Annotated in this window: 40 protein-coding genes; 22 read left to right on the top strand and 18 right to left on the bottom strand. The window is 65.9% G+C overall.

Annotation, left to right across the window (positions count from 1 at the left end; all coding sequences use genetic code 11):
* Positions 1-184 precede the first annotated feature (184 nt).
* Genes glgC through IOC69_RS10420 form a run of 5 tightly spaced genes read left to right on the top strand, consistent with a single transcriptional unit; the run spans position 185 to position 8,856 of the window.
* Positions 185-1,450 (top strand): glucose-1-phosphate adenylyltransferase, encoded by a 1,266-nt coding sequence (glgC, locus tag IOC69_RS10440; protein ID WP_290543488.1) that lies wholly within the window; start codon positions 185-187, stop codon positions 1,448-1,450.
* Positions 1,447-2,877, top strand: a complete 1,431-nt coding sequence (gene glgA / locus IOC69_RS10435) for a glycogen synthase GlgA (RefSeq protein WP_290543487.1) — start codon at positions 1,447-1,449, stop codon at positions 2,875-2,877. Before glgC ends, glgA begins: the two co-directional genes overlap by 4 nt.
* Before the next feature lie 5 nt (positions 2,878-2,882).
* Positions 2,883-4,499, top strand: a complete 1,617-nt coding sequence (locus tag IOC69_RS10430) for an alpha-D-glucose phosphate-specific phosphoglucomutase (RefSeq protein WP_290543486.1) — start codon at positions 2,883-2,885, stop codon at positions 4,497-4,499.
* Positions 4,496-8,275 carry a 4-alpha-glucanotransferase gene (locus IOC69_RS10425; RefSeq protein ID WP_290543492.1) on the top strand — a complete coding sequence of 1,260 codons (3,780 nt, stop codon included), beginning with the start codon at positions 4,496-4,498 and terminating at the stop codon, positions 8,273-8,275. The genes IOC69_RS10430 and IOC69_RS10425 overlap by 4 nt, the downstream gene beginning before the upstream one ends.
* Complete coding sequence (locus IOC69_RS10420) at positions 8,272-8,856, top strand: NUDIX domain-containing protein (RefSeq protein ID WP_290543485.1); 585 nt, start codon at positions 8,272-8,274, stop codon at positions 8,854-8,856. The genes IOC69_RS10425 and IOC69_RS10420 overlap by 4 nt, the downstream gene beginning before the upstream one ends.
* Here IOC69_RS10420 and IOC69_RS10415 read toward each other — a convergent pair.
* The 8 genes from IOC69_RS10415 to speD all read right to left on the bottom strand — a co-directional run bounded on the left by IOC69_RS10415 (position 8,813) and on the right by speD (position 16,088).
* The gene (locus IOC69_RS10415; protein WP_290543484.1) at positions 8,813-9,625 is read right to left on the bottom strand and encodes a MaoC family dehydratase N-terminal domain-containing protein; all 813 of its coding nucleotides are present in this window, start codon (positions 9,623-9,625) and stop codon (positions 8,813-8,815) included. The two genes, IOC69_RS10420 and IOC69_RS10415, sit on opposite strands and share 44 nt — an antisense overlap.
* Positions 9,626-9,713: 88 nt before the next feature.
* Entirely contained in the window at positions 9,714-10,151 is a 438-nt protein-coding gene (locus IOC69_RS10410; protein WP_290543483.1) for an RpiB/LacA/LacB family sugar-phosphate isomerase, read from the bottom strand.
* Positions 10,148-10,918, bottom strand: a complete 771-nt coding sequence (locus tag IOC69_RS10405; protein WP_290543482.1) for a triose-phosphate isomerase — start codon at positions 10,916-10,918, stop codon at positions 10,148-10,150. The genes IOC69_RS10410 and IOC69_RS10405 overlap by 4 nt, the downstream gene beginning before the upstream one ends.
* Positions 10,918-11,838: a TIM barrel protein gene (locus tag IOC69_RS10400; RefSeq protein WP_290543481.1), complete on the bottom strand. Its 921-nt coding sequence runs from the start codon at positions 11,836-11,838 to the stop codon at positions 10,918-10,920. The genes IOC69_RS10405 and IOC69_RS10400 overlap by 1 nt, the downstream gene beginning before the upstream one ends.
* A gap of 130 nt (positions 11,839-11,968) precedes the next feature.
* Positions 11,969-13,003: a hypothetical protein gene (locus IOC69_RS10395; RefSeq protein WP_290543480.1), complete on the bottom strand. Its 1,035-nt coding sequence runs from the start codon at positions 13,001-13,003 to the stop codon at positions 11,969-11,971.
* The gene (locus IOC69_RS10390; RefSeq protein ID WP_290543479.1) at positions 13,004-14,233 is read right to left on the bottom strand and encodes an MFS transporter; all 1,230 of its coding nucleotides are present in this window, start codon (positions 14,231-14,233) and stop codon (positions 13,004-13,006) included. It lies immediately after the preceding gene.
* Positions 14,234-14,254: 21 nt separating this feature from the next.
* A complete protein-coding gene (locus IOC69_RS10385; RefSeq protein WP_290543478.1) occupies positions 14,255-15,679 on the bottom strand; it encodes a radical SAM protein in 1,425 nt (474 codons plus the stop codon).
* Between the two features lie 10 nt (positions 15,680-15,689).
* On the bottom strand, positions 15,690-16,088 hold the full coding sequence (gene speD, locus IOC69_RS10380) for an adenosylmethionine decarboxylase (RefSeq protein WP_290543477.1): 399 nt from the start codon (positions 16,086-16,088) through the stop codon (positions 15,690-15,692).
* 355 nt (positions 16,089-16,443) lie between these two features.
* On the opposite strand from speD, the gene IOC69_RS10375 reads away from it, so the two are divergent.
* From IOC69_RS10375 to IOC69_RS10330, 10 genes are all read left to right on the top strand, one after another.
* Positions 16,444-17,454 (top strand): sugar-binding transcriptional regulator, encoded by a 1,011-nt coding sequence (locus tag IOC69_RS10375; RefSeq protein ID WP_290543476.1) that lies wholly within the window; start codon positions 16,444-16,446, stop codon positions 17,452-17,454.
* 33 nt (positions 17,455-17,487) lie between these two features.
* Positions 17,488-18,927 (top strand): extracellular solute-binding protein, encoded by a 1,440-nt coding sequence (locus tag IOC69_RS10370; protein ID WP_290543475.1) that lies wholly within the window; start codon positions 17,488-17,490, stop codon positions 18,925-18,927.
* 93 nt (positions 18,928-19,020) lie between these two features.
* Positions 19,021-19,947 (top strand): carbohydrate ABC transporter permease, encoded by a 927-nt coding sequence (locus tag IOC69_RS10365; protein WP_290543474.1) that lies wholly within the window; start codon positions 19,021-19,023, stop codon positions 19,945-19,947.
* Positions 19,948-19,952: 5 nt separating this feature from the next.
* Positions 19,953-20,810, top strand: coding sequence for a carbohydrate ABC transporter permease (locus IOC69_RS10360; protein ID WP_290543473.1), 858 nt, complete (start codon positions 19,953-19,955; stop codon positions 20,808-20,810).
* A complete protein-coding gene (locus tag IOC69_RS10355; RefSeq protein WP_290543472.1) occupies positions 20,807-21,880 on the top strand; it encodes an ABC transporter ATP-binding protein in 1,074 nt (357 codons plus the stop codon). The genes IOC69_RS10360 and IOC69_RS10355 overlap by 4 nt, the downstream gene beginning before the upstream one ends.
* Positions 21,873-22,991 carry an ABC transporter ATP-binding protein gene (locus IOC69_RS10350; protein ID WP_290543471.1) on the top strand — a complete coding sequence of 373 codons (1,119 nt, stop codon included), beginning with the start codon at positions 21,873-21,875 and terminating at the stop codon, positions 22,989-22,991. Before IOC69_RS10355 ends, IOC69_RS10350 begins: the two co-directional genes overlap by 8 nt.
* A complete protein-coding gene (locus IOC69_RS10345; RefSeq protein ID WP_290543470.1) occupies positions 22,988-24,544 on the top strand; it encodes an FGGY-family carbohydrate kinase in 1,557 nt (518 codons plus the stop codon). Before IOC69_RS10350 ends, IOC69_RS10345 begins: the two co-directional genes overlap by 4 nt.
* Positions 24,545-24,569: 25 nt before the next feature.
* Positions 24,570-25,577 carry a 2-hydroxyacid dehydrogenase gene (locus tag IOC69_RS10340; protein WP_290543491.1) on the top strand — a complete coding sequence of 336 codons (1,008 nt, stop codon included), beginning with the start codon at positions 24,570-24,572 and terminating at the stop codon, positions 25,575-25,577.
* Positions 25,578-25,590: 13 nt separating this feature from the next.
* A complete protein-coding gene (locus IOC69_RS10335; RefSeq protein ID WP_290543469.1) occupies positions 25,591-27,075 on the top strand; it encodes a glycerol-3-phosphate dehydrogenase in 1,485 nt (494 codons plus the stop codon).
* Between the two features lie 45 nt (positions 27,076-27,120).
* On the top strand, positions 27,121-27,705 hold the full coding sequence (locus tag IOC69_RS10330; RefSeq protein ID WP_290543468.1) for a MarR family transcriptional regulator: 585 nt from the start codon (positions 27,121-27,123) through the stop codon (positions 27,703-27,705).
* Between the two features lie 97 nt (positions 27,706-27,802).
* Here the strand turns inward: IOC69_RS10330 and IOC69_RS10325 are convergent, their stop codons facing one another.
* A complete protein-coding gene (locus IOC69_RS10325; protein WP_290543467.1) occupies positions 27,803-28,519 on the bottom strand; it encodes a HugZ family protein in 717 nt (238 codons plus the stop codon).
* 104 nt (positions 28,520-28,623) lie between these two features.
* Between IOC69_RS10325 and IOC69_RS10320 the strand changes: the two genes are divergently transcribed.
* The 5 genes from IOC69_RS10320 (at position 28,624) to IOC69_RS10300 (ending at position 32,358) form a co-directional block, all read left to right on the top strand.
* Positions 28,624-29,322: a response regulator transcription factor gene (locus IOC69_RS10320; protein WP_290543490.1), complete on the top strand. Its 699-nt coding sequence runs from the start codon at positions 28,624-28,626 to the stop codon at positions 29,320-29,322.
* 30 nt (positions 29,323-29,352) lie between these two features.
* Entirely contained in the window at positions 29,353-31,143 is a 1,791-nt protein-coding gene (locus IOC69_RS10315; RefSeq protein ID WP_290543466.1) for a stimulus-sensing domain-containing protein, read from the top strand.
* Positions 31,136-31,600, top strand: coding sequence for an HPr kinase/phosphorylase (locus tag IOC69_RS10310; RefSeq protein WP_290543465.1), 465 nt, complete (start codon positions 31,136-31,138; stop codon positions 31,598-31,600). The genes IOC69_RS10315 and IOC69_RS10310 overlap by 8 nt, the downstream gene beginning before the upstream one ends.
* A 78-nt stretch (positions 31,601-31,678) precedes the next feature.
* Positions 31,679-32,077: a PTS sugar transporter subunit IIA gene (locus IOC69_RS10305; protein WP_290543464.1), complete on the top strand. Its 399-nt coding sequence runs from the start codon at positions 31,679-31,681 to the stop codon at positions 32,075-32,077.
* A gap of 2 nt (positions 32,078-32,079) precedes the next feature.
* Positions 32,080-32,358, top strand: a complete 279-nt coding sequence (locus IOC69_RS10300; RefSeq protein WP_290543463.1) for an HPr family phosphocarrier protein — start codon at positions 32,080-32,082, stop codon at positions 32,356-32,358.
* A 46-nt stretch (positions 32,359-32,404) separates the two neighbouring features.
* Here the strand turns inward: IOC69_RS10300 and IOC69_RS10295 are convergent, their stop codons facing one another.
* The 8 genes from IOC69_RS10295 to ahcY form a co-directional block, all read right to left on the bottom strand.
* The gene (locus IOC69_RS10295) at positions 32,405-34,087 is read right to left on the bottom strand and encodes an LTA synthase family protein (protein WP_290543462.1); all 1,683 of its coding nucleotides are present in this window, start codon (positions 34,085-34,087) and stop codon (positions 32,405-32,407) included.
* Between the two features lie 363 nt (positions 34,088-34,450).
* Entirely contained in the window at positions 34,451-34,771 is a 321-nt protein-coding gene (gene trxA / locus IOC69_RS10290; RefSeq protein ID WP_290543461.1) for a thioredoxin, read from the bottom strand.
* Positions 34,772-34,902: 131 nt separating this feature from the next.
* The gene (addA, locus tag IOC69_RS10285) at positions 34,903-38,241 is read right to left on the bottom strand and encodes a double-strand break repair helicase AddA (RefSeq protein WP_290543460.1); all 3,339 of its coding nucleotides are present in this window, start codon (positions 38,239-38,241) and stop codon (positions 34,903-34,905) included.
* Complete coding sequence (gene addB / locus IOC69_RS10280; protein ID WP_290543459.1) at positions 38,238-41,252, bottom strand: double-strand break repair protein AddB; 3,015 nt, start codon at positions 41,250-41,252, stop codon at positions 38,238-38,240. Before addB ends, addA begins: the two co-directional genes overlap by 4 nt.
* A gap of 3 nt (positions 41,253-41,255) precedes the next feature.
* Entirely contained in the window at positions 41,256-41,966 is a 711-nt protein-coding gene (locus tag IOC69_RS10275) for a nucleotidyltransferase family protein (RefSeq protein ID WP_290543458.1), read from the bottom strand.
* The gene (gene tsaE, locus IOC69_RS10270) at positions 41,963-43,471 is read right to left on the bottom strand and encodes a tRNA (adenosine(37)-N6)-threonylcarbamoyltransferase complex ATPase subunit type 1 TsaE (RefSeq protein ID WP_290543457.1); all 1,509 of its coding nucleotides are present in this window, start codon (positions 43,469-43,471) and stop codon (positions 41,963-41,965) included. Before tsaE ends, IOC69_RS10275 begins: the two co-directional genes overlap by 4 nt.
* 5 nt (positions 43,472-43,476) lie before the next feature.
* The gene (locus tag IOC69_RS10265; RefSeq protein WP_290543456.1) at positions 43,477-45,843 is read right to left on the bottom strand and encodes a PAS domain-containing sensor histidine kinase; all 2,367 of its coding nucleotides are present in this window, start codon (positions 45,841-45,843) and stop codon (positions 43,477-43,479) included.
* Positions 45,844-45,935: 92 nt separating this feature from the next.
* A complete protein-coding gene (gene ahcY, locus IOC69_RS10260; protein WP_290543455.1) occupies positions 45,936-47,342 on the bottom strand; it encodes an adenosylhomocysteinase in 1,407 nt (468 codons plus the stop codon).
* Between the two features lie 132 nt (positions 47,343-47,474).
* On the opposite strand from ahcY, the gene IOC69_RS10255 reads away from it, so the two are divergent.
* Entirely contained in the window at positions 47,475-48,896 is a 1,422-nt protein-coding gene (locus IOC69_RS10255) for a YdiU family protein (protein WP_290543454.1), read from the top strand.
* 380 nt (positions 48,897-49,276) lie between these two features.
* Here the strand turns inward: IOC69_RS10255 and polA are convergent, their stop codons facing one another.
* Positions 49,277-52,192, bottom strand: coding sequence for a DNA polymerase I (gene polA / locus IOC69_RS10250; RefSeq protein ID WP_290543489.1), 2,916 nt, complete (start codon positions 52,190-52,192; stop codon positions 49,277-49,279).
* A 487-nt stretch (positions 52,193-52,679) separates the two neighbouring features.
* Here polA and IOC69_RS10245 point away from each other — a divergent pair, with 487 nt between their 5' ends.
* Entirely contained in the window at positions 52,680-54,248 is a 1,569-nt protein-coding gene (locus tag IOC69_RS10245) for an anti-phage dCTP deaminase (RefSeq protein ID WP_290543453.1), read from the top strand.
* Positions 54,249-54,440: the final 192 nt, after the last annotated feature.

Raw genomic sequence — 54,440 nt, 5'->3', positions numbered from 1 at the left:
CGATGGGAGAAGGTGGCCGACAGGCCGGATGAGGGCTTCTTTCCGCATCGGAATCTGTGGACAAAGGCCCTCATCCGCCCTTCGGGCACCTTCTCCCATCCTTCGGACGGGAGAAGGGAACCCATATGCGATAGCCCTGCCTCAGAGGGAGGGAGAAAAAGAGTAGACGCAAAGGGAGAGGCCCATGGCCGCACAACGAAGGACAGGACCGCTGGCGCGCGATGCGATGGCCTATGTGCTGGCCGGCGGGCGCGGCAGCCGGCTGATGGAGCTGACCGACAGGCGCGCCAAGCCCGCCGTGCCCTTCGGCTGCAAGTCGCGCATCATCGATTTCGCGCTTTCCAATGCGCTCAACTCCGGCATCCGCCGCATCGGCGTGGCCACCCAATACAAGGCGCACAGCCTGATCCGCCACATGCAGCGGGGCTGGAACTTCTTCAGGCCGGAGCGCAACGAGAGCTTCGACATCCTGCCCGCCTCGCAGCGCGTTTCGGAAGACCAGTGGTATGCCGGGACGGCGGACGCCGTGTACCAGAACCTCGACATCATCCTGAGCTACGGCCCGCAATACATGGTGATCCTGGCGGGCGACCACATCTACAAGATGGATTACGAGCTGATGCTGCAGCAGCACGTCAATTCCGGCGCGGACGTGACCGTCGGCTGCCTTGAGGTGCCGCGCCTGGAGGCGACGGGCTTCGGCGTGATGGCGGTGGACGGACAGGACCGCATCACCGCCTTCGTGGAAAAGCCCAGGGACCCGCCGGGCATTCCCGGCAACGCGGAGATGGCGCTCGCCTCCATGGGCATCTATGTGTTCGAGACGGCGAAGCTGGCGCAATGGCTGCGCGGGGATGCGGCAAACCCCGCTTCGAGCCGCGACTTCGGCAAGGACATCATCCCCTTCCTCGTCAACAACGGCAAGGCGGTGGCGCACCGCTTCACCGCGAGCTGCGTGCGGTCGGAACACGAAACGGAAGCCTATTGGCGCGACGTGGGGACGGTCGATGCCTATTGGGAGGCCAACATCGACCTCACCGAGACTCTGCCGGCGCTTGACCTCTATGACACCGAATGGCCGGTCTGGACCTATTCGGAGGTCACGCCGCCCGCCAAGTTCGTGCATGACCTTGAAGGCCGGCGCGGCTCCGCGGTCGCCTCGCTCATCTCGGGCGGCTGCATCGTGTCGGGTGCTGCGATCAAGCGCACCATGCTGTCGCCCAATGTGCGGGTGAACTCCTTCTCGTCCCTCGAGGAGGCGGTGGTGCTGCCTTCGGTGCACATCCACCGCAGGGCGAGCCTGAAGAAGGTGGTGATCGACACCAGCGTGGTGATCCCCGAGGGACTGGTCGTGGGCGAGGATCCGGAGCTCGACGCCAAGCGCTTCCGCCGCACGGCGAGCGGCATCTGCCTCATCACCCAGCCGATGATCGACCGCCTCGCATTATGAAGGTTCTGTCCGCCGCCTCCGAACTCTTCCCGCTGGTGAAGACCGGCGGGCTTGCCGACGTGACCGGCGCGCTGCCCGCCGCGCTCGCCGGGGAGGGCGTTGAGGTGACGAACATCGTGCCGGGCTACCCCGCCGTGATGGCGGCGCTGGAGAAGGCGTCACCCTTCCACGCCTACGGGGATTTGTTCGGCGGGCCCGCACGGCTGATGCGCGGCACGGCGCGGGGGCTGGACATCATCGCGATCGATGCGCCGCATCTCTTCGACCGGCCCGGCAACCCCTATCTCGGCACGGACGGCAAGGACTGGCCGGACAATGCCCGGCGCTTCGCCGCACTGGCGAAGGCCGCCGCGGACGTGGCGGGCGGCATCAATGCGAACTACCGCGCCGGCGTGCTGCATTGCCATGACTGGCAGGCCGCGCTGGGGCCGGTCTACAGCCGTTTCATGGGCGGGCCCAAGAGCGTGATGACGGTGCACAACATCGCCTTCCAGGGGCAGTTCCCGGCCACGGTGTTTGGCATTCTGGGACTGCCGCAGCAGGCCTTCGCCATCGACGGCGTGGAGTATTATGGCAATGTCGGCTATCTGAAGGGCGGCCTGGCGGCGGCGGACGCCATAACCACGGTGAGCCCGACCTATGCGCAGGAAATCTGCACGCCGGAACATGGCATGGGGCTGGACGGGCTGCTGCGTGCGAGACGCCAGGCGCTGCGCGGCATCGTCAACGGCATCGACACGGATGTGTGGAACCCGGCGATGGACGGGCGCATCCCCCAGACCTATGCGGCGGGGAGCCTGACGAAGCGCGCGGCCAACAAGCGGGCGCTGGAAAAGACCTTCAGGCTGGAGCCGGGCGATGGCATCATTCACGGCGTGGTGAGCCGGCTGACCTGGCAGAAGGGCATGGACATTTTCGCCGCAGGGCTCGATGCGCTGGCGGCGGCGGGGGCGCGGCTGGCGCTGCTGGGCACGGGCGAGACGGCGATCGAGAATGCGGTCTTGGAGGCCTCGGTGCGGCACCCCGGGCGGATCGGCGTCATCACCGGCCATGACGAGGACATCGCGCATCTGGTGCAGGCCGGGGCCGACACCATTCTCGTGCCCTCGCGCTTCGAGCCCTGCGGCCTCACGCAGCTCTGTGGTCTGCGCTATGGTTGCGTGCCGGTCGTGGCGCGCACCGGCGGGCTCAACGATACGGTGATCGACGCCAATGACGCCGCCCTGCGGGCCGGCGTTGCCACCGGCTTCCAGTTCGCGCCCGTTGACGGGGCGGCGCTTGAACATGCGCTGGCGCGCGCCGCCGAGTGCCATTCCGACCCCCAATTATGGCAAGGCCTGCAGAGGCGCGGCATGGAGCAGGATGTCTCATGGTCGCGCAGCGCTGCCGCCTATGCCCGGCTCCACCGCTCTCTCGTGAAGGCTTGAGTTTCATGATCCTGACCATCGCCACCACGCCCTTCGAGGACCAGAAGCCCGGCACATCGGGCCTTCGCAAGAAGGTGTCCGTGTTCCGGCAGCCGCATTATGCGGAGAACTTCATCCAGTCGGTCTTCGACTCGCTGGAGGGCTTTCAGGGCCGGACGCTGGTGATCGGCGGCGATGGCCGCTACCACAACAGCGAGGTCATCCAGACGGCGATCCGCATGGCGGCGGCCAATGGCTTCGGCCGCGTGATGGTCGGGCAGAACGGGCTGCTCTCGACGCCCGCGGCCTCGAACCTCATCCGCCGTCACAAGGCCTCAGGCGGCATCATCCTGTCGGCCAGCCACAATCCCGGCGGGCCCGATGGCGATTTCGGCATCAAGTACAATATCAGCAATGGCGGGCCGGCACCGGAGAAGCTGACGGACGCGATCTACGCGCGCACGAGGACGATTTCGAGCTATCGCATCGCCGCCCCGCCCGGCGTGGACCTCGCACGCACCGGCGAAACGCGGCTCGGCGGCATGGCGGTGCAGGTGGTCGACCCCGTCACCGATTATGCGGAGCTGATGCGGACGCTGTTCGACTTCGAGGCGATCCGCGCGCTGATCCGCACCGGCTTCACCATGAGGTTTGACGCCATGGGGGCGGTCACCGGGCCCTACGCGCACCGCATCCTCGAGGACATGCTGGGCTTCCCCGGGGGCACGGTGATGAACGGCACGCCGCTTCCGGACTTCGGCGGCCGCCATCCGGACCCGAACCTCGTCCATGCGGGGGAACTCGCCCGCCTCGTGCTGCCCGGCGGCGGGCCTGACTTCGGCGCGGCATCCGACGGCGACGGCGACCGCAACCTGATCGTCGGGCGCGGCATGTATGTGACGCCGTCCGACTCGCTCGCGATCCTTGCGGCCAACGCAACGCTGACGCCGGGCTATGCCGGAGGGCTCGCCGGCATTGCGCGCTCCATGCCCACAAGCCGCGCGGCGGACCGCGTGGCGGAGAAGCTGGGGATCGGCGCCTGGGAGACGCCCACCGGCTGGAAGTTCTTCGGCAACCTGCTCGATGCCGGCAAGGCCACGCTGTGCGGCGAGGAGAGCTTCGGCACCGGCTCCACCCATGTGCGCGAGAAGGACGGGCTGTGGGCGGTGCTGATGTGGCTCAACATCCTGGCCAGGCGCCGCCTGAGCGTTGCCGATATCGTGACGCGGCACTGGGCGGAATATGGCCGGAACTTCTATTCGCGGCACGATTATGAGGACGTGGACGCCGAAGCCGCCAATGGCCTGATGAACGCGCTGCGCGCCAGGCTGCCGTCCCTGGCGGGGCGGAACGGCATCGCCACGGCGGATGACTTCGCCTATGACGACCCGGTCGATGGCTCGCGCACCACGAAGCAGGGAATCCGCCTGATCTTCGCCGATGGCGCGCGCATCATCTATCGCCTCTCGGGCACCGGCACGGCGGGGGCGACGCTGCGCGTCTACATCGAGCGTTATGAGCCCGATGCGGGCCTCCATGGCATGGAGACGCAAGCCGCGCTCTCCGGCCTCATCGCGCTGTCGCGCTCGATCGCCGGGATCGGGACGCACACCGGGCGGGCGGCGCCGACGGTGATCACCTGAGCACGGCGGCGCAGGCCCGGCCCTTCCCGCCCGGCGTCACGCCCTCCGCCGGGGGAGCGAATGTCGCCGTGGTGTCGCGCCATGCGGCGCGGATCATGGTCTCGGTCTTCGAGGGCGACACGGAGGTGGAGCGGACGCCGCTCACCCTGCGGCTGGGTGACGTGCATTACGGATTTGTGCCGGGGCTCGTGAACGGGGCGCATTACGGCTTGCGCGCGGAAGGCCCGTGGGCGCCGGAGCAGGGACAGCGCTTCGACGTGGAGAAGCTGCTGCTCGACCCCTATGCGACGCGGATCACCGGGCCCTTCCGCCATCTGCCGGAATTGATGCGGCGCGGCGCGGAGACCTCGCGGCTCGTGCCCAAGGCCATCGCCGGGCATGTGCCCGCCGATGCCGAAGCGCTGCCGCCGCAGCCGCCGCAATTCATCTATGAAATACCGGTGCGGGGCTTCACCATGCTGCACCCGGATGTGCCGCGCGAGAAGCGCGGCACGGTGGCGGCCCTTGCCGAACCGGCGGTCATCGCGCACCTGAAGCGGCTCGGCGTTGATACGGTGGAGCTGATGCCGCTCGCCGCGTGGATCGACGAGCGGCACCTTCCCGCCCTCGGGCTCTCCAATGCCTGGGGCTACAACCCGGTGAGCTTGCTCGCACCCGACCCGCGGCTCGCCCCCGGCGGGCTTGGAGAGATCCGCGCCGCCGTCGAGGCGCTGCACGCGGCGGGCATCCGCGTGGTGCTGGACGTGGTGCTGAACCACACGGGAGAGAGCGATGCGCAGGGCGCCACCCTGTCGCTGCGCGGGCTCGACGAGGCGCTGTATTACCGCCGCGCGGGCGATGCGCTGATCAACGACACGGGCTGCGGCAATACGCTGGCCCTGGACAAACCTCCCGTGCTGCGGCTCGCCATGGATGCGCTGCGGAGCTGGGCGATGCGCACCGGGATCGACGGCTTCCGCTTCGATCTCGCCACGGTGATGGGGCGCACGGCCTCCGGTTTTTCCGCGGATGCGCCATTGCTCTGCGCCATCGAGCAGGACCCGCTGCTCTCGCGGCTCATCATGATCGCCGAGCCGTGGGATGTGGGGCCCGGGGGCTATCGCCTCGGCCAGTTCCCGGCGCGCTGGCAGGAGTGGAACGACCGCTACCGCGACGAGGTGCGGCGCTTCTGGCGCGGCGACGCCGGGGCCGGGGTCTTCGCCACGCGCATCGCGGGCTCCTCCGATGTGTTCGGCGGCCACCGCCCGCCATCGAGCGGCATCAACTTCGTGGCCGCCCATGACGGCTTCACGCTGCGTGACGCCGTGACCTTCGCCGCCAAGAACAACCACGCCAATGGCGAGGACAACCGCGACGGCAATGCGCATGAGCCGTCATGGCCCGGCGGTGACGCGCGGGCGCTGCTGGCGAGCCTGTTCCTGTCGCGCGGAACGCCGATGCTCACCGCGGGCGATGAATTCGGCCGGAGCCAGCGCGGCAACAACAATGCCTATGCGCAGGACAACCGGACGGCATGGCTCGACTGGAGCAATGCGGACGGGCGGCTGACGGGCTTCACCGCCGCCTTGAGCGAGCTGCGCCGCGCGTTGTCGCCGTTTCTTGCGGACGCGTTCCTGACGGAGGAGAACGCGCAGTGGTTCGGGGCCGACGGCGGGGCGGTCGATTGGCGCAATGCCGATGCATCCGTGCTGGGCCTTGTGCTGATGGCGGGTGCGAAACGCATCGCACTCGTCTTCAACCGCGGCGGGGCGCGGGCGCTGGCGCTGCCGATGCGCCAGGGGCGGCGCTGGACGCGGCTGTTCTGCTCCGCTGGGGGCGATGAGCTTCCGGCCCGCTCCGTCTCGGTCTTCGCCGAGGAGCGGATCGCGGTGACGGGCACGGGCGATGACGAGGTCGAGGCGCTGGCCCGCGCCGCCGGCATCGAGCCCGAATGGTGGGAGGTGGACGGCACGCACCACCGGGTGAGCGGCGAGACCCAACGGGCGCTGCTGGCGGCGATGGGGCTGGAATTCAGGACGGAGGATGGGCTGGCGCAGTCCCGCGCGGTGCTGGCGCGGCCCAAACCGCTGGTCGTTCACGCGGGCAAGGAGGCGGTGCTGTCGCCACCCGCCGCGCGGCGGCGCAGGCTGACGATCGAGGATGAGAGCGGCGGGCGGCAGTCGATCGAGGCTCCGCCCGGAGCCGCCGCGCGGGCGCGGCTGGAGCCGGGGCATTATCGCGTGCTGGAGGAAGGCGTTGAACCGCTGAGCGTGATCGCCACGCCCGGAACCTGTTACCTGCCGGAGGAGATTGCGCGGGGGCGCAAAGTCTTCGGCCTCGCCTCGCACCTCTATTCCCTGCGGCATGAGGGCAGCGAGGGCATTGGCGATTTCGCGACGCTGCGGCGGTTTGCGGATTTGAGCGGGGAGACCGGCGGGCGCTATGCGGGGCTCAATCCGCTGCATCACCTGTTCCCCTCGGACCGCGGCCGGGCGAGCCCCTATCAGCCGTCGGACCGGCACTATGTCGATCCGATCTATATCAGCATCGCAAGGCTGCTGGACATGCTGCCGCTGCCGCGCACGGCCGCGCTGGCCGCGCAGGCGCGCGCGGCCTTCGCGGCGCTGGACGCGCTGCGGAATGTCGATTACCCGGCGGTGTGGCAGGCCAAGGCGCGGCTGCTGGAGAGCGCCTTCGCGGAGTTCGCGGGAGACCCTGCCTTCGATGCCTTTGCGCGCGCCGGCGGGGCGCGGCTCGCGGCGCATGGCCGCTTCGAGGCGCTGCGCATGGGCGAGCCGCCCGCACCGCGGCGCATCGCCTATCGCGCCTTTCTGCAATGGGTGGCGGATGCGCAGCTTGCGGAGGCGGCGGGCCGCCGCAATCTCTATGGCGACCTCGCCCTGGGCTGCGCCTTCGATGGCGGGGAAATCGACGCGAACCCGGCGGCATTCGCCAGGGGTGTGTCCATCGGCGCGCCGCCCGACCCGTTCTCGGGCGCGGGCCAGGTGTGGAACCTGCCCCCCTTCTCGCCCCTGGCGCCCGACATGCTTGGGCTGGAGCCGGTGCGCCGGGTGATTGCCGCCAGCATGCGCCACGCCGCGGCCTTGCGCATCGACCATGTGCTGGGCTTCGCGCGGCAGTTCTGGGTTCCGCAGGGAGCCGAAGGCCGCTTCGGCGCCTATGTGCGCTTTCCGCTCGATGCGCTGATCGCGGTGACGGCGGTCGAGAGCCGGCGTCACCAGTGCCTCGTTGTCGGCGAGGACCTGGGCACCGTGCCCGCCGGCCTGCGCGAGACACTCGCGGCAGCAAGTATATTTTCCTATCGAGTGCTCTGGTTCGAGCGCGAGGGGCCGGGCTTCAGGCCGGCCGCGGCCTACCCCGCGCGGGCGCTGGCCTGCCTCGCCTCGCACGATCTGCCGACCTTCATGGGATGGCGCGCCGGGCGCGACATCGGGATTGCCCTCAGCATCGGCCAGACCGGCAAGGCGCAGGCCGAAATCCGCGGGGCGGAACGCGCGGCCGAAAAGCGCCTGCTGGACGGGCGCACCGGATACACCGGCGACGATGACAACGCGGCCAGCGCCGCGGCGCACCGTTTCGTGGCCGGCACTGCCGCGCAGATCATGCTGGCGCAGGCCGACGACCTGGCGGGCGAGACCGACCCGCTCAACGTGCCGGGCACGGACAGGGAGTGGCCCAACTGGCGCCGCCGCGTGCAGGTGCGGGTGGAACAGCTGGCGAAGAGCCCGCTGGCCAAGGACATTCTGAAAGCCGTGAAGCAGGAGCGTGAGACATGAAGCGCCGCGTGGTGATCGAGACGGTGGAACCGCTGTCGCAGCGCTGGGCGAAGCTCAACCGCTACACCATACGCTATACGCGCGGCGACGGGCGCGAGGACAGGCTGGTGCGCGAAATCCATGACCACGGCCATGGCGCCACGGTGCTGCCCTATGACGCGAGGCGCGGCACGGTGCTGCTGGTGCGGCAGTTCCGGCTTCCGGCCTTTCTGCACGATGGCGATGGCTTTATCATCGAAGCCTGCGCGGGCCTTCTGGACGGAGACGACCCCGCGCAATGCGCCATGCGCGAGGCCGGGGAGGAACTGGGCGTGCGCCTCGCCAACCTGCGTTTCATGACCACCGTCTACAGTTCGCCGGGCGCGGTGACCGAGCGCATCTCGCTGTTCATTGCCGATTACGACCGCGCCGCGCGCGTGGGCGCGGGCGGCGGCGAGGCGCATGAGGGCGAGGACATCGAGGTGCTGGAAATGCCCTTCGACGCGATGCGCCGCCTGGTGCGGGAGGGGCGCATCGTGGATGCCAAGACGGTGCTGCTCAGCCTGTTTCTCGAACGTGAACTTGGCCTTCCGCCGTTGTGACGCCATCGGAGCGGATGACACGGAGCCTGCCTGCATCCCACGCCACGCCGAAGCGCGCGCCGGCAAAGAGCGGGGCGAGGCAGCGATAATCGAAGCGCCGCGGCACATGGCCCAGCCTCCCGGCCGCGAGGTTGAGCATCAGCGAGGCCTGCAGCGGCCCGTGAACCACGAGGTTGGGATAGCCCTCCGCTTCGGCGTGGCGGCGATCGTAATGGATGCGATGGCCGTTGAAGGTGAAGGCCGAGAAGCGGAACAACAGCAACGGCGTGGCGTCAACCTGCCAATCCGCCGCGAGCGGCTCGGCCGGCCCCGGAGCCGGCGCGGCATGGCGCGGCGGATCGCGGAAGACGAGATCCTGCCGCTCGCGGATGGCGGGGCCGCCGCCATCCCCGATGTCATGCGTGACGCTCACGAGGCAGAACGCGCCGCTTTTGCCGTGCTTTTGCTGAATGCCGGTGATGGCCGAGGTGCGGACCACCGCCGCGCCATGCCGCAGCGGGCGGAAGGATTCGATGGACCCGCCCGCCCACATGCGGCGCGTCTGAGCGATGGGCGGCAGAAAAAGACCCTTGAGTTCGGCGCCATCGGGACCCGTTTCGCCAGCGCCGGGCGTGACCGGTGCGAGGCCGAAATGAAGTCCGGGCGGCGCAATATCCTCACCCGCCTCGAACAGGCAGGGCCCCATGGTGGCGCGAAACTCATCGTAGAGCCGCCGCGTGAGCATGTCTCCGCGCGTCACGCTGCGGCCGATCCAGTTGCGGAAATTCATGAACTTTTCCCCCGCCACGAGGGCCGGTGAACCCGTCTTTCCTCTCCCCCCGGTCTGTACACGCTGAAGCGGGAAGAGGACCGCAATTTCAGCGGCTGCCGTCCAGCTTGTCGATCGCCTCAACATTCGCCGCGGACGAACCCTTCGGGTCGAATTCCGAAGCGAGCCAGGTGTCAACGATGGACTTGGCCAGTTCGGGGCCGATGACGCGCGCGCCCATGGTGATGATCTGGGCATTGTTGGATTTGGCGGCGCGCTCCGCCGAATAAGTGTCATGCGTCAGCGCCGCGCGGATGCCCGGCACCTTGTTGGCGGAGATGCAGACGCCGATGCCCGTGCCGCAGATGAGGATGCCGCGCTGATATTCCCCGTCCCTCACCTTGTGGGCGAGGCTGGCGGCGAGGTCCGCGTAAAAGCCCTGCTGACTGAGATTGGCGATCTGATGCCCGGGCTTCGACTTCAGGTGCGCCTCGATCACGTCAAGGAGCGGCTTTCCGGCGCTGTCGGCGCCCACGGCGATCTTCATGATGTTTCTCCCAACCTCTTTATGACGGCGTCGATGATGCCGATGTAGCCCGAGGGGTCCCAGGCGGACCTTCCGATGAACAGCCCGTCAATATCCGGCATGGCCGCAAGATCGCAACAGTTCCGCGGATTGACGCTGCCGCCATAGAGGATGGGCAGCGGCTGGCCCGCGATCTCCGCCGTCAGACCTTTGAGCTTCGCGTGCTGGGCATTGGCAAAACCGGGGTCCGCCGGAATGCCGCCTTCCCCGATGGACCAGACGGGCTCGTAGGCGATGATGACCTTGCCCGGCGCGGCCTTGCCCACGTCACGCAGCGCGAAGCGTGTCTGCTTCGCCAGCACGTCCGCCGTGGCGCCGGCTTCATGCTCGCCGCGCGTGTCGCCGATGCAGACCAGCGCGGTGAGGCCGTGCCTCACGGCGGCGGCCACCTTCCTCGCCACCGTCTCGTCGGTCTCGCCGAAATGCGCGCGGCGTTCGCTGTGGCCCAGTTCGACCAGCGTGGCGCCGCAGTCCCTCACCATCAGTGGCGAGACCTCGCCGGTCCAGGCGCCCTGATCGGCCCAGTGCATGTTCTGCGCGCCGACCTTGACGCGGGCGCCCGACAGGATCTCCGCCACGTCGGCGATCGAGGGGAAGGGCGGGATGACGAAGGGCTGGGCTTTCGTGGTGTTGGCGAGGGGCGAGGCCTTGAGGGCTTCGGCGAAGGCGCGGGCCTCCGCTCGCGTCTTGTTCATCTTCCAGCTTGTGCCGATCCACGGCGTCTTCATCAATTATATCCCGTCTTCGCATGGGGCGCCCAGTAGGCCACGGATTCCCTCAGCGCCGCAACCACGCTGCGGTCGGCCGGCTCGCGCTCCCGGAAGGCGAGTTCGAGGCAGAGCTCATTGGCGCCGCCGCCGCCCGCCCTCACCGCGGCGATGAGCGCGTCTGGCGTGATGCGGCCGTTCTCGTTGTATTGCGCGGTGAAGGGCCAGTGGCCGCCCTTGTTCATGGTCGACTGCTTGATGTGGATGATGGGCGACCGGGTGGCGAAGGTCTTCGCCCAGGCGAAGGGATCGACGTCGGCTGGGTCGGGCGAGGTCACGTCGCCATGGTCGATGTCGACCATGGGTTTGAGCGGGATCGGCAGCCGCGCGGCGTCGATCCAGTCCTGCAGGGATTGCGCGTCCTTCAGCGTGTGGCCAAGCTCGCGGCCAACCGACATGGGTTCCCAGAACAGCCAGTCGAGGCCGCGCGACTTCGCGTGTTCCGCCACGCCGCGCCAGCAGTCGAGCGCCATCTCCATCAGCCCGGCGCGGCGCTTCCCGTCGTCATAGTCCCTGAAGGTGAAGATGCCGAACTGCGTGCCGATGGCGGGCGCGCCGAGATCGGCCGCGATATCGGCCATCCGCCTGAACCAGCCGAGGTAATATTGCCGCACCTCGGCATCCGGATGGGCGAAGTGGTTGAGACGCCCATAGGGGCCCGTCATGACCGAGGTGATCTTCGCCCGTTTTTGAGCGCAGGCCTTCGCCATCCGGTCGGTGAGGCGCTTCACCGTGTTCGCCGGCCAGGACGGATTGATGAACTCATGCACCAGCTGAATGTGGCCGATGCCCACCTCCTCGCTCAACGTCGCGATCAGGTCCTCCGGCTCCGCGAAGCGGTTCACGAAGGGGTTGGTGTTGACGGAGAGGGAAAATCCCATTTTCCGGAGCCAGCTATTATTGCAGCGTATTGTCGTAACTGCGGCAATGATGAACTGAAAAATATTTCATCTCAAGAAAAAAACTTCACCCCATGCGCCGCGGCGGCTCATGAGGACGGTGCCTGTCCATTCAGGTCGCCTGCCCCCGTCTTGCGATGTAGAGATGATCGATAGCTCTGACATCGTCATTGAACTGCCAGTCAACGTATACGCAATGATGCCCTTCAATGTATCGCTGCAGCGTGGTGAGCAGAACACTCGCGAGATCCAGAGCCGTATGCCGACCCGGGCAGCCCGCCTGCGGGGCGCCGAAGTAGAGGCCCGCGCTGGAGCGGTCGTTACCGAGGTCAAAACCCGTGGGGTTACAGTAGCGCGCGCCGTCCCTGCTTGCAAGGCCAAGATGAATGCGCACTGGACGGCCAGGCGGGATGACTTCTTCGCCGAAGACCGCCTCTTCTGTCGTCCGCCTGATGAGGCATTGTATCGGCGGATCGTAGCGCAATCCCTCCAGCAGCAGGTGCGACACGTTTCCTGACAGGGTGCAGTCGGTACCCACCACGGCATTTGCTACCATGTTCGCAGGAGTTTCGTGCCCCGTGGCAAAGATCACGAAACGCGCCAGCAACGGGTTCGGCTCCGACAGGCTGGCGCCGAACGCCTCAAGTGCCTGTGAAAGGCTCTCGATTCCCGCCTCAATCTCGGACGTGCCGTGAAACTTGCCATCGAGCAAGTTGACGACCTGGTATGCTCCCGCGTAGACGCCCGGCGTCCAGTCCATGCCATCAAAGAGGCTGGCAAACAGAAGACGGGACACGGCCGGCCGCAGCCAGCCATTCATCACGTCGAAACGGCCCATTGCGTGCTTGCGAAGCAGCGAAACAAGCCGTTCCTCTTCCTGCTCCGCAGCAGCTGGAGCTATCGGACCAATGCGAAAGGGATGCTGATTGTGCAGCAGCGCGGATTCAAACAGGCGGTTTATGACCGATGCGCCCCGAATGCTGCCTTCAGGCAGGCGAAGATGGCCCATCCCGGGCGCGCGGCAGTGTCTGAGCATCAACGAGACCGTGTCGATCGACGTTGCAACGAACACTCCGGTCGCCGCATCGAAACACAATGGGTGAGGAAAAGCAGCGCGGAGCCGACGATAATGCGCCGAGGTTTCCAATCACTCCTCCTGGACCGGCGAGCGTGTTTGCGCGATGATCCGCAAGGCGATGTAGCCGACGCAGGTGACGATCACCAATCCTCCTCCGGCAGTGAAGGCAAGACCAAATGAACCAAGGACGATGAAACCTGCAGCCATGGGACCGGAAATGGCTTCGCTGGTGTTCGCAAGGGTAGAAAATATGGCAAAGGTCTTGGAAATGTCGCGCGGTTCGATTGTTTCCTGGACGATGGTGGCAAACAGCACATCCGCGACCGCGCCGAAGAATCCAAGCGCCAGGCCAAGCGCCATGAGCACCATGATGTTCGACGACAGAGGAAACAGGACAAGCAGCGCGCCGTAGGCCAGCCAGGAAGCGCCCATTGCCAAGTGCTGTGACTTCCTCGCAACCAGCGCGGCGGCGAGCGCGCCGGGAATGGTTCCGGACGCCATGATGGCCATGAACATCCCAAAGCTAGATGCGCCGAGTTGTACGTCGCTCTCCATGCGTGCGGGAATCGCGAGGTTGAGCAGGCCCCCAACGCCCAGGATCGCAATCACGTTAATGACGATCGCCCGCCCCGTTGAGGGATGCCGCCGGGTCAATGATATGAGCGTGGCCCGGTAGTCGCTCCATAGGGAGGTCCACCGGACGCAGTGCCTCGTGCCGGTCGGCTGAGCCGCGTCGAGGGCGGCAAGGCTCAGGGTACCGAGCAAGAACATGGCCGCGGCGAATAGGACCACGACCAGGGGCGAGGCGAAGGCGAGCAGGCTTCCGGCCAGCAGCGGCGCAAGCATCCCGCAAAATTCGTTTGTCGCATGCACCGCAGAGTTTGCCGCACCGATCATGCCTGCGGGCGCCACCTGCGGAAGAAGACCCTGAAATGCGGGCTGATAGACCGTCCTCACCGACGTTAGAACGAAGGCAGCCGTACCGAGTGAAACCGAGGACGGCACATCAGTTAACAGCAGCAACGCCGCCCCTGCCAGCGTGGCCGCACGCAGACCATCGGCCAGAATGATGACCCACCGGCGATCAACCTGGTCGCTCACCCAGCCACCGACAAGTCCCAGCACGAGGTAGGGACTAAAGCGCAGGAAGACCAGCAGCGCCGCACTGCCATATGTCTCCCCCGCCTGAAGTGCCATCCACACAAGCGCGGTATCAAAGGTTCGGGCTCCGATGGTGTCGGCGGCCTGGTTGAAGACCATGAGCCTCAGGCGATGATCAACAGCAATCGCACGCAGCATGCTTGCGCCCACTTCCGCTTGCTAACTGAAGACAACCTGGGATGTCGTGAGCTCCCGACCGGGCTGGCCCAGACTGTGGACGATGAATCCGTCGAGTATCTTGCGCTGCGACAGCGGCATCATGAAATACATGAGATTGACGTACCACTCCCAGCCCTGCCTGGTGAGCAGGATCTCGGGGCCGCAATCCTCTACCAGACCGGCATCATAGAGCTGATGGAGCGCAGATAGGGTCTCTGCTGGCATGCGGTCCCAGTCCACTTCGGCCCGTGACACATATCCATGATAGGGAAGCCTGGTGACGAGCGACCGCGACGCATCAACTTCACGGGAGTGCCGGCTCAGCTGCGTGCTGACCTGTCCGTTCTTCATGAGCTGGTCGATATAAGAACGCCGGTTGTTCGGATTGGTGAGCACCTTCTCCTTCAATATGCTGATGGCGTTGACGCCGAAGCCGACGACCTCGAACCCATGATATCCATAGACATGATTGTGATAATCGAAGGTATAGTCCCGCGTCACCACGGGATCACGATCACATTCAGTCTTTGAGGCCTGTACGTAGCCGTGCCCATTGTGCGGAAGGAAGCCACGGGACCTCATGAAGGCTCGCAGCATACCGTTCATTTCGTGGCGCATCTCGGCCGTGAGTGGGGCATGGCCTGCAGCCTTGGTCTTCTCGTGTAGCCTTGTCTGCGTGACAACGTTGTCGAGCGGGTAGACATCGATCAGGCTGTTGCCGACGTCCACCGCCTTTTCGAGATCCCGCTCGAACATCTCCGGGCTCTGGCCATTCATCCCGTAGAGAATGTCGAAAGACGTATACCGGATATGCCGCTCGAAGAGAGCAGCTGCCGCGTAAATCTGTTCGATGCTGGCGGTGAGGTCGAACATGTCACGCCAGTAGGGGTCGAAGGTTTGGAGGCCGAAGCGCGCATTCGTGACGCCAATGTCCCTCAATGCGATCACCTTATCTTCGGTCACACTCTTGACTTCGCACTCGAACGAGAACTCCCGTAGTCCCGCCAGGTTGAAGTTCTGATGGACTAACTGACCGAAGACCCGGATCTCTTCCGCTGTCAGAAGCGATGGTGTTCCGCCCCCCACGAAAATTGCCGAGACCGGCAGCGTAAACAGCTTTCCCGTTGCATTCTTGGATCGGACTTCCTTACAGAGAGCTGCGAGGTAATCGGTGATGATCTGATGATCGGTGTATTTTCCGCGCGTGAAGGGGCAGAAATTGCAGATGGTATCGCAGAACGGGAAGTGAAAATAGAGGGCTACGCTCTTCGTCTGCGAGAAGTCGTTGTCCTGGACGGCACAGATGCCGTCTGTGAACACGTCGCCATGTTCGAGATCGTGCTGAGACGGGTAGAAGATGTTGAAGACGGGCAACTGCTTGTCGAAAATTCGACCTGCACCGGTCCTGTTGAGCCGCAAGTCCATCGCTTGCCTCCTAGAGGTTACAGACTGTTCCGGAACTGGCCGGAGTCCACGCGGCGGAGGATGACGGAATCTGCCTCCGGAGTGATTTGCACTCCCAGACGTTCGCTTTGAGCTGGCGGCTTACGAACTCGAGAGCTTGTTCGGGGTCGCAACTGCCACACGTGAAGATGTCAATCGCGATGTAAGTATATTCAGGATAGGTGTGGTAGCTGGCGTGCGATTCCGACAGGAGAAACAGGCCAGTGACGCCGCCCTCACCCGGAAACTTGTAGGAGGAGAGGGTTATCACTGTAGCCCCGACACGGCCGAGCGCCTCGGAAAAGGTCTTGTTGAGCCAGTCCTCATCCAAGAGGAGTTCGGGAGGGCAGCCAGACAAGTCTGCGATTACATGACGACCAACGATCATCATCGTTCTCCGCGAGCGAAAGGGCCAGGGAGGTGGTCCCTGGCCCAACTGGTCTCACCAACAAGATGCCCGGCGGAAGCTCGGCAGCACTTCGATGTCGATGGATGTGAACAGCTCGATCGCCCTTAGTCACTCCTGTTTTGCTTGCGTTGAATCGATTGAGAAATTTCAATCGATAGAAACTAAGTTAAGCAAAATCTTCCTTTACGTCAAGTGATTTTCGGAAGTTTCTGCAATTCTCAATTGTGCATCGCGATTTGACATGGTGCAGCGCAGAAACGAATTCCGTTGACAGACAGCGCACCTTGAAAAATATTGCATCTCAAGAAAAAATTTTCACAAGGCAGATGGGAAGACGTTGACGCTGCACCAGCCCTCCCCCCAGGCGGACGAGGAGGCCGCACTCGCGGCCCGGGCCGCGTGGCTGCATTTCGCCGGCGGCAAGACGCAAGGGGAGGTGGCGGAGCTTTTGGGCGTCCAGAGCACCAAGGCGCACCGGCTCATCGCCCGGGCCCGGGCCGAGGGTCTGATCCGCGTCTTCGTCGAGGGCCCGATTTCGGGCTGCATCGCGCTTGAGGAGAAGCTCAAGGCCGATTACGGGCTCACCTTCTGCGAGGTGGTTCCCAATATCGATGAAGGCCCGCTGCCATTGCGGACACTGGGCATGGCCGGAGCGCGCTACCTGCGCAACCTCATCGAGTCGGGCACGTACCGCATGATCGGCATGGGGCATGGCCGCACGCTGGCCACCGCCGTCGACCTGATGCCGGGCGTTGCGGCGCACAACACGAAATTCGTGTCGCTGCTCGGCGGCCTCACACGGCGGTTCGCGGCCAGTCCCTTCGATGTGATCCACCGGCTGGCCGAGCGCACATCCGCCGAGGCCTATGTGATGCCCGTCCCCTTCTTCGCCAACACGGAGAAGGACCGCCACGTGCTGGAGGCGCAATATGGCGTCTCCGGCGTCATCGCCATGGCGCGCGAGGCCGAGCTTTACATCGCAGGCATCGGCGAGGTGGACGCCAAGAGCTTCATCGCCACCGCCGGCATGGTGGACGAGGAGGACGTCGACGAGGTGATGAAGACCGGCGCCTGCTCCGAGCTTCTGGGCCATTTCTTCAACGAACGGGGCGAGCACCTGGCGAACTCGGTTTCGGCGCGCGCCATGGCGCCGCGCTTTGCCGACTTGAAGAACCACAGGATCGTCGCCCTTGCCGGCGGCACATCGAAAACTCGGGCCATCCGCGCCATTCTCGCGCACGGACTTCTTTTCGGCCTGATCACCGACGAGGCGACCGCAAGGCGTCTCGTCTCCCCGAAACCGGGACGTGAGCCCGGCAAGAAGAACGGAAAACCCGCACCGGGCTAACGAGAAAACCCCACAACCAACGGAGGAATTGGAATGTTCGAGAAAGAAAAAGGCCTCTTCGACGCCTTCGTGGCGAAGAAGATCAGCCGCCGCGAAGTGATCAACGGCGCCGGCAAGCTTGGCCTCACCGCCTCGGCCGCCGGCATGTTCCTGACCCAGGCGCAGACCCGCGCCATGGCGGCGGATTTCGACTGGATGAAGTACAAGGGCGCGAAGCTGAAGCTGCTGCTCAACAAGCACCCCTATGCCGACGCCATGATCGCCAATATCCAGGCCTTCAAGGACATGACGGGCATGGACGTGTCGTGGGACATCTTCCCCGAGGACGTCTACTTCGACAAGGTGACGGCCGCCCTGTCCTCGGGCTCGACCGAGTATGATGCCTTCATGACCGGCGCCTACATGACCTGGACCTATGGTCCGGCCGGCTGGATCACCGACCTGAACGAGTTCATCAAGGACCCGGCCAAGACCAACCCCGGCTATAACTGGGAGGACGTGCTGCCGGGCCTCAGGGCCTCCACCTCGTGGAACGGCGTGCCGGGCGGCGAACTCGGTTCGGCCGACGCCAAGCAGTGGTGCATCCCGTGGGGCTTCGAGCTCAACAACATCACCTACAACAAGAAGATGTTCGACAAGGCCGGCGTGCAGCCGCCGAAGAACATCGGCGAGATGATCGAAATCTCGGCCAAGCTGACCAAGGATCTCGGTGGGCCCTATGGCGTCGGCGTCCGCGGTTCGCGCAGCTGGGCGACGATCCACCCGGGCTTCCTCTCGGGCTATGCCAACTTCGGCGAGAGGGACTTCAACGTCACCGACGGCAAGCTGAAGGCGGCGATGAACTCCGCGGGATCGAAGTCCTATCACAGGGACTGGGTGAGGATGATCCAGGAGTCCGGCCCCAAGAACTGGTCGACCTACACCTGGTACCAGGTCGGCACGGACCTGGGTGCGGGCGCCTCCGCCATGATCTTCGACGCCGACATCCTCGGCTACTTCATGAACGGCGGCGACAACAAGGAGAAGGGCAACCTGGGCTTTGCGCCGTTCGCGGCCAACCCGGCGGCCGCGGCTCCCACGCCCAATGTGTGGATCTGGTCGCTGGCCATGAACAACGCCGGCGCCCAGAAGGACGCCACCTGGTACTTCCTGCAGTGGGCGACCTCCGTCGAGCATGACCTGTTCGGCGCCCGCAAGATGGACTTCGTCAACCCGGTCCGCGCCTCCGTCTGGAAGGACGAGGAGTTCCGCGCCCGCATCGACAAGTCCTATCCGGGCTACCTGAACCAGTACGAAGTCTCCGCGCCGGGCGCCAAGATCTACTTCACCGCCCAGCCGCTGTTCTTCGACCTCACCACGCTGTGGGCGGAGAACCTGCAGAAAATGGTGGCCAAGGAAATCGCGGTCGATGAAGGCCTCGACGCGATGGCCGCCGAAATGGACAAGAAGCTGGCTGAAGCCGGCCTCGGTTAAGCAACTGACTGACGCGCGGGGCGGCCGTCTCCCTGCGGCGCCCCCCGCGCGCTCTTTCCTCCCGCCGTCCAGTTTCGAAGTCCGGGCCCCCGAATGACAGCCGCCGCCACACAGACGCGCGCACCCGTGAAGCAGAGCCGCTTCATGCGCCGGGCCCTGCCCTACATCCTGTCGCTTCCCGCCCTGCTGATGTGCATCGGGATTCTCATCCCGTTCTTCACCGCCGTCTATTACTCGATGCTGCGCTACCGGATGAACCTGCCCGCCATGAAGGGCTTCATCTGGTTCCAGAACTACATCAACTTCTTCACCGACCCGAAATTCTGGAACACCGTCCAAATCTCGCTCACCTATGCCTTCCTGACGGTGAGCCTCGAGCTGCTGCTGGGCCTGGCCATCGCGCTGCTGCTGCAGCGCCCCTCGCGCCTCAACAACATCGCCTCGATCCTGCTGCTGCTGCCGCTGATGACGGCGCCGGCGCTGGCCGCGCTGATGTGGAAGCTGATGACGCACCCGGATTTCGGCGTGCTGAGCTATCTTCTCACGCTTGTCGGCATTCATGACTTCAAGTGGGCGTCCGATCCGGACACGGCGCTGTTCACCGTCGTGCTCGTCGACATGTGGGTCTACACGCCCTTTATCATGATCCTGCTGCTGGCGGGCCTGCGCTCGCTGCCCAAGGCGCCCTTCGAGGCCGCGGCGCTTGACGGCGTGCCGCGGAGCTTCGTGTTCTTCCGCATCACGCTGCCCATGCTGATGCCCTATATCATCACGGCCACGCTGTTCCGCCTCCTGGACTCGATCCAGCAGTTCGACATCATCTATGCGATGACGCAGGGCGGGCCCGGCGACAAGCTGCTCGTCTTCCAGGTGCAGGCCTATCTCGATTTCTTCCAGGCCACCAATGTCGGCCGGTCGGCGGCGCTCATGATCATCCTCTGGGCCATCACCTATGCGCTGTCGAACGTGTTCATCAAGCAGTGGCTGAAGCTTCGCGAACGCGCCCACGGAGCGCATTGATCCCCATGGACCACACATCAGGCCTCGAAAAAATCCTGCGCGGCGCGGCGATCGCGCTGGTGCTGGTGTTCTTCCTCTTCCCCATCGCCTGGATCTTCCTCATGTCGCTCCAGACCAACGAGACGATCCTGCGCATTCCGCCGTCGCTGGCCTTCACGCCGATCATCGACAACTACACAGCGCTCATCACCGGCCAGCTGCGCACGGCGGCGGGCAGCCTGCAGCTGAACTTCATGCAGAACATGTTCAACTCGGTGATGCTGTCGGTGTGCTCGGTGGCGCTCTCTCTCGTGCTGGGGGTGCCCGCGGCCTATGCCTTCGCCCGCTTCAAGTTCCGGCTGGGCGAGGACATCGCCTTCACGCTGCTCTCCTTCCGCTTCGCGCCAGCACTTCTCGTGCTGCTGCCGTTGAGCCTGTATTTCAAGACGCTGGGGCTGACCAACACCTATATCGGCCTGATCTGGGTTTACCAGCTGATCTGCCTGCCGCTGATCCTGTGGATCGTGCGCGGCTATTTCGAGGACATCAGCCCCGACATCGAGCATGCCTACCGCATCGCCGGCAACAGCTGGTGGAAAACCTTCACCCGGATCTCGATCCCGCTGGCCAAGCCCGGCATCGCGGCGGCGGGCCTCCTGGCCTTCATCTTCGCCTGGAACAATTTCATTTTCGCGCTGATCCTGGCGTCCGCCGACAAGCAGCCGGTGACGGTGGGGGCGCTGGCCTTCGTCACGGCGTCCGGCATCCAGTATGGCCAGATCGCGGCGGCCATCATCATCTCCATCACGCCCACGCTGGCCCTGGCGCTTTATGCGCAGCGCTACCTCGTCGAGGGGCTTTCCATGGGCGCGGTGAAGGGATGAGCCAGCTTGCCATCAAGTCCCTTTCCAAGACCTATGGGGCCTTCAAGGTCTTCGACGGGCTGAACCTTGCCGCGGGGGGCGGCGAGATCGTGGTGATCTTCGGCGGCTCCGGCGCCGGCAAGACCATCCTGCTGCGGCTGATCGCGGGCGTGGAGGAGCCGACCGCGGGCACGATCGAGATCGCGGGCCATGACGTGTCCGACATCGCGCCGGAGCACCGCGGCGTCGGCATGGCCTTCCAGAACTTCGCGCTGTTCCCGCACATGAACGCCTCCGAGAACATCGCAACCCCCCTGCGCGCCGCCGGCGCGGATGAGAGCGCGGTGAGCGCCTGTGTTGCCAAGGTGGCGAAGCTCCTCAAGATCGACCACGTGCTGAACCATTCCCCGCGCGAGCTTTCGAACGGGCAGAAGCAGCGCACCGCGCTGGCCCGCGCGCTGGCCGCGAGCCCGAAGATCCTGCTGCTCGACGACCCGCTGCGCAACGTTGACGCCAAGCTGCGCTTCGAGATGCGGCTTGAGCTGCCGCGGCTGCTGCGCCAGTCCGGCGCCACGGTTCTCTATGTCACGCAGGACTACAAGGAGGCGATGGCGCTGGCCGACCGCATCGCGGTGCTGGCCAATGGCGCATTCGTGCAGACGGCGAGCCCCGAGGACATCTACACGCGCCCGGCAACGCTCGGCGTGGCGCGGCTGTTCGGCGACCCTTCGATCAACACGGCGGACGCCGTGATCGGGACCGGGGGCGGCGCCCATGTGGTGCTGGGCGGCACGCGGGTTCCGCTGGCGGAGAGCTATGCCGGCTTCGCCGGCCGCGAGGTGATCTTCGGCGTGCGCCCGGAGGCCGTCGAGATCGGGTCAACGGGTGTGGAGGCCGAGGTCATTGCCGTGACGCCGCTCAACGAGCGCACCGTTCTGCTGCTGCAGAACTCCAGCGGCTGGGAGTTCCTCGCCTCGCTGCCATCGGCCGCCGCCGGCATTCCGGAGGCCGGATCGCGCGTGCGGGCCAGCTTCGCCGCCGCCGGCACGCATATCTTCGACCGCCAGGGCGGGGAGCGCCTCCATGGCTGAACTCGTCATCGCGCGCGTCGACAAGATCTATCGCTCCCGCAAGGGCAGCGTGCATGCCGTGAAGGCGCTGGACCTGGTGGTGAAGCCGGGCGAGATCGTGGCGCTGCTCGGCTCCTCCGGCTGCGGCAAGACCTCGACGCTGCGCATGATCGCGGGCTTCGAGGAGGTTTCCAGCGGCTCGATCACGCTGGGCGGCAAGGCCATCCACACACTGCCGCCCGCGGCGCGCGGCGTGGCCATGGCCTTCGAGGCCTATTCGCTTTATCCGCCGCTCACCATCGGCGAGAACATGTCCTTCGCGCTCAAGGCCTCGAAACTGCCGCAGGCGGAGCAGGACAGGCGCGTGAAATCCATGGCCGAGATGCTGGAGATCGCGGATATCCTGAACAAATATCCCACCTCCGTGTCAGGCGGCCAGCAGCAGCGCGCCAGCCTCGGCCGCGCGCTGGTGCGCGATGCGGGGCTCTATCTGCTCGACGAGCCGATGGGGCAGCTGGAGCCGCAGCTGCGCGCCGTGCTGCGCGGGCGCATCAAGCATTACCTGCGCGAACACAACTGCACGACCATCCTGGTGACCCATGACCAGACGGAGGCCAATGCGCTGGCCGACCGCATCGCGGTCATGGAGGGCGGCGTGCTGCAGCAATATGCAACGCCCGCCGAACTGAAAGCGCGGCCTGCCAACCTGTTCACCGGCGCCTTCATCGGCGAGCCGCCGATGAACGTGTTCACAGCCGATGCGAACGTGTCGGGCGATCAGGTGACCTTCACGCTCGAGGGCGGCGCGGCGCTCGCCTACCCCGCCGCGGAGTTGTCCGCGGAGCTGCGCGGGCGGCTGGCGCGGACGCCGAAGATCGCGCTCGGCATCCGCCCGCATGCGCTGCGCCTCGGCGGGGGCGTGGTGAGGGGCAAGGTGGTGGCCTGCCAGTGGCTGGGCGACCAGACGCATGTGGCCGTCGACGTCGCGGGCCGCACCGTCGTCTCCGTGTCGCAGGAGCGCGTGTCGCGGGCGCCCGGCAGCGACGTGGGGCTGAGTGTGGCGGCGCGGGACCTGCATCTCTTCGACCCGGCCTCCGGCAAGGCCATCGCCCATGGAGGCACGCTGGCATGACGGATGGCGTGCTGATCGGCATCGATGCCGGCACTTCGGTCATCAAGTCCGTGGCCTTCACGGTGGCGGGCGAGCAGATCGCGGCCGCCGCGATCCCCAACCGCTACCAGACCTTGCCCGATGGCGGTGCGGAGCAGGACATGGCCCGCACCTGGACCGGCGCGGCGGCGACGCTGAAGGAACTCTCCGGAAAGGTGCCGAACCTCAGGGACCGGCTGATCGCCATTTCGGTGACGGGCCAGGGCGACGGCATGTGGCTGATCGACAAGGCGGGCGAACCCGTGGCGCCGGCCTGGCTGTGGCTCGACGCGCGTTCCGCCGCCATCGCCGGGGACTTCGCCGCAAGCCCGCACCACCGCGCCCATTACCAACGCACGGGCACGGGCGTGAATGCCTGCCAGATGAGCATGCAGCTTGTGTGGATGACGCGCAACCGGCCGGACCTGCTGGCCCGCGCCACCACCGCCTTCCACTGCAAGGACTGGCTCTATTTCAAGCTGACGGGCGTGCGCGCCACCGACCCGTCGGAAGGCAATTTCACCTTCGGGCAGTACAGAACGCGGAGCTATGCGCCGGACGTGCTCGACGTGCTGGGCGCTTCCGGCGCCAGGCCGCTGCTGCCGGAGATGGTGGACGGCACGCGCGAGGCGGGTCAGCTCACGCCCGAGGCCGCGGCGCTGACCGGGCTGAAGGCCGGAACGCCGGTCACGCTTGGCTATGTCGACGTGCTGTGCACCGGTTTGGGCGGCGGGCTTTATGACCCGAAGGGCGAGACGGGCTGCACCATCGCCGGCTCCACCGGCATGCACATGAAGATCGCGCCCTCGGCCGCCGATGTGCGGCTCAACGGCGAGCTGTCGGGCTACACCATGTGCTTCCCCGCGCCCGGCATGTATGCGCAGATCCAGTCGAACATGGCGTCAACGCTCAACATCGACTGGCTGCTGGATGTGGGGCGCGATGTGCTTGCGTCGCAAGGCGTCGAACGCTCGCGCGGCGACCTTCTCGAGGGCCTCGACGGGCGGATCATGGAGGCGGAGCCGGCGCGCGCCATCTATCACCCCTATATCTCGCAGGCCGGCGAGCGCGGACCCGTCATGGAACCGGCGGCGCGCGCCATGTTCACCGGGCTTGAGCTCGGCATTGGCTTCGCCGGCCTCATGCGCGCGGTGTTCGAAGGCCTGTGCTTCGCCTCGCGCGATTGCTATTCGGCGATGGGCGACATTCCGCGCGAGGTGCGCATCACCGGCGGGGCCGCGCGCTCCAGGGCCCTGCGCCTGATGCTGGCGAGCGTGCTCAAGGCGCCCGTGCGCAGCGTGCAGCGCGAGGAGGCCGGTGCCGCGGGTGCGGCCATGATCGCCGCCGTGCAGCAGAAGCTCTACCCCGGCATGGACGCCTGCGCCGCCCGGTGGGTGGACCCGCTGCTGGGCGCGGTGACAGCGCCCGACGCCGCGCTGGCGGCCCGCTATGACGGGGCCTTCGGGATCTACAAGGAAATCCGCGAGACGATGCGCCCCGTCTGGCGCGCCATGGTGGCCAGCCGTGCTTCGTAAAATCTCCGTCATCGGCGACCGCTTCATGCTCTCCTCCATGTTCGAGGAGGCGCTGCGCGGGCGTTGCCGCCTGTTCGAGATCTCGATCCGCACCCATGACATGGCCTGGCCGGACGAGCCGATGGAACATGGCTATGCGGTGAAGGGCATGGACGGCCTCAAGGAATACATGGGCACGGCCGATGAGGTGGTGGAGCTTGCGGGCGATGCGGAAATTCTGGTGACGCAGCTGGCGCCGCTGTCCGCCTCGATCATGGACCGCCTGCCGGATTTGAGGTTCGTCGCCGTGTCGCGCGGCGGGCCCGTCAACATCGACATGGCGGCGGCGCGGGAACGCGGCATCACGGTGGTCAATACGCCGGGCCGCAATGCCTCCGCGGTGGCCGAATTCACCATCGGCGCAATCCTTGCCGAGACGCGCAAGATCTCGCAAGGCCACGATGCGCTGCGCCGCGGCGAGTGGCGGGGCGATCTCTACCGCGCCGACCTCACCGGGCAGGAACTCTCCGAGATGACGGTGGGCCTCATCGGTTATGGCGAGGTGGGCCGCCGCGTGGTGAAGCTCCTCAAGGCCTTCGGCTGCCGCATCCTGGTCAGCGATCCTTATGTGCAGCTGCCGGCGGACGATCTGAACGACGGCGTGATCCAGTGTTCGCTGGAGCGCCTTCTGGCCGAGTCCGATGTCGTGTCGCTGCACCCGCGCGTGACGGCCGAGACGGCGCGGATGATCAACAAGGACACGCTTTCGCAAATGAAGGACGGCGCCTATCTCATCAACACGGCGCGCGGGCCCCTGATGAATTATGACGATGTCCACGAGGCGCTGGTGTCGGGCAAGCTCAGGGGCGCGATGCTCGAGACCTTCGACGTCGAGCCCGTGCCGCCCGGCAACCGCTTTCTCAAGCTTCCGAATGTCACGCTGACGCCGCACATCGCCGGCGCCTCGGTCAAGACCGTGCGCTATGCCGCGGGCCTCGCGGCGGAGGAAGTGCGCCGCTATCTGGCGGGTGAGCCCGCGCTCAACCGGTGCTGACGGGCCGCCCGCCATGCAGGAGCTGAAGCCGGTCGATCTGGTCGTCATCGGGGGTGGCGTCAACGGGGCCGGCATCGCGCGCGATGCGGCGGGCCGCGGATTGTCCGTCATCCTGTGCGAGAAGGACGACCTGGCGCAAGGCACCTCCTCGCGCTCCGGCAAGCTGATCCATGGCGGCCTGCGCTATCTCGAGTATTACGAGTTCCGCCTCGTCCGCGAGGCGCTGATCGAGCGCGAGGTGCTGCTCAACGCGGCACCCCACATCGTGTGGCCGATGCGCTTCGTGCTGCCGCATTCGCCGGAGCAGCGGCCTGCCTGGCTGGTGCGGCTGGGCCTCTTCCTCTACGATCATCTCGGCGGGCGCAAGACATTGCCCGGCTGCCGCAACATCGACCTGGCGCGGGACCCGGAGGGGCGGCCGATCCGGCCTGAGTTCACCCGCGCCTTCGAATATTCCGACTGCTGGGTGGACGATGCCCGCCTCGTGTCGCTCAACGCTCTGGACGCCAGGGAGCGCGGGGCCGTGGTGATGACGCGCACCGCGGCGACCGCGGCGCGGCAAATCAATGGCGCGTGGGAGGTCGAATTCACGGCGGCCGGCGGCGCGCGGTCGAAGGTGCGCGCCAGGGCCATCGCCAATGCGGCGGGGCCGTGGGTGGAGAATGTCCTTCATGGCGTGGCCGGTTCCAACGCCCCGCGGCGCGTGCGGCTCGTCAAGGGCAGCCACATCGTCGTCCCGAAATTCTGGGAGGGGCCGCAGGCCTATCTCTTCCAGAACGACGACAGGCGGGTGATCTTCGTCAACCCTTACGAAGGCGGCATGGCGCTGATCGGCACCACCGACATCCCCTATGAGGGGCGTGCGGAGGACGTGGCGGTCGACCAGCGCGAGGTTGACTATCTGCTGGCCGCCATCAACCGCTATCTCAGGACGCCGGTGACGAAAGACCAGGTGGCGCATGCCTTCTCCGGCGTGCGGCCGCTCTATGACGACAATGCCGAGAACCCCTCCGCCGTGACGCGCGACTATGTCTTCGACGTGACGGGCGAGCCGCCGATGCTTTCGGTCTTCGGCGGCAAGATCACCACCTACAGGAAGCTCGCGGAGCATGCGCTGGAGAAGCTGAAGCCCTTCTTCCCCGCCATGAAGGGGGCTTGGACCGCGCAGGCGCCCCTGCCGGGCGGCGACATGCCGGATGCCGATTTCGGGCGCTTCCTGACCGGGCTGCGCAAGGCCAATCCGTGGTTGCCGCCCGAATTGGCGCATCACTATGCGCGGCTCTACGGCACGCGGACGAAGGACGTGCTGGGCGGGGCGCGCGGCCTTTCGGATCTGGGCCAGCATTTCGGCGCCCGGCTCTATCAGGCGGAGATCGATTATCTGCGCCGCGCGGAATGGGCGCTGACGGCGGAGGACGTGCTGGACCGGCGCACCAAGCACGGACTGCACATTTCATCCGACGCGCGCGCTGCGGTGCAGAGCTACATGGGTGGCTGAATTTCCCCTCGCGCGTGACGTGGCTTTGTGGAACCATGCGCGGCCATGAGCAGTGACGACGACAGCGGCGACGGCCGCATGATCGCCTGGCGGCTGGAGCGGCTGGCCCGCGTGATGCGCGCCCGCGAGCATGAGGATGGCTTGACGCCCGCCCAGCGCGAGGCGCTGCGCTACCTGGCGCGGGCCAACCGTTACTCCAACACGCCCGGCGCGCTGACGCGCTATCTCGGCGCCACCAAGGGAACGGTGTCGCAGACGGTGATGGCGCTTGAGCGCAAGGGCTATATCGCCAAGGCCGGGCGCAATGCGCGCAAGGCGGTTCACCTGTCGCTGACGGAGAAGGGGCTCGGCGTGCTCGATGGCGACCCATGGGCCAATCTCGCGGTCGCGGCCGGGGAGCTGGGCGGCAAGACCAGGCGGCGCATGCAGCGCGGTCTGGAGGACCTTCTGGAGGGCGAGCTGAAGCGGGCGGGACTGGCAAGCTTCGGCCTGTGCGCGTCATGCCGGTACTTCCGCGAGAAGGGGCGCGACGGCGATGCGAAGGGCCCGCATCTCTGCATGCTGTTCGAGGCCGCGCTGTCGGATGACGATGCGGGGCGGATCTGTGTTGAGCATGCGTCCGCCGGATAAAGCAGGTTTCGGCATGATGGAATCGAACCGCTGTTCCATCTCCTTGTCTTGCTGAATTTTCGACGGTCAACCGGTGTCCATTTGACCTGAAAATGCTTTAGCTTCCCGTCTGTTCCCCCAGCTTTGCGAGCAGGAGGCGGAGGCCACCGCCGGAATGGACCGGCGCCTCAAAGGGCAGGCGGAGAACCTGTTCGCCGCGCCGGAGATCCGCCCCGTCCGTGTCGATTGCCGTGATTTTCCAGCCGCCCGGCGTCGCGCCCAGCAGTTTTTCGGCATAGCGCTGGATGGCGTCGTCATGATCGTCATTCATGTGCCGCACCGCACCCTCTTCCAGCGCGATCATCTCATCGGCTGAGGGGAACATCTCATCGGCGGGGATGGTCTCGATCCGCCCGAAGCCGGCGACCGCATGGGCCACCTCCGGCTCCAGCCGCCAGAAGGCGAAATCGCCGAAACCGGCATAAAGCTCCGCCGCTGGGTGACGGGCGAGGTAGCGGCGCGATACCTGACATGATTCCACCCTGGAAAACCGGCCCATCACTGTCACCCGGGCGCCCGTCAAGGCATCGCCCTCCGGCGGGAGTTCCGCCACCATGACGCTGGCGCGGGGGTCTGCCAGCAGGTTGCGGGTGTGCCAGGCCAGCGTCGACACCAGGATGACCGGGCAGCCCCGGACGTCAGTCGCCAGATTGACGAGGGAGGCATAGGGGGCGCCTTCGCCCGCGTTCAGCGTGCCCAGCGTGCCAGTGCGGGCGCGGCGGAGCAGGTTGCGGGCCTCTTCTGCACTGAAACTTCTGCTGATGTTCATCGACATGCCTCGCAATTATGGCCGGAAATGCCTATCATGACCGCCACATTTTGTTCCAGTTCCGCCCCTACTGCCAAAAGAAGGACATTGTTGAAGGGATGAACAAGAGAATGCCCACCATTGCGCTGGTCGACGACGACCGCAACATCCTGACCTCCGTCGGCATGGCGCTCGAGAACGAGGGCTACGCGGTGCAGAAATACAATGACGGCGCGGCGGCGCTTCAGGGCCTGCAGGACAACCCGCCCGACATGGCGATCTTCGACATCAAGATGCCGCGCATGGACGGCATGGAACTGCTCCGCCGCATCCGCCAGAAATCCGACCTGCCGGTCATCTTCCTGACCTCCAAGGACGACGAGATCGACGAGCTTTTCGGCCTGAAGATGGGGGCCGACGACTTCATCAAGAAGCCGTTCTCGCAGCGCCTCCTCGTCGAGCGCGTCAAGGCGGTGATGCGGCGCGCCCTGAACCGCGACGTGGCCCAGACGCCCGCCGAGGCCGCCAAGGTGATCGAGCGCGGCAAGCTGGCCATGGACCCCGACCGCCATTCCTGCACCTGGGACGGCAAGCCGGTGACGCTGACGGTGACGGAATTCCTGATCCTGCAGTCGCTGGCCCAGCGCCCCGGCATCGTGAAGAGCCGCGACGCGCTGATGGATGCGGCCTATGACGACCAGGTCTATGTCGATGACCGCACCATCGACAGCCACATCAAGCGGCTGCGCAAGAAATTCAACGCGGCCGACGCCGAATTCGACGCCATCGAGACGCTCTATGGCGTGGGCTACCGCTTCAAGGAGCAATAGGAGCGGACCTGAAGGGGCCGGTGACCGCCGATGCTTGACAAGGTGACGCCGCCCGAGACCGCGGAACGCGCCGAAGCCGAAGAGGCCGAAAGCGCGGACCGCGGGTCCGCGCCGAAGCAGGGCTTCGTGCGGCGCATCTGGCCGCGCCGCCTGACCAGCCGCATCGTGCTGCTGAATCTTCTGGGCCTCATCGTGCTCGTCTCCGGCATTCTCTATTTCAACCAGTTCCGCCAGGGCCTGATCGACGCGCGGGTGCAGAGCCTGACGACACAGGCGCAAATCATCGCCGCGGCGGTGGCGGGTTCGGCCACCGTCGACACCGGCTCGATCGTCATCGACCCCGACTCGCTCGCGGACACCAACGACGAGGCGCTGCCCGACTCGGATCAGATGCCGAGCCTCGACTTTCCGATCGACCCGGAAGCGGCGGGCCCGGTGCTGAAGCGGCTGCTGGCCAACACGACTGTCCGTGCACGGATCATCGACAAGGACGGCAACCTCGTCGTCGACAGCCGCTTTCTCTATTCGCGCGGCGACATCGTGCAATCCGACCTGCCGCCGCTCAGCGGGGAGCGGGACGGCTTCAGCCTCCGGGCGCTGTGGAACCGCTTCGTCACCTGGACCTTCAGCTATGATTATCCGAGGCAGATCGAATACGGCATCGACAACGGCAAGGACTTCCTCGAGGTTGCCGCGGCGCTGAAGGGGGCCAAGGTCGCCATCGTGCGCCTCAACGACCGGGGCCAGATCATCGTCGTCGTGGCGGTGCCGATCCAGCGTTTCCGCGCCGTGCTGGGCGCGCTTGTTCTCTCCACAACCGGCGGCGAGATCGACAATGTGCTCAGAGCCGAGCGCCAGGTGGTGCTGATGACCTTCGGCTTCGTGGCGCTCGTGGCCATTCTGCTGTCGGTCCTGCTTGCATCCACCATCGCGCTGCCCTTGCGGAAGCTGGCGGCCGCCGCCGAACGGGTGCGCCGCGGCATCAACAAGCGGGTGGAAATCCCCGACTTTTCAAGCCGTGGCGACGAGATCGGAGACCTTTCGGGCGCGGTGCGCGACATGACCAATGCGCTCTACAACCGCATCGCCGCCATCGAGGCCTTCGCCGCGGATGTGAGCCACGAGCTGAAAAACCCGCTCACCTCGCTCAGGAGCGCCGTCGAAACGCTGGCCTATGCCAAGACGCCGGAACAGCGCGAGCGGCTGGTCGAGATCGTGAACCATGACGTGAAGCGCCTCGACCGGCTGATCACCGACATTTCCGATGCATCCCGTCTCGACGCCGAGCTGGCGCGCGGCGAGGCGCAGGCCTTCGACCTGTCGCAGCTGCTCGAATCGATCGTCAGTTTCGCCAATGACACGCGCAAGGACGGCCAGGCGGAGGTGGAGTTCGATCTCGCCAAGCCGCCGCCCGGCATGGACCGCGCCAGGGCCTATACCGTGATGGGGCACGACTCGCGGCTGGGCCAGGTGGTGAGGAACCTCATCGACAACGCGCGCTCCTTCACCGGGCCCGGCACCAGGCTGCAGCTGCGGGTGCGCCGCGTGGGATCGGACGTCGAGTTCCGGGTGGATGATTCGGGCCCCGGCATTCCGCCGGACAATCTGCAGCGCGTGTTCGAGCGCTTCTACACCGACCGGCCGGAGGGCAGCTTCGGCTCCAACTCCGGCCTCGGCCTGTCCATCTCGCGGCAGATCGTGGATGCGCACAAGGGCCAAATCTGGGCCGAGAACCGCTATGGCAAGACCGGCGAGTCCGGCGGCAAGCCGGTGCTCGGCGCGCGCTTCACCGTGCGCATTCCGGCCGCACCCCATGCATGAGGAAGCCCTCATCCACGGCACCTGCCTCGCCATCGGAGATGACGGCGTGCTGCTGGTGGGCAAGCCCGGCAGCGGCAAGTCGGATCTCGCGCTGCGGCTGATCGACCAGCCGGGAGTGGGCCTCTCCGGCATGGCGCGCTCCGCGCTGCTCGTCGCCGATGACCAGGTTGTGATCCGCAAGGCCAAGGGCGCGCTCATCGCCTCCGCGCCGGCTTGCCTGAAGGGCAAGCTGGAGATCCGCGGCCTCGGCATCGCGGAACTTGCCGTCGCCGCCAGAACCCGGTTGCGGCTTGCCGTCAGGCTCACGCCCGCCGCCGAAATCGAGCGCCTGCCGGACTTGAATGCGGCGCGCATGGAGGTGCTCGGCATCGGCCTGCCGCTGATCCTGCTGGACCCGCGCAATGCCTCGGCCCCCGCACGACTGCGGGCGGCGCTGGACCGGTTCGTGCCGGCCTGAAACGCTGTTGCATCGCCCTGGCGTTGGAGGCATTGTTCGCCACGCTGAGCGGGAAAAGCGCGGAGTTTCACCACCACCATGATCGGACTCGTCCTGGTCACCCATGGCCGCCTCGCTGAGGAATTCCGTTCTGCGCTGGAACATGTGGTGGGGCCGCAAAGTGCGATCGAGACCGTCGCCATCGGTCCGGACGACCGCATGGAGACGCGCCGCGCCGACATCGCCGCCGCGGTTTCGCGCGCCGACACCGGGGCAGGCGTCATCATCCTCACCGACATGTTCGGCGGCACGCCGTCGAATCTCGCCATCTCGCTCCTCGAGATCGGCAAGGTGGAGGTGGTCGCCGGGCTGAACCTGCCGATGCTCGTGAAGCTCGCCCGCATCCGCAAGGACTATGTGCTGGACAAGGCGGCGACCGCCGCACAGGACGCGGGGCGGAAATACATCAACGTCGCCAGCCAGATTCTCGGCGACTGACGATGACGGAAACGGTGGCCGCCCGCGAACTCGCCATCACCAACCAGCGCGGCCTCCACGCCCGCGCATCGGCCAAATTCGTCAAATGCGCCGAGGGCTTCGATGCCGAGATCACGGTGACGCGCGACGGCATGTCGGCGCCCGCGACCTCGATCATGGGCCTGATGATGCTGGGTGCGGCCATGGGCACCTCGATCATGGTGGAAGCCAGGGGCAAGCAGGCCGAAACAGCGCTTGAGGCGCTGGCGCGGCTCGTCGAAAGCAAATTCGACGAGGAGTAATCGCGCGCGCGGCAGGGCCCTCATCCGCCCGTGGCCGCGGGCGGGGCTAATTCCGGCTGAAGAGCTGGTTCTGAATCACCGCTTCGGCGGGCCGCACCATCGGGTCCCCGGCGCCGCGGCATCTTGCGTCGAGATAGTTGAGATAAGTCTCGTTCGTCGGCTGGCCGATCCAGTCCAGCACCAAGGGGGCCAGACAGTAGAGCGGGCGGCCGTGAATCGCCTCCGCCAGCGCCCGCGGCTTGCGGGTGTTGCTGGCGATCAGCACCGGAATCTGGTGGAGGCGCGGGTCCTGCTCGGACACCATGCCGTTATGGAACTGATGCATGCGCAGGCCCGGCAGGTGATCGCCGAACAGGACGAGCGCATAGGGCCGGCCCTTCGCGTCGAGTTGCTTCTTGAAGGCGGCGAGCGACTGAGCGGCGCCCGTGAGCCTGGTGCGATAATCGTGGACGCCTTCATGGCCCCTGGGGTCGGCATCGTCCGGCTCATAGGGGCCGTGCGTCTGCACGGTGACGATGAAATGGAACTCCGGGCGGCTGCCGCCGATGCGCGCGAGCACGCTGCGGTACAGACCTTCATCGGTGGGCCAGTCATTGGGCTGGATGGTCAGCGTCATCTGGTCCATCGAGACAAAGTCATCGAAACCGAGCTTGGGGTAGATCTGGTCCCTGAGCCAGAAGCGGCGGGTGAAGTTGTGATAGGCGGTGGCGGCGTAGCCCTTCTCCGACAGGATGCGCGGCAGGCCGCGCGCACGCCCGGTGATGTACTGCACATAATGCTGATAGGGGATGATGCCGTCCTGGAAGGTCTTGACCGGAATGCCGGTCAAGACCTCGAATTCGGAATTGGGCGTGGTGCCGCCATAAACGGGCGACACCGCCATGGATTCGGTGAAGCCCCAGTCCTTCAGCTGGTTGAGCGGCGAGCGGGCGTCATCGGGGTCATGCCACCAGGCTTCGCCGAGGATGATATAGAGATCGGGCGCCGGCGTGCCCGCGGCAGCGGCCACGGGCGGTTTCGGCACGGCGAGCGCATCCATCGCCTGCTTCACTTCCGCCGCCGTATAGGTCTTCAGGCGCAGGCCCGCCGTGGAAAAATAGAGATGCGTGCCGAGCCCGTTCATGCGCTCGCTTTCGGCCTGGCTGAAGGTCAGGTTCTCGACGCCCACCCAGTAGGAATTGTCGTGGATCCAGTTGGCCACGGCCTCGATGCGGTAGGTCGACAGAAGGCCCGCGCAGCACAGCGCCACCGGCAGGCTCCACCGGCGGATGCGGAGATTGCGGACATACCAGATGCCGGCGGGAACGATCAGCGCGGCGAGCAGCCAGTGATGCCAGTGAACGTAATGCAGCAGGTGAACCGACTGGCCGGCAAGGAAGAGATCGCTGATCTGGAACGGCTCGCCCGTCGCGTTCTTCTTGATCCGCGACAGCGTGCCCACGAAGAGCAGCCCCGCCCCCAGCATCGCACCTGCCGGCAGCGGCCGGGCAAAAGCGGCGAAGCAACCGAACATGACCATCGGAACGATCATGCGCGAAAACCAGAAGTGCCACAGGCTGCGGCCCCCGAGGAATTCAGGAGACCACCCGCCCAGATAGGCGTGGATGGCCAGCAACAGCAGATAGACGGCGCAAAGCTGCAGGACGGGGCGGCCCGCAATGGCCATCCACTCCGGCAACAGCCAGCCACGGTCCGGCGCGGGCCGGGCGCCCGCCTCAGCGATCGTCACGTCTTCGTCCTCCCGGCGGGCAGCCTACCCACCCGACAAGTTCATGACAACCGTATGAAGATCAATGCATGGCAGCAAAAAGGCGGCGCGCTGCGGCAAATGAGAATAGAGCAGGTTTCGGTTCAGCGGACTCGAAACCTGCTCTATGTCTTTGTTTGGCCGCACTTTCGACGGTCAACCGGTGTCCACCTGGCTCGAAAGTGCTTCAGAGCATGAGCCGCAAAAGTGGAACCGGTTTTGCGACAGGATCATGCTCAGCCTGTTGATCTTGCGCATGTTCCATCCAGGCGATTCTGCCTGAACGGAACATGCTTCAGCCGCCCGAGCGGGGCGGCCACAGTCACGCATGAACGACCGGAGCGGTCAGATCGATTGTTCGATCCAGGTCTGGAGCTGGTTCTTGGGGGCAGCGCCCATCCGGCTGGCAGCGACGCCGCCGCCCTTGAACACCATCAGGGTGGGAATGCTCCGGACATTATAGCGCGCGGCCATTGCGGGATTCTCGTCGATGTTGATCTTCACGATCTTGGCCCTGGGGCCGAGGCTCCGGGCGATTTCCTCCAGCGCCGGGGCGATCATCTTGCAGGGGCCGCACCACTCCGCCCAGAAATCGACGACGACGGGCGTATCGGACTGCAGGACGTCCTTCTCGAAGGACGCGTCGGAGACCTCGTGGGTGGCCATGGGAACCTCTTTCAGGCTGTGGCGGGAATTCGCCGTTGCGAGTGGCGGAAGGTAGGAGCCCCCCTGCCGGGGGTCAAGGCCGGGCCGCCTGCGGGGCCGCCATGCGCCAGATCAAAAGCTTGAGCATGATCTTATTGCAAAAGCGGGTTCCACCTTTGCGGATCCTGATCGAGGAGCGCGTCCGGCACCATGATCAGCCTCGGCGCCTCGGTGTAGAGGAGGCAGAAGCGCAGCGGCAGCCCGGGGGCCGCGCGCCGCAGCGCCGCGCGGTAAATGGCGAGCTGCACGAGATAATCCGGGTTGCAGGCCTCAGCCGACCGGGGCACATCGCGGTCCGTCTTGTAGTCGGCGACGAGAATCCCCTCCCGCGTCATCACCAGCCGGTCGATGCGGCGGCGCTCCGGGCTGCCGTCCGCCTGCCGGGCGATGATCGAGGCCTCGGAATGGCCGTCAGACGAGAGGAGCTCGGCCACCACCGGCTCGGCGATGAGCGCCTTGAGCTGCAAGGCAAGTGATGCGTCATGCCCGGCGCGGCGCACCGCGGCGTCGATATGGCCCGCACGCTCGCCCGCGGGCAGATCGGCGAGGTTCTGCAGGATGCGGTGGATGAGAATGCCGCGCGCCACCCGCGCCTCCGCCCGCTTGCGCGTGGCCGGCGCTGACCGCACCGGCACGGCCGCCGCCTGCCGCGCGATCCAGCCGGGCAGGGCGGGGGCTTCCACGGGCCTCGCCCCGGCTCGCGCCTCCGCCATGACAGGACCCGCGCCGAGACGCCAGCCCGCACCCGCATCGAGCGGCGTCATCTTGTGCTTCAGCGCATCGGCTATGGTGTTGTACCAGCAGTGGGGCGACGGGTCCTGCTTGCCGCGGTAGCCGCAGACATAGAGCTCGTCGCAGGCCCTCGTCATGGCGACATAGAGCAGGCGGCAATGCTCCGCCGCCGTTACGTCCTTCTGCAGCGTCTTGACCGCCTTGACGGCCTTCGACAGGCCGAGCTTCGGCACGACCCAGAGCGGCGCCCTGGCGTGGCCGACGCCCCCCTCCAACATCAGGAGAGAGTCTGACTTTCCGTGCTCGTTGCCGGTGGTGTCCGGCAGGATGACAATCGGCGCCTCGAGGCCCTTGGCGCCGTGCACGGTCATCACCCGCACCTCGCCCACGCCCTGCTCCATGTTGCGCTTGATCTCGATTTCGCCGGCCTCGAACCAGTTGACGAAGCCGGCGAGCGAGGCGCCATGCGCCTCCTCGTACTGGAGCGCGCTGTCGAGGAAGGCATCGATCGCGTCATTCGCCTCGCTGCCGAGCCGCGAGACGATGCTGAGCCGCGCCCTGCCGAGGATGGCGGAGAAGAATTCGAAGGGCCGGGCGGAGGGCGCCGCGTCAATCAGCGGGCGGAGGAACGCGGCCGCACCGCGGAAAGGCTCCTCGCCGCGGCCCGCGAGGCTCTGCCACAGCGAGCGGCTTCCACGCCCGGCCGCGACGGCGATGAGCTCGTCCTCGGTCAGCGCCTGACCAGGGAGCGGGCTCTTGAGCAGGCAGGCCAGCGCGTGGTCATCCTCCGGCATGATGGCGAATTGCGCCAGCGCCACGAGGTCGAGCACCGCGATGTTCTCGCCCAGCTTGAGACGGTCCGCCCCGGCCACCGGCACCCGCTCGTTCCACAGTGCACGGATCATCGCGTCGAAGAAGCTGTCCCGCTTGCGCACCAGGATCAGGATGTCGCCCGCCTGCACCGCGCGCCCGCGCGCCGGCAGCAGCCGCTTGCCGATCCAGCCCCTGATGGTCCGCGCGAGCTTCCTCGCCAGCCTGCGGCGCGGCGAGGTTGCGGGCTCGCGGTCGACCGGCGCCTGCCATGGCTTGGGGTCTTCCTTTGCAACCGGTTCGACCAGCGGCCAGAGCTCGACGGCGCCGGGCGCATCGCGGCGGTTGGGCACATGTTCCCATTCGCGGGGCGATCCGCCATCGAGCCCGGCGCGCGCGGCGGAACCCGGCGGAAACACGCCGTCGACGGCCTTCAGGATTTCGCCCAGCGAGCGGAAGGAGACGCTGAAATCCACCTCGCGGAACTCCTGCCCCACGCCCTCGACCTGCTGCCTCGCTTGCGCGAGCACCTGTTCCAAGACATTGGGATCGGCCCCCTGGAAGGAATAGATCGACTGCTTCCTGTCGCCCACCACGAAGAGGGTACGGGGCTTCGTTCCGTGCCGGCCCTCGCCCGCGAAGAATTCTCCCGTCAGCGCCTGCACGATCTGCCATTGCATGGGGCTCGTGTCCTGCGCCTCGTCGACGAGCAGATGCTCGATGCCGCCATCGAGCTTGAACAGCACCCAGGCGGCATCCGGCCTCTCCCGCAGCAATTCGCCGGTCTTGATGATGAGGTCATCGAAATCATAGGCGCCGCGCGCGCGCTTGGCCGCCTCGAAACCGCGGGTGATGGCCGCGCCCAGCCGCAAAAGCGACAGCGTGGCGCCGAGGCATTCGAGATCGCCCAGCGTGCCCAGCGCGTCGAGAAGGCGGGCCTGGTCGGGCCTCACCAATTCATCGATCCAGCCATGGCGTTCATGCGTGGTCCTGTTGGCGACCCACTTGAGCGCTTCGCTCTTGCCCGTCAGCAAGACCGTGCGAAGCTCCATGAGCGTGATCGCCCCGCCATGGCAAACCTTCCTGATCTCGGCCGCCGTCTCCTTCTCGCTCGGGGTGCCCTTGCCGAGAAGCTCGGCCAGTTCGAGATAGCGCGTTGCATCGCAGGCGAGGCCGGAGACGATGCTCTCCCGCGTGACACCCTGCCCGAGCGACAGGTGAAGCCGCAGCAGGGCCTCCGCGCGCTCCAGCCCGCACTCCTCCTCGAACAGCGCGCGCAGGCTGGCGCGCCTGGCGAGAAGGCCGGTGAGCAGCTTGTCAAAGTCATCGGGGCTGACGCGGTTGGCAACATCGCCGAGCGCCGCGCCGGTCTCCGTCGTCCCGTCCGTGGCGGAAGACAGCACGGCGTTGCGCGCCTCCCGCAGCAGGGCCAGCTGCTCGCGCTCGTCCAGCATGGCGAAATGCGGCACGATGCCGGCCTCGACGGGGAAGAGCTGCAGCACGCGTTCGCAGAAGGCATGGATGGTCTGAATCCTGAGCCCGCCCGGCGTTTCCAGCGCCCGGGTGAAAAGCTGGCGGGCGCGCTCGAGCAGGGCCTGATCGGCATCGGGGGAGCCGAGCTTCCTCAGCTCATCCCGCAAGGCCTGGTCATCGAGCGCGGTCCACTTGCTCAGGCGGTCAAACAGGCGGTTGGCCATTTCGGCGGCCGCCGCCCTGGTGAAGGTGAGGCACATGATGCGCGAGGGCCCGGCGCCGCCGAGCATGAGGCGCACCACGCGGTCGACCAGCACATGGGTCTTGCCCGACCCGGCATTGGCATTGACCCAGACGGTGGCGGCAGGATCGGACGCCCTGAGCTGCGCCCTGCTGGCGGCGGGGTTGAGGCTCACGGCAGGTCTCCCGACAGCGTCCATTCCTGATAGCGCGAGAGATGGTCGTAGTCGCTCGGGTCCTCGTCCTTCCGCAGGCTGTAACGGGGAACATAGGGCTGCCCGGCGGTGGCGTATTTCGCCAGCAGCCTCCGCAGATCGGCAAAATGCCTTTCCGCCACTTCCATCACGGGGTGCTTGAGTTTCGGAAGGTCCTTGGTTTCGCCAGGGGGATTGCCGCCACTGAGCTTCACATAGCGGAGCTGAACCGCCTGCCTGGGGTTTAAGCCGGTGAAGCCGCCGCGCGCCAGGATCGCCGCCTGCAGCGTCAATTGCGGCGCAAAACCGGTTTCGACCTCCTTGGCGGAAGGCACGTCGCCCGTCTTGAAGTCCACGATTCGCGCCGTGCCGTCGGCCATCAGGTCGATGCGGTCCACCCGGCAGGTGAGCGTAAAGTCCTCGCCCGCCACCGGAAAGGTGACAGACCCGTTGCACTCCGCCACCACGCGCTCGACGCCGTCGCGCCAGGCCGGCTCCTGCGCGGCGATCCATGCCGCAACGTGGCGGAAGCGTGGCCACCAGAAGCTGACGAGGCCCGGATAATCGGCGATCTGCCGGAAGTGCCTGAGACCATCCGCTTCGAGTTCGGCGGCGGCATCGGCCGGCAGGCGCTTGGGGAAGCGATTGAGAAAATCGCCGATGGCGGCGTGGACGATGATGCCGCGCCGCGCCGTGTCCGGCACGGAGGAGATGGGCTTCAGCGGTTCGAGCCCGAGGATGGCGCGCGCATAGATGGCATAGGGATCGCGGATCAGCGTCTCGATGCGGGTGACGCTCAGCGTTGTGGGGCGCAGCGCAACGGCGGGCCGCGGCTTCGGCATAAAAACAGGTGTGACGGCGGCAGGCTCCGACAGCTGGCGGGCATGGAGCGGCCACGGACCCGGCGGGGGTTTCAGCCGCGCGGTTTCGAGGATCATCAGCAGCCGGTGCAGCCAGCGCGAGGGCGTGCCCGGCGCATCGCCGATGCGGCGCGACCACAGGAGCCTGACCTGCCTGTTGCCGAAGGCCTGGACGAAGTCATGCGCCGTCTGGCCGATCTGCGCTTCGGGCTGCCTCATCGCCAGCACGTCGCGCATCGGGCGGTTGAGCCAGGGGCCGCAATCCGCAGGCCCGGGCCAGACGCCCTCGTTGAGGCCCGCCAGCACCATCACATCCGCGCGGATGAGGCGGGCTTCGAGCAGGCCGAGGATCGACAGCGGCGTGGGGTTGTGCTGCCGGCTGCGCACCGGCAGGCCTTGCAGCCAGTGGCGCAGAATGGCGGCGGCGCGCCGGAGGTCGCAGCGCCGGAGGAAGCGCTCCTCCTGCCGCAGCAGGGCGAAGGCGTCGGCCAGCACGTCCCCGGCCTCGCCTGCCCAAAAGGCCTCGCCCGCCATCGCCTCGCAGGCCCCGGTCAGCCGGTCGAGATGCTCGGCAAGCGTGTGCGGCGGGTTGAGGGCGAGCGGGGCCAGAACCTCCGATATGCGGCTGGCCTGCGCGATGGCCCGTTCCCATTCCGCGTCGGTGACCTGCCTCGCGGCCAGCGGCAGGCTCTGGCGATTGTCCTTCATGGTGGCGATGCGCAGCGCATGGGAGAGCTTGCCGATGTCAGGGGCGCCCGTGCCGGTGCGCAGCAGCGCGAGATCGATGAGGCTGACGAGGCGGCGCGCCTCATCCGGCGGCAGGCCGAAGGTGGCGAGGCCGTGGCGCAGCAGCGCCGCCAGCGGCTCCGCCGCGAAATTCTCCAGCAGAGCTTCGAGCAGCAGGTTGAGGAGCGACGCGCCGCCGAAGCGGATCAGCGGTTCGCCGCCGGAATCGTCGATGGCGATGTTCCAGCGCCCGAGCTCCGCCTTGACGCGGCGGGCCAGCTGGCGGTCCGGCGTGACGAGGCAGCCGGTGCGGCCCGGCGTCTCCAGGCATTCGCGCAGGATCAGAGCGGCGGCCACCGCCTGCTCGGGAACCGAGCGCGCCTCGACCAGCTCCACCCCCTGCATGGCTTCGGCGACGCGCGCGCCCTGGCCCCTCAGCGCGCCATGCCAGAGATGCGAGGCTTCCGCCGGGCGCATCAGCTCGCCCGCCAGCCAGGCGCGGGAGCCGGGCTCAGCCCCCAGTTCCCGCACCATCGGGCGGGTGGCGTTGAGGCGTTGGAGGAGCTGCTTCATCGCATGCTGCGGGTGGGTGGGGCCCACGGCGGTCCAGCTCGCCTCGTCCATGAACCGGTCAAGGCCGGGCAGCACCACCGCGCCATTGGGAAGCCCTGCAATCGCCTTGAGCAGCGTGCAGGTGGCGGGAATGGACCCCGTGGAGCCCGCCGCGATGAACGGGCGAAGGGTGCGGGTGAACTCCAGCCGCCGCGCCTCGCGCTTCAGGATGGCGGAGCGGCGGGCCTGCGGGCCGATGGCCCGTTCCGCCGCGAGGCGCTGGGGATATTTCTCCCGCGCGATGCTCAGAAATTCGAGGATCGCCTCGCGGTGGCGGGCCGATTCGAGGCCGTAGAGACCGGCGATCCTGGCGGCGTCCACATCCTCGGTCTCGAGCGCGTCGAGAAGCTCGGCCAGCGACTGAGCAAGGCCGCCGGCCTGGTGCGGGGCGGCGGCAATCTCCTGCGCCAGCCGCGTGGCGGGGTGAGCGGCCGCCCATTCATCGATCAGGTCGATGAGCAGCAGGAGCTGGCCGGGCGCGCTCACCGGCGTGCCGAGTTCCTCCACGCCATGCTCGGGATGCAGCAGGTCCTCGTCGATGTCGCCCAGAGGCCTGATGCGCGGCAGCAGCAGGCCGGAACCGCCGGCGAGGCGGAGGAAGATCTCTTCCAGCTCGCGCACGGCGCGGCGGGTGGGGAGCAGGATGGTCCAGCGCGCCAGGTCGAGCGCGCCCGGCGCCTTTCCGTCCGTACACGGAAAACCGTTGAGCACGGCTTCGGCGAGAACCTCGAGAAAGGGTTTGTCTGGCGCGATGGTGAGGAGGCGCGGGATGTCTCCCGCCAGTTCCCGCGTCATGGCTCACGCACCGAGCGCCGCTTCGGCGAGCGCGATCGCCCCGGGCGTTCCCACATGCAGCCAGCGCCCGGCGTGCTCCACGCCGAAAAGGCGGCCCGCGGCAATGGCGCGGTCCCACAGCAGGTTCATCGAGAAGGCGCCCCGCGGCGCGGCGGCGAAGATGCGGGGCGAGGCGAGATAGCCGCCGATATAGGCGAGCGGGGTTCCTTGCGACGTGGCGCGGCGGGAAAGCCTGCCATCCTCGGCGCGCGTGAAATCGCCCTTTCCGTCATAACCCACGGTGCGGTCCAGCGGCGAGAGGAGGAGCAGGCAATCCATCGCCCGATCGTCCCACGCGGCGCGCAGGCGATCAAGCGCGGGGGCGCCCTCATCCAGCCAGAAGCTGTCGCTGTTGATGACGAAGAAGGGCCCGTTGCCCAAAAGTGGCAGGGCCTTCGCGACGCCGCCGCCGGTGTCGAGAAGTTCCGCCCGCTCGTCCGAGATCACGATGCGGGGCGCGGACTGGCGCCGCGCCCAGGCCTCGATCTGGGCGGCCAGATAATGCACATTCACCACCGCGGTCTCCACGCCGGCGGCACGCAGGCGGTCGAAGCCATGGTCGATGAGCGCTTTGCCCGCGACCTCGACCAGCGGCTTGGGCCTGGCCAGCGTGAGCGGGCGCAGGCGCAGGCCATGGCCCGCGGCCAGCACCATGGCGTGCGTGCCCGGCGTCATTGCGCCTCGCGCCGCGCGGGCGGCAGGTGGGTGTCGAACCAGTGCTTCAGCCCGGCAAGGCGCGGATGCGCGAGGTTGCGCTCGAGATAGCGCGAGACCCGCGGGATGTGGTGGAGATAGCCGTGCTTGCCGTCCCGCTTCGACAGCCTGGCGAAGATGCCGAGGATCTTGGTCGCCCGCTGCGCGCCGAGGATGGCATAGGCCATGTCGAAATTGGCGCGGTCGAAGTGCGGGTCGTCCGTCCGCAACAGGCAGTAGTGTTCGTAGAGCTCATCGGCCAGACGGACATCGACGTCGACGCGCGCATCCTGCAGCATGGAGGCGAGGTCATAGGCGGGGTGGCCCATCAGCGCATCCTGCGTGTCGATGAGCCCCACGCGGGCGAGGCCCTGGCGCTGCGGCAGCCACAGCAGGTTGGGCGAGTGATAGTCGCGCAGCGCCCAGACGCGGTGGCCCGCCTGCGTGAGCGGCAGCAGGTCCATCCACAGCGCTTCGAAATCGGCGCGTGTTGCAGCCGGAATTTCGCCGCCGTTGAGGTGCGGCCAGAACCACGAGGGCAGGAGATCGGCCTCGATCAGCTGCGCCCCTACGTCATAGGGCGGCACGCGATAGGTCTGGCCATCGAGCGGCACGTCCGTGGGCCAGTCTCGCGCCGCCATGTGGGCGAGTACGGCGACAGCCGCGCGCAGGGGTTCGCCCATGTCCTGGCCTGCGCGCATCATGGCGCCATAGACGCTGCGGCCAAGATCCTCCATCACCGCGAAGCCATTGTCCAGATCATAGGCCTCGGCCTTTGGCGCGCTGTAGCCGCGCTCGCAGAGCACACGGTTGATGGCGATCACCGCGCGGATGTCCTCCGCCAGATGCGCAATGGCGCTGTAGGGCTTGCCGTATTTCACCGGCGGCCCGTCGGGCCTGGCCGGCATGTCCATCAGGATCGCGGCTTCGCCGGGCAGATGCAGCGTCTCGTAGCGGCGGAAGGACGCGTCACCCTCGAGGAAGCGGCGCCCGGCCCTGGCCCAGCGCGAGGTGGAGAGGAAGGCGTTGATTGCATCGTTGCGCGCCAGCGCCTGCTGCCACGCGCCGCTGGCGGTGATCGCGGCATCGCGCTGGCTGCCGGAGCCGGAGAGTTCGATCAGCAGCCGGTCGGCATGGCGCTCGCCCAGTATCTTCTCGGGCCATTCGACGGCGAGCACGCGGGTTTTGATGAGATCCTCGAAGCCCAGCTCGTCGAGCTCCTGCGCGGAGCCGATGCGGAAGAGATCGGCATGGGCCACCGGCACGCGTGTCTCGTCATAGGTCTGGACCAGGGTGAAGGTGGGGCTCGGCACGTCGAACTCCGCGCCATCCGACAGGGCGCGGATGAAGGCGCGGGCGAAGGTGGACTTGCCGGCGCCGAGGACACCCTGCAGCAGCAGCACCATGCCAGGCCGGGCGAAAAGCGAGAGTTCGGCGGCGAAGCCTTCCAGCTCGGCGGCAGACCCGAAGCGGCGGGTGAGGTTCATTCCGGTCAGGCCGACTTGCGCAGGTCCGCCCGCTGCGCGGCCCCAGGCCCGTCCAGCGGGAAGGTGCAGAGGACGGTGGTGCCCTGGTTGATCTTGGAGAGGAGCGACACCTGCCCCTCATGCAGCTCCACCAGGCTCTTGACGATGGCGAGGCCAAGGCCGGGGCCGCGGTGACCGCCGGGCACGGGGCGCGACTGGAAGCGGTCGAAGGCCTGTTTCTGGAACTCGGGCTCGATGCCGCGGCCCTGGTCGGAGACCCAGAGCTGCAGCTGTCCACGCGTCTTCTTGGCGCCCATGCGGATGGTGGCGCCGCGGTCCGAGAAGCCGATGGCGTTGGAGAGGAGGTTGGAGAGAATCTGCTCGACGCGCTTCGGGTCGGCCACGAAGCTGTTCACATCCGCGCCCACCTCGATGTTGAGCGTGAGGTCGCGTTCGTCGATCTGGTTCGCCAGTTTTTCGGCCACGGCTTCGAGCAGGCCCGTCACCTCCACATGCTCGAGCTTCAGCTCGAGGGCGCCGGCATCGATGGCGGTCAGGTCGATGATGGCGTCGATGATGGTCTTGAGGTCGGTCGAGGAGCGGCGGATGTCGCGCACATAGTCCTGCTGTTTCGCGTTGAGGGGCCCCGCAAGCCCGATCTGCAGGCTCTCGGCGAAACCGAGGATGGAGGTGAGCGGCGTCCTGATTTCGTAGGACACGTTGGAGAGGAACATGTTCTTGAGGCGGTCGGCGGCCTCCAGCGCATCGGCCCGGTCGCGCAGCGCGCGCTCCATGCGGGCGGAGTCTGAAATATCGGCGAAGGTCAGGAGCGTGTTGCCGTCGGGCAGCGGCACGGCGACGAATTGCAGCACGCGGCCGCCGACGTCGATGTTGCCCGCCACGGGCTTCCTCTCGGAATCGAGCCTCGTCACGCTGTAGCGCACTTCGTCCCAGGTGCTGGAGTCCGCCGCGATCTGGCTGCCGTGCCGGGCAAGCTCTTCAATGTGGGGCTGTGCGTCGAGGGCTTCCGGGTCAAGCTGCCAGAACCGCGCGAAGGCGGGGTTGTAGAGCTTGAGGCGGCCATCGGAACCCAAAAGCGCGATGCCTTCCTCCAGATTGTCCAAAGTCTCGCGCTGCACGCCGATCAGCTCGTTATAGCGGCTTTCCAGCGCCAGCTCGTTGGTGACGTTCTCGTAGAGATAGGTGAGGCCGCCGAAGGGATGCTGCTCGCAGACGACATGCAGCGTGCGGCCATCGGGCAGGTGCCACCTGTCTTCCCAGGGATCGATGGTCGTATAGGCGTTGAGCTGCTTGGCCCGCCACTCCTGGTAGTTCGCCTGTTCGGGGATGCAGCGCTGGTTGCGGAGCCGGTCGAGGATCTCGGCATCGGAGGGGTTGCTGGCCAGCCATTCGGGGATGAGCGGCCAGAGTGCGGCGTAGGCGGCATTGTGGAAGCGCAGGCGCTGATCGGGGCCGAAGATGGCGATTGCGGTGTCGAGCTTGTTCAGCGTCGAGGTATGGGACTTGATATGGCGGTCGAGTTCCTTCTCGGCCTTCTCCAGCGCCGTCATGTCGATGGCGAAGCCGACCGTGCCGCCGGTGACGGGCGCCTCAAAGACATCGAGCGCGCGCATCGAGCCGGAGACCACCGCATGGATGCGGCCGAGGCAGCCCGCAGCCGCGCCCGTTGCCGTGCGGTCCATGGCGGCGCGGCCGACAAGCTCGGTGCCTTGCGACACGACCAGATCGGGGTCCGCCGCATCGACCGCCGCGGCATAGCACCGGTTGACCCAGAGGAGTTTTCCTTCCGCGCCACGCAGCCAGACCGGCAGGGGCGCGGCATCCAGCACGGCGCTCAGGCGCTCCACCTGCTTGCCGAGGCGGTGGGCCTCGTGCGCGAGATCGGCGATCTTGCGGCGCTCGCCGGCCAGCGGGCGGAAGCGCAGGGTGGCGAGACCGCCGGCCGTGCGGCCGTCGGCCTCCAGCAGTTCGTCCGCGATGCTCTTGATGGCGATGTTGAAGGGCGTGCCGTCCTGGCGGAGGTCGTGCAGGCAATCGGAAAGGGCCGAGGCCGAATCGCGGTCGAGCCAGGACGCGAAATCGATGAGGACCCCGGGAGCTTCGGGCAGCATGGCGGCGCCGTGCATGGAGCCCATCACACGGTCCGGCAGTGTCTGCTTGCCGCGCCAGATGACCAGCACATGAGCCTCGGCCGCTATCGCGGTTTCGGCCTCGTTCAGCCGCGCCTCAAGATCGGCGATGCGTTGCCCGGTTGACGTTACGCCCCAATGGCGCAGCAGGCGGCGGGCGAGGAAGAATAAGCCAAAGGCGGCCAAAACGGCAATGAGGGCGGCCCCATCGCCCGCCAAGCTGTTGCCGAACCCGGCGTCCATGTCTTCTCCGGTCCAAGTGCCGGGATGGCCTGCGAATCAGCAGGCCATCCGCCCCGCCCCGGTATAACCAAAAGCGGGGCGGGCCGGAATCCTCAGTAGCGGTAATATTCCGGCTTGAACGGACCCTGCGGGGCGACGCCGATATAGGCGGCCTGGTCGTCCCGGAGCTTTGTCAGCTTCACGCCCAGCTTGTCGAGATGCAGGCGTGCCACTTTCTCGTCGAGGTGCTTGGGCAGCACATAGACCTCGTTCTTGTACTTGTCCGTCCCGGCCGAGGTGAAAAGCTCGATCTGGGCCAATGTCTGGTTGGTGAAGGAGGCCGACATGACGAAGCTCGGGTGGCCGGTGGCGTTGCCGAGGTTCACCAGACGCCCTTGAGACAGCAGAATGATGCGGGCGCCCGAGGGCATATGGATCATGTCCACCTGCGGCTTGATGTTGGTGGACTTGAAGTTGCGGAGTTCCGAGACCTGGATTTCGTTGTCGAAGTGACCGATGTTGCAGACGATGGCCATGTCCTTCATCTGCTTCATGTGATCCACCGTGATCACGTCCTTGTTGCCGGTGGCGGTGACGAAGATGTCGGCGGTTGACACCACGTCCTCCATGGTCTGCACGGCAAAGCCGTCCATCGCGGCCTGGAGCGCGCAGATCGGGTCCACTTCGGTGACGATGACGCGGGCGCCGGAACCCTTCAGCGAGGCCGCCGAACCCTTGCCCACGTCGCCATAGCCCGCGACCACGGCCACCTTGCCGGCCATCATCACGTCGGTGCCGCGGCGGATCGCATCGACGAGCGATTCGCGGCAGCCGTATTTGTTGTCGAACTTCGACTTGGTGACCGAGTCGTTGACGTTGATGGCCGGGAAGGGCAGCTCACCCTTCTTTTGCAGCTCGTAAAGGCGGTGGACGCCGGTCGTCGTCTCTTCCGAGACGCCCTTGATCGAGGCCTTCACCCTGTCGAACCAGCCCGGCTGTTCCCTGATGCGTTTTTTGATGGCGGCGAAGAGGCACTCTTCCTCCTCGCTTCTGGGGTGGGCGATGAGGCCCGCGTCTTTCTCGGCCCTGGAGCCAAGGAGGATATAAAGTGTCGCGTCGCCGCCGTCATCAAGGATCATGTTGGTGGGCTGGCCGTCCGGCCAGTCGAAGATCCGCGCGGTGAAGTCCCAATACTCCTTCAGCGTCTCGCCCTTGAAGGCGAAGACGGGGATGCCGGCGGCGGCAATCGCCGCCGCGGCGTGATCCTGCGTCGAATAGATATTGCAGGAGGCCCAGCGCACCTCCGCACCCAGCGCCGCCAGCGTCTCGATCAGCACCGCGGTCTGGATCGTCATGTGCAGCGAGCCGGAGATGCGGGCCCCCCGCAGCGGCTGCAGCGCCTTGTATTCGGCGCGCGTCGCCATCAGGCCCGGCATCTCGACCTCGGCCATGTCGATTTCCTTGCGGCCCCAGCCGGCAAGCGTGATGTCGGCAACGTGATAGTCATGGGTCCGGGTCATGGGTCTTGTCCTCTGTCCTGAATTTGGGCGCGTCTATAGCAGCGGGGCGGGAGTCTGTCCATGAAGACATAAAGAATTCTTTATGTCCTGTTAAAGAGGAACTTCCGCCCGGCCTGCCCTATATTGCCGGTCATGAACGCCATTCCCTTCGACAACAGCTATGCCCGCCTGCCCGGCTCCATGCATGTGGGGGTGGACCCAACCCCGGTCTCCGCCCCCCGGCTGATCAAGGTGAACGAACCGCTGGCCCGCGGGCTGGGGATCGACCCCGCCCTGCTCACGGCCGAGGTGGCGGTGGGAAATGCCATCCCCGCCGGCGCCAGCCCGCTGGCCCAGGCCTATGCCGGCCACCAGTTCGGCAATTTCGTGCCGCAGCTGGGTGACGGCCGGGCGATCCTGCTGGGCGAGGTCATCGACGTGACCGGCAAGCGCCGGGACATCCAGCTGAAAGGCTCCGGCCGCACCCCCTTTTCGCGCGGCGGCGACGGGCGGGCGGCGCTGGGGCCGGTGCTGCGCGAATATCTGGTCAGCGAGGCAATGCACGCCCTCGGCATTCCCACCACCCGCGCCCTGATGGCCGCCACCACGGGCGAGCGCGTCCACCGCGACGCCGCGCTGCCGGGCGCGGTGCTGACGCGCGTGGCCGCAAGCCACATCCGGGTGGGCACCTTTCAGTTCTTCGCCGCGCGGCAGGATTTCGAGGCGCTGAAGCTGCTGACCGGCCATGTGATCGACCGGCACCACCCGCAGGCGAAAGGCGCGGAGAACCCCGCGCTCGCCCTGCTGGATGCGGTGATGGAGGCGCAGGCCTCGCTCGTCGCGCGATGGGCGCAGGTCGGTTTCATCCATGGCGTGATGAACACCGACAATTGCTCGATCTCCGGCGAAACCATCGACTATGGCCCCTGCGCCTTCATGGATGCTTACGACCCCGGCACGGTGTTCAGCTCCATCGACACCCATGGCCGCTATGCCTACCAGAACCAGGCGCCCATTGCGCAGTGGAACATGGCGCGGCTGGCCGAGACGCTGCTGGACCTCATCAACCCCGGCCGCGAGGAGGCGATCCGCATTGCCACGGAGCGGATCGGGGACTTTCCCGCGATCTATGCGAAATACTGGCTGGCGGGCTTCCGGAAGAAGATCGGGCTTGCGGGCGCGGAGGACGGCGACCTTGGCCTGATTCAGGCGATGCTCGACGCCATGCGGCTGGCGCGGGCGGACTTCACCATCACGTTCCGTATACTGAGCAATGGCGGGGAACCGGAAGCGCTGAAGGACTGGCTGCCCGGCTGGCGCGACCGCCTGGCGCGCGACCCGCAGACGCCAGAGGCGCGACGCGCGCTGATGCGGTCGGCGAACCCCGCCTACATCCCGCGCAACCACCTGGTGGAGGAGATGATCGCCGCGGCGGTGGAGCGGCGGGATTTCGCGCCCTTCGAGGCGATGCTCCGTGTGCTGATGACTCCTTACGGAGAGCAGCCGGGCGCGGAGCGTTACGCCGAGGCGCCCGCGGAGCCGGACGGGGCATACCGGACGTTCTGCGGGACGTGATGATTATCCCCTTCTCCCGTCGCGGCACGCACCAGAGCATGATCCGCAAAAGTGGAACCGCTTTTGCGACAAGATCATGCTCAGGCATATGACCTGGCGCATGTTCCGGGAGAAGGGCGATGCAGCCGATCTCCGTCACTCTCTCATTCAGTCACTCTCTCATTCCGTCACCCTCTCATTCCGTCACCCCGGCGAAAGCCGGGGCCCAGCTTTGGTTCAGCGCGCCGGGAAGGAAAGCGGGGTCCCGGCTTTCGCCGGGATGACGGGCTGGAGGGTGGAGAAGCCGGGATATTCCACGCAAGAAAACTCTTGACTCTTTTCCCAACCTATGCTAGGTATATCATCCTTAACGTGCCTTCTGCTGATTGACATTGTGAATCCTAATGGGCGGCTTCCCAGTTTTGCGCCGCCCGTGCGTCCACCTGGAGGGGGACGCTCAGCTTCACCACCGGACCGGGGGCGGAGACCATGACGTTTTTGACCACCGCCATGGCCGCCTCCGCTTCCGCATCCGCGCATTCGAAGATCAGCTCGTCATGCACCTGCAGCAGCATGCGGGCCGAGAGGCCGGACTGGCCAAGCGCATCCGGCATGCGGATCATGGCGCGGCGGATGATATCGGCTGCAGCGCCCTGGATCGGCGCGTTGATCGCCGCGCGCTCGAGGAAGGCGCGCTCCGAGGGGTTGGGCGATTTGATGCGCGGGAAATGCATGCGGCGGCCGAAGATGGTTTCGACATAGCCCTTGTCGCGCGCCTCCTGCCTCGCTGCCTCCATATAGTCCCTGATGCCGGGAAAGCGCCTGAAATAGGCGCGGATGTATTCGCCCGCCTCCTCCCGCCCGATGCCGAGCTGGTTCGCGAGGCCGAAGGCCGAGATGCCGTAGATGATGCCGAAGTTGATCGCCTTGGCGCGGCGGCGCACCATGGGGTCCATGCCCTCGATGGGCACGTTGAACATCTCGGAGGCCGTCATGGCGTGAATGTCCTGGCCCCCGGCGAAGGCTTGTCTCAGCTGCGGGATGTCCGCCACATGGGCCAGCACGCGCAGCTCGATCTGGCTGTAATCCGCGCTCATCAGCTTCGAGCCTTCGGGCGCTATGAAGGCCTGGCGGATCTTGCGGCCCTCCTCGGTGCGGACGGGGATGTTCTGCAGGTTCGGGTCGGTGGAGGCAAGGCGGCCCGTGGACGTCGCCGCCAGCGAATATGAGGTGTGGACGCGCCTCGTTTCCGGATTGATGAAGTTGGGCAGCGCATCGGTGTAAGTGGAGCGGAGCTTCGTGAGCTGGCGCCAGTCGAGCACGCGGCGGGCGAGTTCGACGCCCTGGCCCGCGAGATCCTCCAGCGCGTCGGAATCGGTGCTCCAGGCGCCCGTGGCGGTCTTCCTTCCGCCGGGCAGGCCCATGCGGCCGAAGAGCATGTCGCCCAGCTGCTTCGGCGAGCCGATGTTGAAGCGCTCCCCCGCCAGCGCATAGACCTCCGTCTCGATCGCCGCCGCCGCGGTGGCTAGTTCGTTGGACAGCTTGCGCAGCAGTTCGGGGTCGATGAGGATGCCCTCCATCTCCATCGCGGCCAGCACGGCGACCAGAGGCCGCTCCAATGTCTCGTAAACCGCGAGCTTGCCCATCGCGGCGAGGCGCGGCTTCAGGAGCAGCCAGAGGCGCAGCGTGATGTCGGCATCCTCCGCGGCATAGCGCGCGGCATCCGCCACCGGCACGCGGTCGAAGGTGATCATCGACTTGCCGGAGCCCGCCACATCCTTGAAGGCGATGCATTTGTGATTGAGGTGGCGGAGCGACAGCTCGTCCATGCCGTGGCCCACATCGCCAGATTCGAGCACGTAGGAAATAAGCATGGTGTCGTCGATGGGGGCAACGGCGATGCCATGGCGCTTCAGCACCTCGATGTCATATTTGATGTTCTGGCCGATCTTGAGAATGGACGGGTCTTCGAGCAGCGGCTTGAGCGTGGCGAGGGCGTCCGCCAGCGGCGCCTGGCCATCGACCAGCCCGCCGCCGCCGAACAGGCCGCCGCCCGTGGCCTTGTGCTGGAGCGGAATGTAGCAGGCCTTGGCCGGAGCGGTGGCCAGCGACACGCCGACGAGACTGGCGCGCATCGAATCGAGCGAGTCGGTTTCGGTGTCGAGCGCGATGTAGCCCTTGTCATGGGCCGCCGCGCACCAATCCTTCAGTGCACTGAGCGTCGTCACCGTCTCGTAATCGGCGTGGCTGACCGGGATGGCGAGGAGGGCCGCATCCGCCGCGCCGGGCGCGGCTTCGGCGGCGGCGGCGGGCGTCCGGGCGGCGGGCGCCGCCTTCTTCGCGGCGAAGCGCGGCGGGGCAAGGGCCGCGGCCCCGCCACCTTCCGGCGGCCAGAACTTCACCTCGACGGGGATGGGCTCGATGGCGGTGGAGTCGGCGTCAAGCTCGCCCGCCACCTTCCGGGTGAAGGAGGTGAATTCCAGCGCCTTGGCGAAGCCGATGAGCTGCGAGGCCCTGGGACTGTCGACGGCGAAGCCGCTGGCCTCATGCTCCACCGGCACGTGCTCGTCGAGGGTGACCAGCTTCCTGGAAATCCGCGCCTGCCCGGCGAACTCGATCAGGTTCTCGCGGCGCTTCTGCTGCTTGATCTCGGGCGCCCTGGCCAGCAGCGTTTCGAGATCGCCATATTCGGTGATGAGCTGGGCCGCGGTCTTGACCCCGATGCCGGGCACACCCGGCACGTTGTCGACCGAGTCGCCGGCGAGCGCCTGGATGTCGATGACCTTGTCCGGCGTCACGCCGAATTTCTCCAGCACCTCGGCCTCGCCCACCTCGCGGTCCTTCATGGTGTCATAGAGGGCGACGCCGGGGCGGATCAGCTGCATCAGGTCCTTGTCGGAGGAGACGATGCGGCAGGTGGCCCCGGCCTCCACCGCCTGGCGGGCATAGGTGGCGATGAGGTCATCCGCCTCGTAATTGGCCTGTTCCACGCAGGCGACGTTGAAGGCGCGGGTGGCCTGGCGGATCAACCCGAACTGCGGGCGCAGATCGGCCGGCGGCTCCGGGCGCTGCGCCTTGTATTGCGGGTAGATGTCGTTGCGGAAGGACCTGGAGGAATGATCGAAGATCACCGCAAGATGCGTGGGCTTCTCTCCGGCCTTCGTCTCCCTCAGGAGCTTCCACAGCATGTTGCAGAAGCCCTGCACGGCGCCGACGGGCAGCCCGTCGGACTTGCGCGTCAGGGGCGGAAGCGCATGGTAGGCACGGAAAATATACCCAGACCCATCGATGAGACAGAGATGGTCGCCGGGCTTCAGGGGGGAGGATGTGGACATGGCGGCACTATGCCACCGCGAGTCCGGCGATGCCAGCGGCTCAAAAGCCTGAACGTACTCACGCTCAGCAGGCGCTTGGGATCTTCTTAGCCTTCAACTCAATGCCAATTAACGGATTGATATATCTAGTAATTGTGGGCGTGCCGAGTCTTCAATGATAACGTCAATTCACCATCGCTAGGCACGCTTACGCGCAGCCTCCAATGCCCCATATGAGCCGTCAGCTCTCCGAGCCTCGAATAAATCTGCTCGCGCGCGATCCACTTCAAACCTCAGACCCATGGATTGGGCGATGTCTTCCAGAGCAGCCTGCAGTCGATTAATCTCCGATTTCCGTTCGTCAATCAGAAGTTTATCTTGCGCCATGACGTCCTCCCGGGCTCTTTTATCTTGTTAGGAATCGATTAAGCAAAAGTTAACGTCCTTGACCACACAATTTTCCGACATCGAACAATTATGGAACTCTCGCATGGACGCCGAAGAATCCCACCCAGAATTGGTGTTCGGAATTTCCGGGGCTATTGGCGTCGATATGGAGCAAATCGCCACTGAATTGAGCAACTGCCTCATTACGCTTGGGTATGAACATCGATACATAAAACTGACTTCCGAGATGACGCGATTTGGGGAAGTGCAGGCGAAGCCGAGGAATACCTTCGAAGCCTTCAACTCCAAGATGGATTACGCGAACGGGCTTCGGAAGAGGTTTGGGAGCGCAGACACCATGGCAAGGATCGCAATTGACGCGATCCGCAGAACTCGTGAATCCCGCGGAGGTTCCGCAGATCAGCCGATATCTCGCATAGCATACATCATTAGGCAATTCAAATTGCCGCAAGAAATTGCGCTCATGAGGAATGTATACGGAGAGCGCTTCGTCTTAATCTCGGCATATGGCTCACAAGAAGACCGAAAGGATTATCTGTGCAGTCTTATGAAGCCGGAGCTTGAAACTACCGTCACCGATGACGAGCTCGAAACCCACGCAAACACCCTGATCAGGAGAGATGCGAACGAATCCCAGGATATGGGACAGAATCTGAGAGAGACCTTCCATTTAGCCGACCTTTTTGTTGACGGAATGAGACAAGACAAGATGCGAGGGACATTGAGGCGTTTCACTGAAGCACTTTTCGGCCTCAACAGCGTCAGTCCAACGAGAGACGAACACGGAATGTTTATGGCGAAAGCCGCATCTTGGCGGTCAACCGACCTGTCCCGCCAAGTGGGATCTCACATTGCGACGAAGAATGGGGAGACTATTGCAGTTGGCTGCAACGAAGTACCGAAAGCATACGGCGGAAATTACTGGGACGAAGATAAAGATAACTTTCGCGATGTGAATATTGGCCACGATCCCAATGATAGAATCAAGAGGGAAGTCCTTAGGAATCTAGTAGAGTGCATGCGTCGTGGGGGTTTGCTCTCCGAGAAGGCAACAAACATCGGAAGTGATATCGAACTGGTCGCCCGTCTGACTTCAAAGCCTCCAAAGGACACTGGAAATCTTCTTGATGGCGTGGATGGAGCATTGAGCGAGGCACTGGTGATGGACCTCACAGAATATGGCCGAGTGGTCCATGCCGAGATGAACGCCATTTGCGAGGCAGCACGACTGGGTAAGTCACTATCGATGGCTACTCTGTATTGTACCACGTTTCCTTGCCACAACTGCACAAAGCACATACTTGCGTCAGGGATCACTAGAGTTGTTTACATGGAGCCCTATCCGAAAAGCCGTGCAAGAGAACTTCACGGAAATGAAGTGGCTATTGAGGATCAACAGACTGGAAAAATATCCTTCGAACCCTTCATAGGAATTTCGCCACTCCGCTATCAAGACATCTTCGAAAAAGGAAAGCGAAAGGCTCAAGGTAAAGCTGTTCGGTGGTATCATCATTCACCGCGCCCGATGGTTGATACACCGTTTGCAGATCAACAGAAGAGAGCAGAGCAATGGGCGCTATCCATCCTCGTGGGAAAAGTGTTGCCTGATGAAAGCGTTGGATCAAGCACCTCGTCCACTCAGAAACACTAGAAATTTAACATCCGTCACAGAGCAGCCCGCGCCTCAGCCCTGCAAGTTGTCTGTACAAGAACAGTAATCACCTGACAGTTGCCGCTCTCTGATGCGGGTCAGGCGGCGATCTGATTTTGAGGTTTTCTGGGCTCTGCTCTCTCCTTCTGTTTCGGTTGCGGTTTGGGCAGGCCGGCGATGAAGACGGTTTGT

The sequence above is a fragment of the Aestuariivirga sp. genome (assembly GCF_020252405.1).
Classification (GTDB): domain Bacteria; phylum Pseudomonadota; class Alphaproteobacteria; order Rhizobiales; family Aestuariivirgaceae; genus Aestuariivirga.
The sequence above is the reverse complement of the archived record's forward strand: the minus strand, read 5'-3'. Positions and strand labels throughout refer to the sequence as shown.

Excerpts from the sequence above, each read along its gene's own strand:
- IOC69_RS10330 (WP_290543468.1), top strand. The coding sequence starts at position 27,121 with ATGAGCAGTGACGACGACAGCGGCGACGGCCGCATGATCGCCTGGCGG.
- IOC69_RS10410 (WP_290543483.1), bottom strand. The coding sequence starts at position 10,151 with ATGAAGATCGCCGTGGGCGCCGACAGCGCCGGAAAGCCGCTCCTTGAC.
- addB (WP_290543459.1), bottom strand. The coding sequence starts at position 41,252 with ATGACGCGGGAACTGGCGGGAGACATCCCGCGCCTCCTCACCATCGCG.
- IOC69_RS10310 (WP_290543465.1), top strand. The coding sequence starts at position 31,136 with ATGCATGAGGAAGCCCTCATCCACGGCACCTGCCTCGCCATCGGAGAT.
- glgC (WP_290543488.1), top strand. The coding sequence starts at position 185 with ATGGCCGCACAACGAAGGACAGGACCGCTGGCGCGCGATGCGATGGCC.
- IOC69_RS10325 (WP_290543467.1), bottom strand. The coding sequence starts at position 28,519 with ATGTCGATGAACATCAGCAGAAGTTTCAGTGCAGAAGAGGCCCGCAAC.
- IOC69_RS10390 (WP_290543479.1), bottom strand. The coding sequence starts at position 14,233 with ATGCTGCGTGCGATTGCTGTTGATCATCGCCTGAGGCTCATGGTCTTC.
- IOC69_RS10245 (WP_290543453.1), top strand. The coding sequence starts at position 52,680 with ATGGACGCCGAAGAATCCCACCCAGAATTGGTGTTCGGAATTTCCGGG.
- IOC69_RS10320 (WP_290543490.1), top strand. The coding sequence starts at position 28,624 with ATGCCCACCATTGCGCTGGTCGACGACGACCGCAACATCCTGACCTCC.
- IOC69_RS10400 (WP_290543481.1), bottom strand. The coding sequence starts at position 11,838 with ATGGGATTTTCCCTCTCCGTCAACACCAACCCCTTCGTGAACCGCTTC.
- IOC69_RS10335 (WP_290543469.1), top strand. The coding sequence starts at position 25,591 with ATGCAGGAGCTGAAGCCGGTCGATCTGGTCGTCATCGGGGGTGGCGTC.
- IOC69_RS10350 (WP_290543471.1), top strand. The coding sequence starts at position 21,873 with ATGGCTGAACTCGTCATCGCGCGCGTCGACAAGATCTATCGCTCCCGC.
- IOC69_RS10300 (WP_290543463.1), top strand. The coding sequence starts at position 32,080 with ATGACGGAAACGGTGGCCGCCCGCGAACTCGCCATCACCAACCAGCGC.
- tsaE (WP_290543457.1), bottom strand. The coding sequence starts at position 43,471 with ATGAACCTCACCCGCCGCTTCGGGTCTGCCGCCGAGCTGGAAGGCTTC.
- speD (WP_290543477.1), bottom strand. The coding sequence starts at position 16,088 with ATGATGATCGTTGGTCGTCATGTAATCGCAGACTTGTCTGGCTGCCCT.
- IOC69_RS10385 (WP_290543478.1), bottom strand. The coding sequence starts at position 15,679 with ATGGACTTGCGGCTCAACAGGACCGGTGCAGGTCGAATTTTCGACAAG.
- IOC69_RS10340 (WP_290543491.1), top strand. The coding sequence starts at position 24,570 with ATGCTCTCCTCCATGTTCGAGGAGGCGCTGCGCGGGCGTTGCCGCCTG.
- IOC69_RS10355 (WP_290543472.1), top strand. The coding sequence starts at position 20,807 with ATGAGCCAGCTTGCCATCAAGTCCCTTTCCAAGACCTATGGGGCCTTC.
- ahcY (WP_290543455.1), bottom strand. The coding sequence starts at position 47,342 with ATGACCCGGACCCATGACTATCACGTTGCCGACATCACGCTTGCCGGC.
- trxA (WP_290543461.1), bottom strand. The coding sequence starts at position 34,771 with ATGGCCACCCACGAGGTCTCCGACGCGTCCTTCGAGAAGGACGTCCTG.
- IOC69_RS10420 (WP_290543485.1), top strand. The coding sequence starts at position 8,272 with ATGAAGCGCCGCGTGGTGATCGAGACGGTGGAACCGCTGTCGCAGCGC.
- IOC69_RS10360 (WP_290543473.1), top strand. The coding sequence starts at position 19,953 with ATGGACCACACATCAGGCCTCGAAAAAATCCTGCGCGGCGCGGCGATC.
- glgA (WP_290543487.1), top strand. The coding sequence starts at position 1,447 with ATGAAGGTTCTGTCCGCCGCCTCCGAACTCTTCCCGCTGGTGAAGACC.
- IOC69_RS10370 (WP_290543475.1), top strand. The coding sequence starts at position 17,488 with ATGTTCGAGAAAGAAAAAGGCCTCTTCGACGCCTTCGTGGCGAAGAAG.
- IOC69_RS10305 (WP_290543464.1), top strand. The coding sequence starts at position 31,679 with ATGATCGGACTCGTCCTGGTCACCCATGGCCGCCTCGCTGAGGAATTC.
- IOC69_RS10265 (WP_290543456.1), bottom strand. The coding sequence starts at position 45,843 with ATGGACGCCGGGTTCGGCAACAGCTTGGCGGGCGATGGGGCCGCCCTC.
- IOC69_RS10415 (WP_290543484.1), bottom strand. The coding sequence starts at position 9,625 with ATGAATTTCCGCAACTGGATCGGCCGCAGCGTGACGCGCGGAGACATG.
- IOC69_RS10275 (WP_290543458.1), bottom strand. The coding sequence starts at position 41,966 with ATGACGCCGGGCACGCACGCCATGGTGCTGGCCGCGGGCCATGGCCTG.
- IOC69_RS10405 (WP_290543482.1), bottom strand. The coding sequence starts at position 10,918 with ATGAAGACGCCGTGGATCGGCACAAGCTGGAAGATGAACAAGACGCGA.
- IOC69_RS10430 (WP_290543486.1), top strand. The coding sequence starts at position 2,883 with ATGATCCTGACCATCGCCACCACGCCCTTCGAGGACCAGAAGCCCGGC.
- IOC69_RS10365 (WP_290543474.1), top strand. The coding sequence starts at position 19,021 with ATGACAGCCGCCGCCACACAGACGCGCGCACCCGTGAAGCAGAGCCGC.
- IOC69_RS10345 (WP_290543470.1), top strand. The coding sequence starts at position 22,988 with ATGACGGATGGCGTGCTGATCGGCATCGATGCCGGCACTTCGGTCATC.
- IOC69_RS10315 (WP_290543466.1), top strand. The coding sequence starts at position 29,353 with ATGCTTGACAAGGTGACGCCGCCCGAGACCGCGGAACGCGCCGAAGCC.
- IOC69_RS10255 (WP_290543454.1), top strand. The coding sequence starts at position 47,475 with ATGAACGCCATTCCCTTCGACAACAGCTATGCCCGCCTGCCCGGCTCC.